This is a genomic window from Psychrobacter sp. MES7-P7E, assembly GCF_002863645.1.
Taxonomy (GTDB): Bacteria; Pseudomonadota; Gammaproteobacteria; order Pseudomonadales; family Moraxellaceae; genus Psychrobacter.
Genome location: NZ_PJBU01000111.1, coordinates 1 through 57,671 on the forward strand (window position 1 = coordinate 1; position 57,671 = coordinate 57,671).

The following is a 57,671-nucleotide window of genomic DNA, read 5'->3' on the forward strand; positions in this document are numbered from 1 at the left end:
TGCTGAGCGTTGGGGTTTTTTGTGTGTGCTACTTCAAGAAATTGATTGATTACCTTGAATTTCAACAGTGTAAGAGTAGGGCTACTAGCTATAATATCATCTAAAAATATCATAAATAATGGATATACTGACATTATTTTGGCTTAATTAAGTGTAAGATATTATAGACGGATTTGGTTTTATCAACATACAAAAAGGAATTTGCTATGACAACGAATACGCTTAAATCCACGATTCGCAATACCTCTATAGCAATAGTTACATCCGCAGCTTTCATGTTGCCTATGTTTGCTTGGGGTGCAGAAAACTGTGACAAACCAAACAATGACTTTGATGGGCTATATTGCCTGACGAAAGTATATTTGGAAGCAGATAAGGAGCTTAATAACTCTTACAATAAATTGAGTAAACTCCTAAACAAACAGCAAAAAGCCACGCTTAAACGCGGACAATTAGCGTGGATGCGCGAGCGCAACGACCAATGTAGTTATAACGATGGTGATGGTTTCTTTGTCAATATGAGCTGTGCCACCAATAAGACAGCTAATCGAGTTAATTTTTTGAATGAACGTGTGCGTGAATGCAATGCAGGTAGTTGTCGAGACAGTCGCTTAGATGATTAAATGTTTTGATTGGTAGTATGTATTAGCAAAACTCTTAGCAAGGTGTGTTGAGGGTTTTCTAATCATTAATAATGATATAAATACTTTATAAAATCAGTCTGGTAGCTATAAGTGATAAATATGAGTAGCGATAAGGTAAGTAAGTCGATAGCTCATGCATCTGTTGTTGATGAGTACTTAACTTGGATGTAAGTAAGATACTGTTATAAATTTACTTTTATGCAAGGTATGGTCATAAATTAACCCTATCATTTATGGCCTTAATCATTATAATAGGCAGCAATCCGATGTTGGCGCTTATGGTTATACACTGATATACCATGAGTTGTGTAAAACAGTCCAAGTCAACATTGTGGCTAAAGCTAAAACAACGCATTAATTTTTCATATTTTATTGAATTTATCATTTATTAGGAGCTTCTCATGGCTAACGAACGTACTTTATCTATCATCAAACCTGACGCAGTTGCTGGCAACCACATTGGCGCTATCTATAGCCGTTTCGAACAAGCTGGTCTAAAAATCGTTGCAGCTAAAATGCTACAACTTGATGATGAAAAAGCAGGCGGTTTTTACGCTGAGCACGCTGAGCGTCCATTTTACAACGACCTAAAATCTTTCATGATGTCAGGTCCAGTATTGGTATCAGTACTAGAAGGCGAAAACGCTATCGCTCAGCATCGTGAAATCATGGGTGCAACTAACCCAAAAGAAGCTGCTGAAGGCACTATCCGTGCTGACTTCGCTAGCAGCATCGACGAAAACGCAGTACATGGTTCAGATTCAGCTGAATCAGCAGCACGTGAAATCAGCTACTTCTTCAGCGATGATGAAGTTTGTGCACGTACACGCTAATATAGTAAACCAGCTATAAGCTTTTACGGCATTCGATTTGTTTGAGGTAACTGCTATAATAAGACAGCTACGATTTAAACTGATCTTACCTGTATGAGTTTTATACTTGATGGACTATGGACGAATTATTTACAACATTGATTGTTTATAATTGGTTTGCGAGACGGCTTATATCTTATGGGTATAGGCCGTTTTAGCTATTATAATAATCCTATAGTCCAAGAATTACTAAACTGCTAGGGCGTTACCCTCATCAGATGTACTACTTGTACAATCTACAGTTGGCTGCCTTGTATCCGCTTTAGAGTTCTATAGTTATATTATTCATTGAAATTCTTAGTGACTTGCCTCATTATTGATTTTACTTAGCGTTATCAATCCCTTATCAGCATGTTTTTGTTAATTCGAAGAACTGCGCTCATAGCGGATTGCTCATGCACCCATGTATGTATGGCAAAGCCCATATAAATAATTGCACCGCTTATCTAAGCTTCTGCAAAAAGGTTACCTATTATGTCAACTGTTCAAGCACCTACTCAGCACGTACCTGCTAAGATTACTGATAGCATCAAGCTAGTAGATGAGGCACATGCCAAAACCAATCTATTGGGTATGACGCAAGCGCAACTGGCTGATTACTTCAAGAGTATTGGCGAAAAGCCATTTCGATCTACTCAGGTGATTAAGTGGATTTATCAGCATGGCGTGACAGATTTTGAGCAAATGACCAATTTGAGTAAATCGTTGCGAGACAAATTGTCGCTTAATGCTTGTGTGGTACCGCCCAAAGTGATTCATCGTCAATATAGTGATGATGGTACGCGTAAGTGGGTGTTTGAAGTCACTGGCGGCTCGCTGGTTGAGACGGTGCTTATTCCTGCAGATGATAGCAAGTTAAATGGCCGTAAGACATTATGCGTGTCTTCTCAAGTAGGCTGCGCCCTAGACTGTAGCTTCTGTAGTACGGGCAAGCAAGGGTTTGAGCGTGACTTAAGTGCGGCTGAAATTATCGGTCAGTTATGGGTCGCTAATGCGTCATATATGACAGATGAAAATGAAAGTTTAGAAAACGTCGACCATAGCCTATGGGAAAATAACGTCACCAACGTGGTGATGATGGGCATGGGTGAGCCGCTATTGAACTATAAGCCTGTCGTAGGCTCAATGGAGCTGATGCTAAGCGATCATGCTTATGGATTATCAAAGCGTCGCGTCACGTTATCGACTTCGGGTGTCGTCCCGAAAATGTATCAGCTAGCACAAGACATCGATGTGGCATTGGCCATTTCACTGCATGCGCCAAATGATGAGCTGCGTAATGAGTTAGTACCAATTAACAAGAAATATCCGTTAGAAGAGCTGATTGCAGCGGCAAAAAACTATGTCTATGATGTCAATCCACGTCATAAGAAGCACGTTACAATCGAGTATGTGATGCTTGATGGGGTCAATGATAGCAATGAGCATGCCCATCAGTTGGTTGCATTATTGGAAGGGTTACCAAGTAAGATTAACCTTATTCCATTCAACCCATTCCCGCATGCACCGTATGATAAATCAAGCAACAACCGCATCCATGCGTTTAGTAATATATTGAGCGAAGCGGGTTTTGTTTGTACGATTCGTCAAACACGTGGTGATGATATCGATGCCGCTTGTGGTCAGTTGGTTGGACAAGTTGCCGATCGTACCAGACGCTCAGCCGCGTGGCAGCAGAGCATTAAAGATCGTGAAAGCGTTTAGTAGTCTTTGAGAGGATAAACGTTATATCTGACTGGTATAGCGTTTTAGCTGTCTTTTGTCTGTCGCAATGGTAAGAAAATGTAGCAATGACTGTCAAGATTGCAGAACGTGGCAATTAATAACAACTAAATTGTACTTATAGGGGTTAAATCTATTAAACTGAGGCCTCGAAGATCGAACGCATTGAATCCCAGTTTTATGATGGCGGCTATGATGACTTCTAAAAATTCTTGTCTGTTCAAATATCAAAAATCATTTTCTAAATTTTATAAGCAGTCGAGTATCAGTGCTGCCCAAACCACTTTGCCAAAGCGTGCAGTGCTGTCGGCAGTATTTGGCGTCCTTGTATTAAGTGGCTGTCAGACCACACCGACTAATGATTTGCTAGGTAACTCTCCTTATCAAACATCTACGCGCGCTAGCAACGATCGAAATTTAGATCAGCAGGAAATCGCCCGTGTACGTACCTCACTTGCCGCGCAATACATCCGAAAAAATGAGCTTGATACCGCGCAGCAGCAGCTCGAAAAAGCCTTTGCTGCCGATAGCCGTTATGCGCCAGCCTATGATATGATGGGCGTTTTGTTGCAGCAAGAAGGCAGCCGTATCAATCTAGCCAAAGCTGATGGGTACTTCAAAAAAGCAATCGCGCTAGATAAAGACTTTGTACAAGCACACAATAATTATGGCGTGTATCTGTCACAGACAAAGCGCTATCGTGAAGCAGCAGAACAGTTTGAGATTGCAGGGGCGACGCTAGGCTATGAAGGCCGTATTGGCGCGCTAGAAAACCTAGGTCGTACTTATCTACAGTTAGGTGATAATAGTGCTGCTTCAAAAGCATTTTTACGGGCACTTGATGGCAATCGTAATAGTATTATTGCTCATATCGAACTGGTAGATTTATTGCTCAACCAACAGCGTGTACCGCAGGCACAGAGACTGTATGATGAGACGCTGATATTGGTGCAGGGGCAGGGTATTAGCCCGCGCTTGCTCTTACAAGGTATCAAGCTTGCAGCAGCACAAAATAATATAACAACGCGCCAGCAATTGGCACAGCAGCTTTTATCCGCTTATCCGCTAAGTGATGAAGCAAAACAACTTAAGACTTGGCTTAACAATCCAGAGGCACCATGGAAATGATCACCCCATCATCTAACACTCAATCTAACGCTCAGGGATCATTTGGTGCCGTGTTGCAGCAAGCCCGCAAAAACAAGCAAGTAACTTTAGAAGCAGCGGCGGCTGAGCTGTTTATTCTAAAGCGTCATCTAGAAGCATTAGAGAGCGAAAACTTCGCTGAGCTACCACAGGCTGCATTTGCTCGTGGTTTTGCGATTAATTATGCCAAATATTTGGGCTTAGATTCAGCAAAAATCGCTAGTAGCTTCGATGCTGCCTATCCTAATGAGTTGAAGGCCAAATCAGCCAGCAATATCGATACGCCGCTGCGCCCAATGGGGACTTTGCAGCGTGATACTCACAACCGCATCCGCTTTAACCCGCTATTGATCATAGGCGTTATCGGATTGATTATCTTGGCGGTGTTCCTATTCCGCATGGTGAGTAACGCTAGCAAAGAAAACACACAAGAGCCTGTATCAGCTGTTGAAGACATGTCAGCGATAGAGCAAGCGCAAGGTGCCGCCATCAATAGTGATGCAAGTGGCGTTGGTGCTTCTGGCTCTGCATTGAATCTAGGTGATGCTGCAGCAACGGCTAACCTAAACCTTGTATTGACAAGCGACGCTGTGGTTAGTATCACGGATTCTTCTGGAAACAGCCTGATAAATGGTTCTCAGTCTGCAGGTAACTATGACTTGTCAGGTATGCCACCGTTCAATGTGCAAATTGATAATATCGACAATGTTAGCTTGATGCTCAATCAACAACCAGTTGCGTTAGATACGTATGCAACAGATAAGCAAGCCACTTTTGAATTGGCACCATAGTCAGTTGGATAAGCGCCAAATTTGAATAAAGCACTTATATGTTTGAATAAAGCGCACATGTGTATCCTCATTTAGCTGGTTTATATTATATGTACAAAGGCCTAGGGCTTTTCTATTTTTGATTCAAGGATTTATGTATGTCAATGCCATCGCCTATTAATCGTCGTCTGACCAAAAAAATCTATGTCGGTGATGTCGCGATTGGTGGTGATGCACCAATTAGCGTACAGAGCATGACCAACACTGACACCTGCGATGTAGCAGCAACGGTCGCTCAGATCGAGCGCTGTGTTGAAGCGGGTGCGGATCTGATGCGCGTGTCAACGCCAACGATGGATACCGTCAAGGCGTTTGGTGAAATTCGTAAATTGGTAAGCGTGCCTTTGATCGCTGACGTGCATTTTGACCATAAAATTGCTTTAGCAGTTGCTGAAGCAGGCGCTGACTGCTTACGTATCAACCCTGGTAACATTGGTAGCGATGCTAAGGTACGTGAAGTGGTCGCTTGCGCCAAGTATCATAATATTCCTATTCGTATTGGCGTCAACGCTGGTTCTTTAGAAAAAGACATACAGCGAAAGTATACTGAACCAACTGGTGAGGCAATGCTAGAGTCGGCAATGCGCCATATCGATATTTTAGAGCGTCTTAACTTTGACCAGTACAAAGTATCTGTCAAAGCCAGCAACGTGTTTCTAACATTAGATGCCTATCGCTTAATATCAGCGCAAATTGATAACCCCTTACATTTGGGCGTGACGGAAGCTGGTGTCTACCGTACGGGCGCTGTCAAATCTGCTATCGCGCTAGGTGGATTATTGCTAGACGGTATTGGCGATACCATTCGTATCTCATTAGCCGCCGAGCCTGAAGAAGAGATTAAGATTGGTTTTGATATCTTAAAATCGCTTAATATTCGTTCGAACGGCGTAAACTTTATCGCCTGTCCAAGCTGCTCGCGTCAAGAGTTTGATGTGATTAAGGTAATGACAGCGTTAGAGTCTCGCTTAGAAGATATCCGTGAACCGATGAATCTATCTGTGATCGGCTGTAAGGTAAACGGTCCAGGAGAAGCAAAAGAGGCCGATATCGGTATCGTTGGTGCTGCCCCTAGATCACTGGTCTATCGTATGGGTGAAAAAAGCCACCTTATCGATACAGGCAATCTGGTTGATGAAATAGAAGGTATGGTTCGCGCCCATGCAGAAGACTTGGCGAAAAAGCGTGAGAATGAAATCATTCGCGTAAAATAAGCCATAGAATAGATTGATACGTTAGGCTATATCGTCACAGTATTAATTAGATATAGCGCTTATTTGAGTGCATAGAAAACAATAATAGAATACCTGTTAAACATTTAAGGATACGACCGTACCATGATCAAAGCTATCAAAGGTTTTAATGATATTTTGCCTGACCAATCAGCAAAGTGGCTGCATTTAGAAGCGATATTGGCTGATGTACTTGGTAGGTACGGTTACGAGCATATTCGCTTGCCAATCGTTGAACAAACGGATCTGTTTGCCCGTGCTATTGGCGGCGCGACTGACATCGTCGAAAAAGAGATGTACAGCTTTACTGATAAATCTGAGCCACCAACACCGTTAGCGTTACGTCCTGAAGGCACAGCTGGAGCAGTACGCGCAGTTATCGAGCACAACTTGCTACGCGGTGACACACCTAAGCTTTGGTACATCGGTCCGATGTTCCGTTACGAGCGTCCGCAAAAAGGCCGCTATCGCCAGTTTCATCAGTTAGGTGTCGAGAGCTTCGGTAGCGCACTACCGGATGCTGATGCTGAGCTGATTGCGATGACTCATCTGATGTGGCAAGAGCTAGGCCTCAACAATGAGATGCGTTTGCAACTAAACAGTTTGGGTGAGTTGGATGAGCGCTATGCGTATCGCGAAGCATTGGTTGCTTATTTGACTGATAAAAAAGACCAGCTAGATGAAGACAGCAAACGTCGTTTAACGACTAACCCTTTACGTATCTTAGATAGTAAAGAGGCGAGTACGCAAGCAGTATTGGCAGATGCGCCAAAGCTTGCTGACTTCTTGGGTGAAGAGAGTGTGGCGCATTTTGAGCAGGTCAAAGCCTATCTGACTGCGCTTAATATCGATTTTGAAATCAATCCGCACTTAGTACGTGGCCTTGATTATTACAATAAAACGGTATTTGAGTGGGTAACAGATAAGCTTGGAAGCCAAGCTACCGTTTGTGCGGGTGGTCGTTATGATGGGCTAGTCGGGCAATTAAAATCAATCGGTACAGATGGCAGTAAACCAGTCAAGTCTGAGCCTGGTGTTGGTTTTGCAATGGGGCTTGAGCGTTTATTGCTACTCATAGAAGCGGTTGCGCCGATTGCTGACATACCTGCTTGTGATGTATTCGTGGTGGCCCATCCTGAGGTATATAGTGCTGGTATAAGCTATGCACAAAACTTGCGTCACAGTCTTCCAGATGTACGAGTAAAGATGGCCAGTGCCACGAGTCTAAAAGCGCAAATGAAGAAGGCGGACAAGTCAGGCGCGGCATTGACAGTCATCATCGCCCAGCAAGAGCTGGATGATAATACGATTAGTATTAAAGACATGCAGACAGGTGAGCAAAAGACGGTCGCCCAAGATTGGCTATCAAATAAAGATAACTTCTCTCGTCGCTAACCGACTTTGACTAATAAGCTTTGTTTGTCGCACCAGCAATTTAATGTAAATTTTATCAGGTAAATATATATGGCTCTGACACCTAATTCGCCGAATGCAGATAACTCCATGCAAGCGCTAAAGCAATATGGTAGTTATATCGTCACTGCGATTTTGTTAGCACTGGCCGCCTATTTTGGTTGGACATACTGGCAAAACAACCATGCGCGAGTAGATACCGTCGCCGCCGATCAATATGCTGATATTCAGCAGCTAAACGAGGAGGTCAAACTGGCCTCGCAAAACCCAGATTTGGAGGCAGAGGCTCAAGAAGCACTTACCCAAAGTCGTAGCCAGCTAGACAAAGATATTGATACCTTGGTCAGTACGCACGGTGAGTCGGTTTACGCATGGCAAGCGCTAATGATAAAGGCACGTCAACAAGTAGACAATGATGACTTTGCAGCAGCGACTGAGACATTCAAAAAAGCATTGGCCATCGATTTGGGTGATGCTGGTCTAGAAGCGATTACTCGTTTACGCTATGCAAAAACATTATTGGCTGCAGGTGATACAGATGCTGCACTTTCAGAAGCAAACAATGATATGCCAAGCTCGTTTGAAGCAAGTCAGCAGGAGCTGCTAGGGGATATTTACTTAGCGCAAGACAATAAAGATTCAGCGATTAAATCTTATAGCAATGCGTGGGAGCTATTACGTAGCCGTCAAGAAACGCGTGCAGTATTGGCATTAAAGATGGAAAGCTTAGGTATCACAGCTGAGCCGATTGCTGAACAAACCAGTCTTGTTCAAGAGCCATCTGCTCCTGAGCCGTCGCTAGTGATGGATACCTCGAACGAAGTCGCTGTCGAAGCAGGGCAGTAAGTCAGTAGGCTAGATATTAAGTCAGTAGTATAGTATTGAGAGTTGGTAATCATCCAAAGCTCTTTTTTAATATAACCTAATGATTACTAATTTGCCGTTGGCCAATTTACCAATTAATAATAATTTATCTGTAGTGAGAACATACAATGACTCAATCTATTCGCTCTAGCAAAATGTTAAACACCAAGACTATCAAAAAGACAGTCATGCATGTGGCCGTACTGGCAGTAATGAGCACGGCAGTGATTGGATGTAATCGCGGTATTAAGCCGGTCGTTAATGATCCGGTAAAATTGGTACAAATCGCTCAGCCGATTAGCGTACTACAGCCTGTATTTAGTACCGATGTTGGCAATAAAAAAGCCAGCAAAAAGGATCCGCTAGATTTGCAAGTTGGCTATGCCAATGGTCAAATCGTTACTGCATCACGTGGTGGTGAACTGTCAGGGTTTAATAGCGCAGGCGAGCGCATATGGTCAATCAATGTTGATGACCAAATCACCGGCGGTGTTGCAGTAGATGCATTAAGTCAGACATCTATCGTTAGTACTCGTGGTGGCAAGGTCATGGCGTTTGATAGCACGACTGGTGCAAAACGCTGGCAGCAGCAGTTATCAGGTTCGGTTTTGACGCCAGCACTGATTACCAATAATCGTGTGGTATTATCAGCAAATGATGGTTTCTTACATGGTCTGTCACTACAAACCGGACAATCAGTATGGCAGTTCGCAACTCAAGTACCTGCTATCAGCGTTCGCGGTAGCGCTGCGCCAACTTTATTAGACAATGAGACAGCGCTTTTAGCAACAGCTGATGGTCGCCTGCATGCAATTACTGTCGATAATGGTCTTCCGCTATGGTCAAGACGTGTTGGCGTAGGTGCTGGTAGTAGTGAAGTTGAGCGCATGAGCGATGTCGATGGCAAACCTATCTTAGATAAAAATCAGTTGTTTGCGATCAGCTATAGTGGTCAGCTATTGGGTATTGATTTGGCCTCGCGTCAGGTGATGTTCGTCAATGAAATTGCGAGTCTCAAATCACTGGCGGTAAATCCTCAGCAAGTTATCGCTACCAGTCTAGATGGCAAAGTAGTTGCTTATGATCGCAACAGTGGCGAGACACTATGGGAAAGTGACGAATTGGCTTATCGTGATCTTACCAATCCTGTGATGATTGGCAACTATATTGCCATTGGTGATTTCGATGGCGTAGTGCATTTGTTTGACCCTGCTACGGGTAGCATCGTTAGTCGTGTAGAGACAAAAGGTGCGTTGACCAACTTGCAAGTCCAAGGTAGCCGTTTAATGACTCAAAGTACGTCAGGACAAGTTGCTATCTGGCAGTTAGTGCGCTAATAACTATATAGATAGGTGCTTATAGATAATCAACGAAGTGTAATATTTCACTATAGCCCTTAAGCCTATTCTTGATTATCATTTATAAAACACAAACGCTGCTTAGTCAGCGTTTGTGCCTTGTGTAAATTGCTTGTTTAAACACAGGCTTTCGCGTACTCTATGCGACCGATGTGCTATCCATATATACTACTTATTTATGTATAATAGGTATTATGAAGCCATCCTATATACTATTTTTAATCGTAAAATAGCCATCTATTATTTTTGCTATTGTTCTATCATTCATTTTAATTCACGGTCAATTGCAGCATATCTATTACTATTGTTATGTCACTGGTTATAAGAATAACTGTACTGCCCGTCATTGTGCCTTTCACTGAGAGTAACCCATGAGTATCAAGCCTGTGGTCGCCTTAATTGGTCGTCCAAACGTCGGTAAATCCACCTTATTTAATCAGTTCACAAAAAGTCGGCAGGCATTGGTCGCTGACCTTTCAGGATTGACTCGTGACCGTCAGTACGGTGATGCAACTTATGAAGATAAATCTTTTATCGTTGTAGATACGGGTGGTATCGGTGAAGCTGACGATGGTAGCGGTAATATTGATGACTATATGTCTGAGCAGTCGCATACAGCAATCCATGAAGCAGATATTATTGTATTCGTCGTTGACGCTCGTGCCGGTATGATTGGCGCAGATGCTGAAATTGGTAAGTTTTTGCATACGTTAGGCAAGCCTGTCTATGTTGTTGCCAATAAAGTCGACGGTGTACATGATGCAGCGCCTGCCGAGTTTTATGCACTAGGCTTGGGCGAGCCATATCCGATGGCAGCCAGTCATGGTCGCGGTGTGGGCAATTTGCTTGAAGTGCTAACGGCTGATATGCCTGAGCAAGAAAACATAGTAGAGCCAAGAGGCTTGAAGCTTGCCATTATTGGTCGTCCAAACGTGGGTAAATCGACGCTCGTCAACCGCCTGCTTGGCGAAGACCGAGTAGTGGTGTTCGATATGCCAGGCACGACGCGTGACAGTATTTATATTCCTTATCAGCGTGAAGGTCGCGACTATGTTTTGATCGACACTGCCGGTGTACGTCGCCGCGGTAAAATCGATGAAAAAGTAGAAAAATTCTCTGTCATCAAGACCTTGCAAGCGATTGAAGATTCTAACGTAACTGTGATTGTTATTGATGCTCACGAAGGTATCGTGGACCAAGATTTGCATATGATTGGTTATGCACTTGACGCTGGACGAGCGTTAGTCGTTGCGATCAACAAATGGGATGGCCTAACGCAAGATCAAAGAGACTATATTAAGCTTGAAATGGATCGCCGTTTTAGCTTTATTCCTTATGTAAAAATACATTTGATTTCAGCATTGCATGGTACAGGCGTCGGTAATTTATATCCGTCTATTTTACGTGCGTACAAATCTTCGATGTTTGAAGTATCGACCAACCGTTTGACTCAGATTTTGCAAGATGCGGTAACGGCCAATCCGCCACCAACCGTTGCTGGTCGTCGTATCAAGTTGCGTTATGCGCATATTGGCGGCCACAATCCACCCGTTATTGTTATTCATGGTAACCAAACCAGTGCGCTTCCTAAGAGCTATCAGCGTTATCTAGAGAACCAATTCCGTCAAGTGTTTAAGCTAGAAGGCACACCGCTTAACGTTATCTTGAAGCAAAACGACAATCCATATGCTAATAAGAGCGATACGCCGACTAAGGCAAAAGCCCAGCAGTTGCGTCAGCGTGAGCGTAATAGATCACAGAAATTTACTACCAAAGATAAAAAGCCTCGTTAATCCTCGTATTTTAGGCGTTATATCTTTAGCTTTATGATTAATGTCATCGCGTTCGATAGCGCGATGACATTTTTCTATTAATACGCTATAGTTTGGGCTTATAAATAGCTATCTTAGTTTCAAAAAATACTCAAATGTTTTACTTATCACATCTTTAAAATACCTGTACTATAAATGAAAGCTGCACGCGACTCAGTAGAGTGATATGAACAACCGTTCGTCTCAAACCATTCCCGTACTTATCTGGCGTTCTGTCATACAAGCTGTCGTATTGGCAGTGCTGGCAGGTTTTTTATTGCCTTTTATTTATGGTTTAGTGCATCACTATCAAGAAAAAGAACAGCATATTCAACAATTGGCATCTTTACTAACGACTAGCGCATCGACTGCAGATGGCGCAGATGTTGTGGCTGAGCAAGTCAATATCTTGTTAGAAAACGAGCCGACTATTCAGAGTATTGTGTTTTATTCAACCTCTGAGCCAATTGAGGATATAGATCAGTCGTTTGCTGATTGGAAAAATGCTTTATTTGCGCATACGGTCAGTTTCAACTATCCAGTGATTAGTAAAGACCTCGATGCCAGTATTGTGACGTCCAATAAGTCCGATTCCAATCAGCAGTTAGCACTGACTTTATCAAACATTATGAGCGAATCGTCAGCGCCAGATGAGGCGATTGATACAGCTACCGAAAATAGTACATTGATTGGTTATATCAATATTACGATGGACGTAGAGTTGCTACGTTTACATTGGTTCCAAAATATCCTGTGGTTATGGCTAACAACGGTGGTACTGATTGTTATGTTTGCCTTATACATTTTTAGGAAGCTTAATTGGCCAGTCAGAGATATCGAAACATTGACCGATGTTTGTGACATTGTCATAGACAACGCAAATCTAGAGCAACTGCCAGTCATCCCGCAACAATTCAATTTCCAAGAACTGACCCAAATCAAAAAAGCATTAATTGTGTTATTTAATCGTTTACAAGAAGCGAGGCAAGGTTATGAAACCCTTGCGGCCTTTGAACAGCAATTGCACAATAAAGATGTGTCACTTGATGTGCAATTGCATAATTTTCAAAGTATGATTTCTCATGAGTTAAAAACGTCATTGAATGCAATTGTAGGTGGTTTACAACTATTGGATCATGAGGCGCTCAACAGAGAGCAAAAAGACGCGGTAGAGATTATCAGTAGTGGTAGTGATAAATTGGTATTGTCGTTAGATCATATTATACAGTTGAACCAGATTCAAAAAGGCCAGATAAGAATTCATAAAAATGAGTTTAACCCATTACAGTTAATCGCTGACCTGTTAGCTAAGTTTGAAAATATGGCTACGCAAAAAGGGCTAGAGTTAATCAGTAATATTCATCATATAGACTATAGCCTATACGGTGATTCAGAAAAAATACATCAGATACTATCGATACTGCTCAATAATGCGATTAAGTTCACGCCTGTCGGGAAAGTTACGATTACGTCGCAACTGACACATTTTAATAAAAGTAATCGTTGGCAGATTAGCGTGAAAGATACGGGTATTGGTATCAATAATGAGCACCTAGACGATATATTTAATCCGTTCTTTCAGGTAGATTCGTCGCAAACTCGCCAGTATGAAGGCTCAGGGGTTGGCTTACCGATTGTTAGACAAATGGCGCAGCTTATGGGTGCTACGATTGATGTTGATAGTGTGCTTGGTGTAGGTACACAGTTTACGCTGACCATAGCGATGCCCAATCAACAGCAATCAAAACAGCAGCGCTTATTGTCTGGTCTAACGATTATTTATTATTACTATCATGAGACAGGCTCCTTATTAAATGAACTGGAATATCTAGGTGCTACGATTATTTGTCGCCAAGGTAACCAACTTGTCATAGACGAGATGCGTAAGCAGAAAATTGACATGGTGATGTTTGGTGAAGATGTTTTCCCAGAAAAAGCTGCGATGCTAGCCAAACGTATCCGTCAGTATGAAAGCGATGAGGGTAGTAAGAGCGAGCATCGTGCGTTATTGGTATATTGGTATCCGCAGCATCGGGCGCGCTATGTAGACAGTTTTGAGTATGGTTTAAAAGCAGCTGGCATTGACTATTGTCATATTGCTACTTATAAGGACAAAGCGTTAAGCGACTTATTAAAACAATGGTTGGTTTGGACGTAGTACGGTTCTATTAAATCGGTGTTCCTAGTTAGGCTTGTTTAATTTACTAGGTAGCATTCTTCATATTTTTTACTATCGAAGCACTGTTGAATTAAAGTAAGCATAAAAAGAAAAAAGACGCCCATTTTGAGGCGTCTTTTTTTAAACAGTTTTTAGCTAAAATTACTTTTTAAAAGTTTCTCTTAGAAAAGATTCTTTACCCAGCGTACGATATGTTCCCACGTACGGCTCATAAAGCCTGACTGTTCGATATCATTGGTTGCGATGATAGGAACTGAGGCTACTGCTTTACCATCGATTACAGCCATCATTTTACCAACTTCCTGACCTTTTTTGATTGGTGCTTCTAAGCTCTCAGGAATATCCACCACTGTGGTGATTTTATTTTTCTGGGTTTTGCTGGTTAGAATTTGCAAGTTGTCGCCAGTTGCCAGTTCTACCTCGTCAGCTTCTCCAAACCATACTGGAAGCTTGCTAACGAACTGTCCAGCAGGCGCCTTGGTAACCGTTGTAAAGTGACCGAAACCCCAGTTAAGTAGTTCGCGTGACTGATCGGCGCGAGCTTGTTGGCTCTTGGTACCCATAATGACAGAGATTAGACGCATGCCTTCACGGTTGCTTGATGCAACCAAGCAGTAGCCTGCCGCATCAGTGTGGCCAGTTTTTAGGCCATCAACGGTTGGGTCAGTAATCAGCAGAGCATTACGATTACCTTGGGTAATACCATTATAAGTGAACTCTTTTTCTGCGTAGATACTATAGTAGTCGCCGCTGTTTTTGATAATAGCGCGCGCGAGTTTAGACAAATCCAAAGCAGACGCTAAATGACCTTCATCAGGCATACCCGTAGCATTGACAAAGTTAGAGTTCTCCATGCCAATTTTTTGCGCTTGTTCGTTCATTAAGATCGCAAACGAGGCTTCGCTACCAGCAATATGTTCAGCCATGGCTTTTGATGCATCATTACCTGATTGAATAATAATACCGCGTAGCATATCGATGACGCTGGCGGTTTTGTTCACAGGCACATACATACAAGATTGGCTGCTGCTACCACGGCACCATGCGTTTGGACTCATCAATACCTGTTCATCTTCTTTCAGGTCGCCTGATGCTAAGCGTTGCTCAATGATATAACTGGTCATCATCTTAGTCAGAGATGCTGGCGGCAGTGCCTCATTGGCGTTCTTTTGAGCCAAAATTTCGCCAGTGTTATAGTCCATCAACACATAGGCAGTATTGTCCATTTCAGGTGGTTGAATGGCTGCGTTTGCCACTACTGCACTCATCGAGATACTTACACCAACTACCAGCTGTATCAGCTGATTTTTTACACGCTTTACTGTCATATATCATTACACCGCATCATGGAACCAAATGTATCTATCGCTTATGTTTTGTACCTATTTCCATACATTATTTTAAGCAGCATGTCTTAAATGCAGTGTTTAAAATAATGTATCGACGAAAATAGTAACGCCTACACAATAGACATAAAATTAACGCCTTATCTTAGCAAAATGACTACCGATGGGGAATCGATAAATGCAAAAATAAGGCAAGTTTGAAAAGAAAAATGAAGGCCTATCATATATTTGTTGTGTCTATCATCTGACCAGTCTCTGTAATAAAAATTTAACGCTCACAAAAAAGCCTGCTGCACTGCTTGTGAATAACAAGTAAAGTGACAGCAAGCTTTGATGCTACAGATATCTAGACAATGAGTTGATAAACTTTGCTTAACCGATGTTATAAAGAGTACATATCTTTTATTTTATTATCGTTAATACTAATGTTATTAATAAGCTAAGCAGATGACGCTAGTCGTTGAGTCAAACTAGCGAGTCTTCTAGTAATCTGCGTTTGCCAAATCTTCACATAGTGCTTTGTTTTCTTGCTTTGAGAATCCCATCGTCCAACTACGAATACCTTGTAGTATCTGGCGATAGTCTTGCTGTGTAGATAGGTATTGAATAGCCGCTTTTGGATCTTCTAGAGAAGGCATTAGCTCATGCAGCTGTACGGTGTACGACTTATAGAACCGCTGTTTTTGCTTACCATTCAGCATTGGTGGGCATATCTCTGATAGTACCTGCATCACCGCAATTTCGTGCTTAGTGATGTTGATGCCAGACATGTCTAGCGGAATGGTAGTGCCAGAGTTATTCGCAGCATTAGAAGCTTGAGACAGCATAGCAACAGACGTTATCAGTCCTGCAATCCCAACTTTTGAGGCAGTATTTGCTATCACAGAAGCTATAGATAATATCGATTGTTTATTCATTCAGTATTACACTCGCTCGTCTTTATTTAATGGTCATATGTTAATCGGTAAAAAAACAAAAGTCACATAAAATATTGATTTATGTGTAGATATCTTGTGAGCCAAAACCATTTTTTAGCAACATATCAGTAGCATACTCTAATGACGTTACTTCAGTATCAGTACATCGGTTTGTATTGTTGTGGGGTGTTGCTTATTGTAACGCGATGCTTAATCTACTGGTTGTTATTCGTTTGATACAGATCTTGTTACGCTACTTTCATCGTATAATTATCAGCATAAGAAGAGCATGATACTTTGCTAAAGACAGGGTTCGTGTCTGTATATTATTCAGTTATAATCGCCCATGCTATCAAAATGACTCTTTTTCTCTAGACTGAGACGTCATCTCATTGGAGAATTAGAGTATCATGTTTTCATTTTAAATATGAGCATCGTTCTTTGATGGCTATCTTGAACAGATATGGCACGATAGCAGAATTATCAAATAGAGCTGTAGAAAAATCGGCAATAAAATATTAACCATATACTGAGCAGAAATGAGATTTTTAATTAGTAACGATGACGGTGTGTATGCGCCAGGATTATTGGCACTATCTCAAGTATTATCGACTATCGGTGAAGTTGTCGTCGTCGCCCCGAACGATGAACAAAGCGGTTATGCCAGTGCATTAAGTGTTTCAAGACCACTGCATACGCATCAGCTGCCTTCTGGATTTGTAGCGGTAAGTGGCTCACCAGCTGACTGTGTTTATTTGGCACTGCATGAATTGTATCGTGGTAGTGACTTTGACTGCGTGATTACAGGTATCAACTCAGGGGCTAACTTGGGACAAGATGTGATGTTCTCTGGTACGTTCGGTGCTGCATTGACCGCGCAACTATCTGGTATCCCTGCTATAGCAACGTCTTTGGTAGGCGGGGGTGTCAAAAACGGCGGGCAAGAATCAGCCAGTGATTATCAAGTGGCTGCACATGAAATCGTCAAGCTGCTTACTGAAACTTCGGTTTTAGAGATGCTCAAAAGTTTGCCCTATCATGTATTAAACGTTAATATTCCTGATGTGCAGCATGCCGATGATATCAAGGGTCGAAAAATAACCTCGCTAGGCCATAAGCAGGCTGCTCAGCCAGTACGCCATATGATAGACCCACGCGGTCGAGATGCGTATTGGTTGTCTCTACGAAAAGGTAAAAATGAGCGACCATCAGAGACGTCAATCGATGCGATACAAGCAAAGCAGGATGTGATGACAGATTATCAGGCTGTAGCGGCAGGGTATGTCAGTTTATCACCAGTACGCCTACATCATACGCCAACGGCAGCGCTGGATAGATTATCAACACTCGCGCTATAAATTCTATAAGATATAATCCATACCGGCTTATTAAACACTGACGTGTTATGAGAATATCAGAAGACTCTTGTATGATATCAAGCGCTTTTGAATGATTAAACAATGAATGAGCAACACAAAGAATAGGAACCTTGTATGAAAAAAATCATAGCTGGATCGCACCTTGTTAAAGCCGCGTTGATTGGTACTATGGCAGTCGCTACTCTATCTGTCGTTGGCTGTGCAACGAAGCCTACCTATCAATCAGCAAACCAAGCAGGTCCTAAGATTATTACTAACGCGCAAGGCGTCCCTAACTATCACCGTGTACAACGCGGCGATACGGTCAGCCAGATTGCAGCGCGCTATCGTCTGAACTACCGCCAAATCGGAGCGATGAACAATCTAGATAGTAAATATACCATCTATAGTGGCCAATGGCTCAAACTATGGCAAGGCAATGCGGCCAGCACTGCAAGTAACAATAGCTACAGTGCCCCAGTTCAAACGCAACCAACTTATACGCCACCTGTGACCCAGTCTCAAACACCAGCTTATGAGGCCACTGCCAACTCGACCTCTGGTTATGATTATCCTACGCGCAACCCAGTGACTCGTAATATTGACCCTGCTGCGGGCAATATGGGAATGTGGTTTGCGGGCAAGGTTGGTGATCCAGTACTTGCCAGCCAATCAGGAACTGTGCTTTACTCAGGCAACGGTCTGCCAGAGTATGGCAATCTAATTATGATTCGTCATAGTGATAACTACATCACAGCCTATGCGCACAATAGCCAATTATTGGTGCAAGAGGGCGATACAGTACAGCGTGGTCAACGTATTGCCAGTATGGGCAGTAGTGGTCAGACCAATGAGGTAGGCTTAGAGTTTCAGGTTCGCTTAAATGGTAATCCTATTGACCCGCGTAGCGTACTTGGGCGTTAGATTTAAATAATAGCTACGGATAGCTTGGCCACTGTGAGCCATTTTATTTATTCATGTTTGAGATTTTTTATGAGATTAAAAAAGCAATACCTCACCCTTATGCCAGCATTAGTGATGGTCGGGTGTACAAGCCAGCAGGCAATGCAAAGTAAGCCTGTTCGTCAAGGCGGCGTTGAGATTACTCAAACCCAAACCGTTCAGGTCAAACCAACACCTGCACCAGTCGTAAAACCGCAGCCTGCGCCAAAGCCTAGCTATAGTAGCTTTTCTGATTGGAAGTCAGACTTTTCTATGCGGGCCATATCGTCAGGCTATGATGCCCAAGTTATTGGTCGATTGCTCGATTCTGCTTATCTAAATCAGCAAGTCATCTCATTAGATTCAGGTCAGCCCGAGTTTTCTAAGATGCCGTGGGAATACGTAGATTCTGCGGTATCAAGTGGACGCGTCAGTGTAGGGAAGCGCAAATTTGCCGAACAGCGCGCTTACTTGTCTCAGCTAGAGTCTCAATATGGGGTTAATGCAGAGATTATCGCTGCGATATGGGGTATGGAGTCATCGTATGGCGCTGTGACGGGCAATAATGATTTGCCAAGTTCGCTTGCCAGCCTTGCTTATGATGGTCGTCGTCAAGAGTTCGCTGAAACGCAGTTGCTATCGTTAGCGACCTTACTACAACGTGGTGACGTATCATGGTCGCAATTAGATGGTTCTTGGGCAGGCGGCATGGGACAAACGCAGTTTATTCCTGAGACTTGGCTCAAGCAAGGCGTTGATGGTGATGGCAACGGTCACCGTAACCCTTGGGCCACAGGTGATGCACTCGCTTCTACTGCCAACTATCTGAGCAACTCAGGCTGGGTGCGCGGTCTAGCACCTTTTTATGAGGCGACTGTACCTGCTTCGTTTGATTATTCACTGATGGGGAGTAAGCAACCTGCAGCCAGATGGGCGGCGATGGGTGTCGATACGATAGATGACGTCTATTTAGATGCCAATACTCAGATGGAGCTTTGGTTGCCAGCTGGTAAAGATGGTCCCGTATTGCTGCTAAGCCCAAACTTTGATGTTATCAAGGTTTACAATAACTCGTCGAGTTATGCGCTAGGGGTGAGCCTATTGGGCAAAACGATTGATGGACAAAGTGGTCTGCGAAAATCATGGCCCCGCTATGAGCGTCCGTTATCAACCACGCAAGTGGCCAACTTACAGCGCCGTCTGACGAGTATGGGTTACGATACCAAAGGTGCTGATGGTATCGTGGGCACCAATACTCGTATGGCATTTCAGCGCTGGCAGGCGGATAATGGGCAAACGCCAGATGGATTCATCACTCAAAATAGCGCCTTTTCATTGGCTGGCTGGTGAGGTAAGCTGACGGTATTTATACACCGTATGAAGGTCACGATTCATAATCGCTTTTAGCTATTATAAATCAGTCATTAATCATCAATTAAGCATGTTACCTTGCTCTACAAAAAGCACCTTGCCAAGGTGCTTTTTTTGCCTCAGGCTATGTCTGATTTTGCTGAAATTTATTGAATGAATAAATATTGTGATAATCATCAAATATTTGAGTTGGCTTGATCTCGCAATCTTCAAAACTTATCAGAACAAGGTTAATACAAAAAAATCGATACTGTGAATGATAGACTCTAAGGACAGCTTTTAATAATAAAGATTCAATCACAAATAATGAGAACGATCAAAAGAGCATACCTTTATGATTACTATGGAAGAATTACAAGCGGCAATAAAGCTGCGTATCAATGATTATAATGATGTGGATTTTCCGCTGCACAAAAGAGCCGTCAATATCTGTGATCTATTAGACAGCCGTAACCACATACTCGCGCAAGATATTGCATCACCTTTTGATGTGCCAAGACAGAATCTATCTGCTATGGATGGTTATGCCATTGCAAAAGGAAGTGAGCTGTCAGAAGGCAAGACGATTGAAATCATTGGTGAGTCTCAAGCAGGCAGTGCCTATGCTGGTGAGACAGTAGCAGGGCAGGGTGTGCGTATTTTTACTGGCGCGGTCGTCCCTGACTGTTGTGATACGGTCATCATGCAAGAGAATACCAACTTTGCTGATATCAAAGCGACTATTGATAAGACTCAGCCGTACAGCATCACTCTCACGCAAACGGCCGAAACCAACGATAATATCCGTGCGCAAGGCGAAGAGGTTGAGTCTGGCGAAGCTGTGCTAAAGATAGGAAAACGAATTAATCCTGCCGATATCAGCTTGCTGGCAAATTTAGGTATCAGCGAAGTGAGCGTGTTTCAACCACTCGTCGTCGGTGTGCTCGCGACAGGCGATGAGCTCGTCGCTATTGGCGATGAGCTGGAACATCTAGCCCAAATATATAATTCAAACACCCCAACGCTCAAAAGCTTACTGTCGGATCTACCTATAATCATTCGTGACTATGGCATCATTCCTGATGATTTGGATAAGACGACAGCTGCGGTCAACGAAGCCATGCAAGACTGTGATGTGCTCATATCGACAGCAGGCGTCTCAGTCGGCGATTATGATTTTCTGACGACGGTGATCGAAACGCTTGGGCAAATCAACCACTATAAAGTGGCGATGAAACCTGGTAAGCCTTTCGTATTTGGCGAGTTAAATAAAAATCTCTATAAGCCCGTGTTGTATTTTGGTCTACCGGGTAATCCGCTCTCCACAGTTGTGGGCGCGCTACAGTTTGTGATACCCGCATTATGGCAGATGTCAGGTGCGAGTGTGTCCGAGCAGCCGATGCCGCTAACGATCAACGCTAAACTCACAAATGACATCAAAAAGTTCCCTGGCCGCAAAGACTTTCAGCGCGGCGTATTGTCACAAGATGAGGCGGGTCATTACCAAGTTGAATGCTTTTCAAGTCAACAATCACACAGAATAAAACAGCTGAGCCGCGCCAATTGCTTTATTGTATTAGACAAAGACAGTGGCAACGTAGCAGCTGGTAATGACGTCGTTGTACAACCGTTTCCTTGGCTACATCGCTAATTCATCGTTTGCCAATTTATTGTAAGGTGGTCGTACAAAGCTAGAGAGTAACCCTATAACCTTACACTGGTATGCTAAATACGAATAACAAAGTAGTGCTTATAGTAAGCAGTACTGATGGCAGTAACATATGATTGATGACAACATAGATGACAAACACAAAATAGACAGTCCGCAACTCTATTCACCGAGCTTGGCACCCGCAATGTCTGATGGCTACATAGAGCCTTCCTTGGTCGTGCCTACTGAGCAGATGAGTGACTATCAACAGCCGCTAACCGATGGGTTTGCACGGCGTCTGACTTACTTGCGTCTGTCTATTACTGACTTTTGTAATTTTCGCTGTGAGTATTGCCTGCCAAATGGCTATCAAGGTAAGCGGCCTGATGATGAGCTAAGTATCTCTGAAATTGCCACCTTGGTGCGCGGCTTTGCTCAAGTAGGTACCAAGAAGGTTAGAATTACAGGTGGTGAGCCTTCTATTCGTCGTGATGTTGTCGAAATTATCGAAACGATTAAGCAGACTGACGGTATTGAGACAGTTGCGATGACCAGTAACGGTTATAAATTGGGTAAACATATAGCCAACTGGCAAGCTGCTGGACTTGATCAGCTCAATATCAGTATGGACAGTTTTGATGCTGCTACTTTTCATAAAATGACAGGCTTTGATACCTTGCCGCAGATATTGGCTGACATGGATATATTGTTAGAAACGACTGACATCAAACTCAAAATAAATAGTGTCTTGATGGCAGAGACTGCTTTTGAGAATTTAATCACGGCGATCGACTATGTCAAAGACAGACAAGTGACCTATCGCTTTATCGAATTTATGCAGACCAGTGATAATAGCGATTTGTTTTTTGCGCAGCATGCTCAGTCTGATATTATCACCGATTACTTGTTAGAAAATGGCTGGCAGCCACATGAGCGCGGTAGTGCCGATGGTCCAGCGGTAGAGTACAGCCACCCTGAGTATGTCGGTCGTATCGGTATGATTGCCCCATATGCGGCGCACTTCTGTGATACCTGTAATCGTCTGCGTGTAAGCAGCCAAGGCAAGGTGCATTTGTGTCTGTTTGACCAAGGCAACTACGACATCCGTCCATACTTACAGCAAAACGATATCCAAGGATTGGTAAACACTTTACATAGCTTTATGCCAATCAAGCCTGAGCATCATCATCTGCATAACTCTAACAGTGGCATCATGCACAATCTGTCGATAATCGGCGGATAAAAAATTTTGAGTCTGCAATCATGACGCTGATAGTGATTGTCTTCCAGTGCAATCGTTTTTCTACATAAATTTTTTTAATACAACTGCTTTTTAATACAATTATAAAATGACATCTATAAAGGATTATTTATGAGTAAGCCTGCTGCACAATTTACACCGCTTAATATTGCTGTATTGACCGTTTCTGATAGCCGTACGCTGGCAGAAGATACGTCAGGGCAGTACTTAGTAGATAGCTTGACCGAAGCAGGGCATCATTTGGCAGATCGCCAACTAATCACCGACGATATTTACCAGATTCGCGCAGTCATCAGTGGTTGGATTGCTAGTCCAGACGTTCATGCGGTTATTACCACTGGCGGCACAGGGTTCTTCATCAGAGATAGCATGCCAGAAGCTGTGAGTGTGCTGTTTGATAAATCAATTGATGGTTTTGGTGAAATGTTCCGTTTAATCTCAAAAGATGAAATCGGTATGTCTACCGTACAATCACGAGCAGTTGCTGGTATGGCCAATGGTACGGGTATATTCTGTCTACCAGGCTCTTCTGGTGCTTGCCGTACTGGTTGGGAAAATATCTTAAAAGATCAGTTTGATAGTCGTACTCGTCCATGCAATTTTGTGCCGCATTTTTTGGCACAAAACCCCAGCCATGATTGAGTTATAAATAATTGAGCTATGAGTGATATACAATCAAATCTGAAAGGTAATAGCGTAGTAACAGATTGCTCAAATAATCTGGATGGTTTGGCAGGTGTGGTTATCTTGGCAGGTGGGGCATCCAAGCGCATGGGAACGGCTAAAGCGATGCTGACACTACCGTCAGGTGAGCAGCTGCTAGACTATCATGTTCGTCATGCGAGCAAGCTAAAGGTTCCTATATTGATTGCAGATAATGGTCGCGACTTTCAAACGGGCTTAGATGTCCATTCAGAAAAACCTAATGCGCCTGTTATTCATATTGCTGATTATGGTGCTGATGTTGACTCTAATAAGTATGATGAGCAGATCAAAACTGGCGGCGCATTGGTGGCTATCGAATCAGCCTTACAAACATTGAGCGATTTGAATGATTCAGGCGTATCACAAAACGTACAAGCATTATGGTTACTGGTTATTAGCTGCGATAGCTTAATACCAGCAACTGACTTGTGGCAAAAATTACAATGTGAAATGAGCCTTGCTGCCGATAAAAAAGTAATTTGCTTGAAAGATGACAGTCACTTATATCCATTGTTAAGCCTGTATCAGCTAAGTATCGAGCCTGATTTGAAGGCCTATATAGATAACAGTCAGCGTAGAGTGATGCAGTTTATTCAGCCATTGGTGCAAGCCGTACCATTTAACAAAGAGTGGCAAAAGTTGACCAACTTTAATACGCCTGAAGATTTTAAGCAGGCATATGTTGCTCTACCAAAATAAGAAAAATATCACATAAGAAAGGTTATATAAATGAATGACAGCGTTCAGATAAATCAGCAATCTACTTTATCTCACTTAGATAGTGATGGTGATATTACCATGGTCGATGTCAGTGGTAAGACAGCAACGACGCGAGAAGCCAATGCCACTGGACAAGTACGCTTTCCCAGTAAAATTTATGCGCAGATTAAAGCGGCTGATGGAATGACCAAAAAAGGCAGCATCACGCAAACAGCTCATATCGCTGGTATCATGGCGGCCAAACGCACTCATGATCTTATACCGCTTTGTCATCCACTACCGCTAGACAAGATAGGCTTAAGCTTTGAGTACAATGACGCGCTCAACAGTATCACGGTTAGTGCGGTGGTCAAGGTTACGCATAAGACAGGGGTTGAGATGGAAGCGTTAACAGCGGTCAGCGTTGCCTGCTTAACTATCTATGATATGACTAAAGCGCTATCGCATGACATCGTTATAGATGATATTCATCTGGTCAAAAAGACAGGTGGTAAGTCAGACTATAGTCATGCTTAAAGTGACGAAATTGTAGAGTGCGTCATCAATTAATTAGTCAATCAATAAAGATATGCTAAATGCCAAGCAAGGAAGCTTGCATAAGATGGAGAGGTTTATGAGTGCTATCGATATGACAACTAATATCGAATCAACGATGAATATTAATGTCATGTATTTTGCCAGTTTGGCTGACGAGGCCAATTGTCAACAAGAGACAGTAAGCGTACAGCAGGATACGTCATTGACTGAACTATACGAACAACTTAGTCAAAAGCATCGCTTTAGCCGTCCGCAGTCGGAGTTACGCGTTGCAGTAAATGACTACTTTGCTAAATGGACTGACCAGATAAATGATGGTGATAGCGTGGTTTTCATCACGCCAGTCGCTGGTGGTTAGATAAGCGTTTACTAGTGTTCATTTTGTCAGTGGCTATTCAGTTGCGATAAAGAGAAAATAATAAATAGAGAAGAAAAATGACCGACAACGTTCACGATCATTCCATGACTATCAAACGTAGTGCTGACGAAGCTTACCTTATCGCTGAGCGTGATGGTTTTGCGCTACTAGATATTGCGATTGACGAAGATAGGCTAAAAAGTACTTTAGATAATGACAGCTGCGGCGCGTTTGTTTGTTTTGAAGGGCGAGTGCGTAATCATAATAACGCTACGAGCGTTGATCGTCTTACCTATTATGGGTATGAGGATTTGGCCATCAATCAAGGTCGCGCCATTATAGAAGAAGCCAAAAAGCGTTTTGAAATTACCCATGCTATTGCGATACATCGTATCGGTGCATTAGAAATTGGCGACGTGGCTGTATGGGTTGGGGTAGTGTCAGCGCATCGTTATCCAGCATTTGATGCTTGTCGCTGGATATTAGATACCATCAAAGCGGATATTCCTGTGTGGAAGCAAGAATACTACGAAGACGACTCGTCTAAATGGCTTAGCAATAATGGTTAAGTCATTAGTTACTGTCTGTGTATCTGCTTGTCTGCTATTGTCACTAAGTGCTTGTACGCAAGACAAAGACGCTAATACGACGCTTACTGATACTACTGAGCAATCTCATACATTGCGTATTGCTGCGGCTGCTAACTTATCTGATGTACTCCCTCATATCATTGATAGCTATCAGGCTGATAATAGCTCATCTGCCCAAAATATTTCAGGTATCTCAGATATTGAAGTTACTTATGCCTCTTCTGGTAAGTTATATGCGCAAATCAAAGCAGGGGCACCGTATGATATATTCTTGTCTGCCAATCAAGATTTTCCTGCTAAATTGGCTGATGAAAATTCAGCTGATGTTACTAGTAAAGAGCGTAAACTAACTAAGCCCTTTACATATACCAGAGGACAGTTAGCGCTCTATAGTGTCAGCAAACCTTTAAACGATTTTACGCCAACATCGCTAGGTGATGTGTTTACCAGTGCTGACTTTACTCAGGACAGCAAGGTAGCTATTGCGAACCCTGACCTTGCGCCTTATGGTGCGTCTGCCAAAGCCTATCTGCAATCACAAAATATGTACGATAAGTTAAATGCTCAAAAAAGCTTGATACAGTCAGAGAATATCGGTCAAGCGTTTCAATATGCGTATACGGGTAGTGTGGACTATGGGTTTGTAGCACAGTCTCAGCTTGTTGCGATTAAAGCCAAGCCTGAGCAGTTTATTACCTTATTGCCAGCGTCTTATCCAGCTATCTTACAAGATGGCATAATTATCAATAACACCGCCCCAGCAGCAGACTTCACCGACTACCTGCGCTCAAAAGCAGGGCAGCAACACTTCTTACAAGTAGGCTATCTGGCCGTCCAGTAATACGTTAGACTAGGGTTGCTTGAATGTTCAACAGACCCTAACCCCTCTCATCATAGAACGAGCAGTGACATTATATGATCGACCAGTCTCTTATGTCAGACATGCTCAGTCCATTTTGGGTGAGCATTAAGCTCGCTTGCGTGACTACCTTATGTCTATTGCTATTTGCAACGCCTATCGCTTATTGGTTGGCTAAGCCGAGCCGTATAAAAGCAATAGGACGTCTTAAGGTACTGCTCATGGGCATCATTGCGATGCCTCTGGTGCTACCACCTACCGTGATTGGTTTTTATCTACTGTTACTGCTCAGTCCTAGTGTGGGTATCGGTAAATGGTTGAGCGAACATAATATTAGCCCGCTGATTTTTACCTTTGAAGGTCTGGTCATTGGTTCTATTATTTACTCATTGCCTTTTTATATACAGCCTGTCTATGCACAGTTTTTGCGGATTCCGCAAAGTGTCACGGAAGTCGCTCATCTCTTAGAGCCCAGTCGTATGCGACGGTTTATGAAAGTGGCTTTACCGCAAGCGCGGGTGGGTATTATTTTGGGTAGTTTGGTAAGCTTTGCTCATACCATTGGAGAGTTTGGGGTTGTACTGATGATAGGCGGCAGCATCTCAGGCGAAACTAAGGTGGTATCGATTGCTATATATGAGCAGGTAGAAGCGCTCAACTATGAGGCGGCGCATATGATGTCTGGTATTCTGATTATTATGGGTGTAGTGATGGTAGCGTTAATCGCTAGTGTGAGCCGAATAAGTCAACGTCCATAGCACTGAAATATTTGTATGCCAGTTAAGAAGTGTTAGATAGCATAGTAGCTATATAAACAATGTCTAAGTAGAATATGCAGACACAAAAAAACCTCAAACAATCTAATGCTTGAGGCGAAACTTGCTTAAACTTGAAAGTTTAAATTCGTTTTAAATATGGCGCAGCGGACGGGACTCGAACCCGCGACCCCCGGCGTGACAGGCCGGTATTCTAACCAACTGAACTACCGCTGCTTAGGTCTCTTAGCTTGTTTAGCCACTTGCTAAGAAGTGGTGGGTGATGACGGATTCGAACCGCCGACATTCTGCGTGTAAGGCAGACGCTCTACCAACTGAGCTAATCACCCTTCGAACAATTGCTAAGCAATTTATTCAACATCAACTGAGCTCTTAAGTTTGTCACTAAGCTCCGTTGCTGTGGGTGTGTATTATATAGATTTACAGTTGGGTGTCAAATATTATTTTAATATTTTTAGAAAATAATTATAAACCGGACTTGTAATCTATCAAAAATAGCACTCAAAGCCATGTATTATATAGCATTTCTAAAAACACACTTATTATCATTATTTGTTGTTTAGAGGTGAAAAGCTACTATACTATGGATGTTTTATTCGTTGAACACGGTTGATGGAGGCCAATATAAACACTTTTACTATTAAAGATACTTTTACTAGCTGGACCTGGGGAGACTTAGCGGGTCTAGGTCTGGTGCTGCATATTGTACTTATGATAGTAATGACGCTGCGAGTGGTTTCTGTGCAGCGCAATATTGGCGTGTCTATCGCTTGGGTGGCTGTGCTTTACACGTTGCCAATATTTGGTTTTGTGGCGTACATCCTGCTCGGTGAGCCGATGATTGGACGACGCTATCGTGAACGCGTAGATCAAGCCAGCATCTTGATGAACGATATGGCAAGGCGTGAGCATCTGATTTTTGATAAAGGGCAGGACTTATTACCAGCCAACTACCGCGGTGTTAGCCAAATAGGAACGCGCTGGACCGGGTTTGGTGTATTTCCCAATCACCAAATGCAGCTGTTGACGGATCCTGCTTCTATTTTTCAGCGTTTGATTGAAGATATTCATGCCGCCCAGCGTATTGTCCTTATGGAGTTTTATATTGTCTATCCAAAAGGACAGGTGTTAGAAGTTATAGAGGCGCTGTCTGTAGCGGCTCAGCGCGGCGTAGAGTGTCATATATTGGCTGATAGTGTGGGCAGCTTTAGCTTTATTAATAGTAGCGTGCACCGCAAATTAGAAAAAGCAGGGGTTTATGTCCATCAGTCATTGCCAGTAGGACTGTTTAAGACGCTATTTAAACGTTCTGATTTGCGCAATCATCGTAAAATGGTGGTTATCGATGAACATATTGGCTATATCGGCAGCTTCAATCTGGTTGATCCAAGGTTTTTTAAGCAAAATAAAAACGTTGGTCAATGGATTGATGTGGCGCTACGAACGACTAGCCAGCACTCGATTAGTATCAATACAGCGATGGCTAAAGTGGTTGTTACCGATATTGGTGCTGAAAGTAATGACAATCTTGCCGAGCTGCATCAACGGGTTAATAACTATACTCGTAAGTTATATGTGATGCATCCGACCATCAATGATCTAAATAGCCGCGTGAAGGTATTGGCGGATACGATTGATGATCATGAGCAGCCAGATATAGGCGCCACCTCGATTGTCGTACCAAAGATGCCTGTCGTGGACAAAGTCTTGGCGCAGCTAATACCTTCAGCACCGCAGCTAACGGCTCATGTGATTTACAATACGTTAGTTTCTGTGATTCATCGTGCCAATAAGCGCATTCGCATTACCACACCTTATTTTGTCCCTGATGAGTCCCTATCGGGTGCGCTGACGATAGCGGCTAAGCGCGGCGTTGAGGTGACGATTATTGTTCCTGAAAAGGTGGATTCATTTTTGGTACAGCATGCTTCTCAGGCTTATTATCAAGAGTTGTTGGATGCAGGGGTAACGATCGCATTGTTTAGAGGTGGTTTGCTACACGCAAAAACAGTGGTTATCGATGATGACTACTGTTTATTTGGCACCGTCAATATTGATATGCGCAGCTTTTATTTAAATATGGAAGTCAGTTTGGCGATTTATACGCCAGAAATGGTCGCCCAAGTAGCGGACTGTCAGAAAGTCTATTTAGAAAACTGCCGAATCTTGGATAGTGATGAGTGGCAACAGCGTCACGGATCAAAACGCTTGTTTGATAATGTCGTGCGCTTGTTCAGTCCTTTATTGTAGCACTCGAGTTTTTAGGGTAAGGTAATCTACCAGTATCGCTCTATTATCTTAGTAATAGCAGCACTTTTATAGCCTATACTTTTTTGGTTTATTTATCTGCAAAGAGGTCACTCCCGTCTATGTCTGCATCCCCTTTAACGCCACTGGACTATATTGCAGAAGGCTACTGGCAAGATTTCTTAGTTGGGCGTCCTATTGCGGGCGGTATCGCCTACGAAACTGAGCTGCGTGCTTGTACGTTAGATGAGTCGCTTGAGAGTTTACAGCGTATCGACACGCTATTGTCTCAAGTACGCCGAGATATGATCAAGAGCGGTATATGGGAAGAGGCGACGCTGCTGATCGATGAGCACTATCGCAACTTTATGGTGTTTTTGGCGTTTTATGCAGGTCGCGTATTGGCACAGCAGTGGCAGAGCAAGCCACATTGGTATGGTCAGTTTGAGCTGCGTAAACGTTACCCTGAGTTGTCATTGATCACCGATGATTTTTATCAGCATATGGCAGTCGGTTATGATAATGATAGCGTGGTTAAAGAGCGCTTATTTTTTGCGCTAGAGCCAATAGGGCTGCGTCTTTTTGGTCATATTGATCGGCAGTTTGACCCAGTACAAGGCGGGCAAGTAGAGAGTGGGTTATATCAAGCGGTTAGCCTTAAACTACCAACTACTTTAAGCAACGATGTTCATTCAGTGCCTGAATTAACAGCGGATAAAGTAACAACGCATAAAGCAACCACTCATCAAGTCACTGAAAGCATCGTTCCGAGCGCAGATTTAAATACGCATATCGGTACTATCCAATTAAATGCTCCTCTTAACAAGCCAGAGGAAGTATCGATAGGAGCTGAGCATAACCAAGCAAACGTAGTGCCTCCTGAGTCTGAGAATTCAATAAAGCCTGAGCTGACTAAAGTAGCGCAACCAACGGCTAAGCCTGCGTCACCTGTAAAAAACACATCAACGCCAGAGATGTTTACGCAACTGCTCGTAGAGTTAGATGAGATAACGGTGCCACAACCAACTGGTGATGTGCAATATAAGCAAGCACGCAAAGTATTAGATCAGTTCGAGCAGCATATTGCCAAACAGAACAAACCTCGTCGCCAAGTTATATTTTCAGATAATCATATCGCAGCAAAAAACAAAGCGTTGCTATTACTACAAGCGGCTGCTGAAGATGGTAATACAGCGGCTATGTTACGTTTGGCCATGTATGAATTGTTAGGTGAAGGTTTGACAGCGGACAGTGACAATCAAAAAAAATCTGGCGTAGATTGGGTTAATCAAGCCGCCAGCAAAAACGACAGCCGTGCTCAGCGTCTACTCAGTAAAATGTATTATCAAGGAGTAGGGGTGTCTCAAGATATAGATAGCGGTAAATACTGGTTAGAGCAAGCAGCGGATAATGGTCATGCAGAAGCGGCCAATCTGGTCAAGCAATGGCAGCAAGCAGATATGCTGCTGACCACACAGAAGCAAGAGCAGCATAGCACCAAGCGTTATCAGCTGTTAATCGGCGCAATCATCGCAGTCGCTTTATTGATAATAATCATTATCTAACAATCATTATCTAATAACTATTTACTCAGTAACTTTTTAAAAGCTTATTGTTACAGCTTAAATTCAGGTAGAATTGGCGCGCTTTACCTTTACCCTTTTATTGTTTGATTCATAACTAATTTGGGCTGTTCCATGCCATCATCTAATACCCCGTCTGACCACTCTGCAAATCCAATTGACCCTGTATCATCGCCTAGTCGTGCGGTACATGAGACACCTTTATATTATCAGTCTCTTATTGGGCTGCTAAAGCCACTATATCGTCTGCAAGTATGGCGTCGATCTCATAAAAACGAAAACTATCAGCAGGAAATCGATCAGCGTTTTGGCAGGCAGTATCCACCGCGTCCAGTGGTCAATGCTGATAGCGATAAAGGGGTGATTTGGTGCCACGCAGTCTCACTAGGTGAGACCAATACGGTCGCGCCTTTACTAGATATGTTATTGGCTAATGGCTATCAGATATGGTTGACCAATACGACTCAGACAGGTTTTGCTCGTGGCGCCAGTCGTTTTGCAGAAAAGATAGCTCAGGGTCAGATGAGTCATAGTTATGTGCCAGTCGACAGCCCTGCTGTTATCGAGACTTTCTTAACGCATGTGCAGCCGATCGCTGCACTGTTTGTAGAAACAGAGCTATGGGCAAACATCTTGACCAAATTATCCCAGCACCGTATTCCAAGTATTCTAGTCAATGGTCGACTATCTGCTTCTTCTTTTCAGAGCTATCAAAAAATTGGTGCAGTCAGCGCCAGCATGATGAAAAATCTTTCTTTAATTATTGCGCAAGACAGTGACTCTGCTAAACGCTTTAGGCGACTAGGGGCTAGTAGCGCCCAAATTCGCGTAGCAGGCTCATTAAAGTGGGTAATCAATGCGTCCACAACTAATGACAAAGCGGTAGAAGATAACAGTATTCATAGTAAGAAAGCTGATCTGCGAGCAGAGTTTGGTATAGCAGATCGTCCTGTGTGGGTAGCTGCGAGTACTCACGATGGCGAAGAGGCAGCAGCGTTGTCATTGCAGCAGCAACTACTGTCTCAAGCCACATTAGCAGATACGCTGCTTGTTATCGTCCCTAGGCATCCTGAGCGTTTTGATGCAGTAGCAGATCTCATTCAAAAAACTGGGTTAAACATGGCTCGGCGCAGTGATGGGGAAGCGATTGATGCAGACACTCAAGTCTATCTAGCAGACAGCATGGGTGAGATGATGACTTGGTATACATTGGCAAATGTAGCATTTGTGGGCGGCTCGCTGGTAGATATTGGTGGGCATAATCCAGTGGAGCCTGCAAGTGTGGCAACGCCTGTACTGATGGGGGGTTACACTCAGTCTTGCCAAAGCGTAATAGACAAATTGGCTAGCGTAGGCGCTGTATATCAGCCAAGTAATGACTTCTATCGTCCAATCGAGTCAAATAGCTCAAGTAGTTCGGATGCACAGATAGTCAGTGATGAGCAGTTAAAGGCGAATAAAAAATCCTCTCGTAAGAAAACAGCTTATAACCGTGAAGACGCTGTTAGCATTTATATGCAGCTAGAGACTTGGCTAAGTAATTTGCCATTAGCCGCGCAGGCAGGGCTAGCTGGCGAGCAAATGACGATACAGCAGCAAGCGGTACTGACCCGTCAATTTACGATGATTGAAGACGCTATCGAGATGTCTTCCAACCAAGATAGCTTATGAACTGTATATTATTGCCCGCTGAAAACTTCTCATCAGATACAGCAAAAATCGATTCCTTGTCTCAAGTCAGCCATGTGACTAAAGTGCTGGGCGCGAAAGTCGGTGATACGCTTAAAATTGGCCAAATCGGCGGCAATCTTGGTACTGCTGTTATCGAAGATATTACCGCTGACAGCATTCAGTTAAGTAACGTTCAGCTCAATACTGTGCCGCCAGCCAAATTAGATTTGACTGTCATTTTGGCGTTACCGCGTCCTAAAGTGCTACGGCGTTTAATCATGGATATGACGGCGCTTGGTGTACGCGATATCATTCTTATCAATAGCTATCGTACTCAAAAAAGCTATTGGCAAAGCCCAATGCTTGAGCGGATAGACGAGTTTGTATTAGAAGGTCTGCAACAAAGCATCGATACGATTGTTCCTAGTATTACGCTACAAAAACGTTTTAAGCCATTTGTTGAAGACACACTTGCAAGCCTAATGAACAATCGAGCGATTGTCGCGCATCCTTATAGTCAGCAGTCATTTTCTGAGTTTTTACAACTACAACCATCACGAGAGCTACCGAGTATAGTCTGCATAGGTGCTGAAGGTGGTTGGATTGACTATGAGATAGAGATGCTGTCGGCACAAGGTTGCACGCCTGTACATATAGGCTCTCGTATCTTACGTACAGAAGCTGCGGTCAATGCAATTTTAGGGCAATGGCTCCTTTAGATTGACACTAAAATGCGTCGCCAGACCAAACTATTGAAAGAACTGGGCCGCTAAAAATAGCTCTTAAAAATCAATGCTAAAGACTCATCACAGGTATATTTGCCAGTTAAACAAATGTATTGATAATTAATCTCACTTCCATTAGTATGTTGCTTTGATATATTATGGCCTGATTACTGCTAGCGCTTAGCAAGTCAGCGTTATAATCACTGTTATTTTGTCTCACCATCCGTCTTACTTTTTTTATAGCATTACTATGGGGAAAACCATGTCATTAAACGCTATCAGCGCTAATCTAACCTCTACGAAGCTTATCTTACCTGCAGCCGTATTTGGCATGATGTTGGGTTTGGCGGGTTGTAGTAATTCTTCAACCACAGAAGAGAGCGTAGAAGTAGAGTCAACAGAAACAGGTGCTGAGCAGCAAGCAGCAACTGACGAAGCTATGACTGCTGATGGTCAGACAATTACTATCTACTCATCACGTAATGAGCAGCTGATTAAGCCATTGTTAGATCGCTATACTGAGCAAACAGGCGTAAAAGTTGAACTGGTTACAGACCAAACTGGGCCTTTGATGGCGCGTCTAAAAGCTGAAGGTCAGAATACCCCAGCTGATATGCTATTGACCGTTGATGCTGGTAACTTATGGCAGGCTGCAGAGCAAGGCCTATTACAACCAGTATCATCTACTGTATTAGAAGCTAACGTCCCTGCAAAATACCGTGATCCAAAAGGTCAGTGGACAGGTCTGTCACTACGTGCACGTACTATCTTTTATGACCCAAGCAAAGTCACTGCTGACCAGCTATCTACTTATGCAGATTTAGCCGATCCAAAATGGAAAGGCAAATTATGCTTACGTACTTCTAAAAAGGTCTATAACCAATCGCTTGTCGCTAGCATGATGGAGCATTTGGGCGAAGAGAAGACCGAAGCAGTTATTAAAGGGTGGGTTGATAACCTAGCGACTGATGTGTTCAGTGACGACGTTGCGATGTTAGAAGCTATCGCTGCTGGTCAGTGTGAAGTGGGTATTGCCAATAGCTACTACTATGGTCGTCTATTGGACGAGAAACCAAACTTCCCTGTTAAAATATTCTGGGCAAACCAAGATACGACTGGTACGCACGTAAACATCTCAGGCGCTGGCGTGGTTGCAGGTTCAGACAATCCAGATGGTACGCTTAAACTGATAGAGTGGTTGTCATCTGATGAGGCACAAGGTCTTTATGCCAGCTCTGACAAAGAATTCCCAGTAAAAGTAGGTATCGATGAGTCAGACATGCTCAGATCATGGGGCGAGTTCAAAAAAGATGATATCAATGTACAGAAATTCGGTGAACTACAAACTCAAGCTATCCAAATGATGGATAAAGCGGGTTATAAATAAGGGGTCGCCAGTAATACTGATACCAATCTCAAAACCATAACTTTTAGACAATAGTTCTCAAAGCACGGCTTTTAAACAACAGCTTTTAAAGAATAAGTTCAAAGGTTAGTCGTTACAGATCAGTTATTCAAGTAATGACGATTTTGAGGTTGGTATAAGCTTACAAGGTCTCTATACGTATGACACGGTAATGATAATATGATCACAACGCCAGATGCGTCTGTTAGTCAAAACGATACTGTCAATAACGGTGTTAACGACCAGCAGACTGTCAGCCAAGACCATGCCCTTCGTAAACGTATTATCTCGAAATCAGTCTTAGGGCTGATTTCGTTGTTTATGCTAGTACCGATTTTAATCGTGCTGCTGTCGTGGACACAGCCAGTGGCAGAGATTTGGACACACATGGCAGACTATGTACTGCCGCAAGTGCTCAAAAACACGGCGATTTTATTGCTAATGGTGACTGTTGTTTCAGGCACTATTGGTACTGCTCTGGCTTGGGTGACTAGTATGTATCGTTTCCCTGGTCAGCGTTTCTTTTCGTGGGCATTGATGTTGCCACTTGCCATCCCTGCTTATGTGTTGGCATTTGTCACTATCGGCATTGTTGACTTTAGTGGGCCGCTACAGACAGCTCTGCGCGATTCTGGTATTAGTACTGCTCTACCGTCGATAAGGAATGTATGGGGCGCAGGCTTGGTATTATCGCTAGCGTTTTATCCTTATGTATATTTGCTCGCGCGTCAGGCATTTTTGTCGCAAGGCAGGCGAGCGATAGAAGCGGGGCAAATGCTAGGTTTGAGTCGTAGCCGTGTATTTTTTCGTCTGGCGCTACCACAAGCATTACCGTGGATCATTGGTGGCTTGCTGCTAGCCAGTATGGAAACCTTAGCGGATTTTGGTGCAGTATCGGTATTCAATGTCGATACTTTTACTACCGCCATTTATAAAGCATGGTTTGGTTTTTTTAGTTTGACCACAGCGGCTCAGCTAGCAGCCTTGCTCATTGGTGTGATCTTTATTGTGGTATTGTTTGAGCAGTATTGGCAAGCGAAGCGTGGTAGCTCACTGACCCAAGGTAGCAGCCAGCGCTTTGACGCTAGCAAACCTGCCAAATTCGCCATGACACTGCTGTGTACGCTGATCTTTCTGGTCGCCTTCTTAATTCCTTTCTTACAGCTTATCTATTGGACAGCACTGAATTTTCGCCAAGATTTTGATGCACGTTACATTGATTTTGTCACCAATAGCCTCATGATTGCTAGTATGACCACGCTATTTATTGCTTTTTTGGCCATTATTATTGCGTGGATCAAACGGCAGTATCCTGATAAATCGACTAAGCTAATGACCACTTTAGCCAATTTAGGCTATGTCGTACCGGGGACTGTATTGGCGGTAGGGATATTTATACCTATTGCGTGGCTTGATAATCAAATGATTGCCTTTGGTATCACCTCACAGCAAGTGCTTTCTGGCAGCGTCATTGTTATGCTACTGGCGCTATCGACGCGTTTTATGACAGTGAGTTTTCAGCCAGTTGACAGACAGTTGCAGCGATTGACAGTCAATCAGGAGGCTGCCGCAAAATTACTGAGCGACAGTCCTTATCAGCGCTGGCGTCATGTGATGCTGCCTGTGCTTAGCCCTGGCGTATTGACTGCATTATTGATGGGTTTTGTCGAAGTGATGAAAGAGATGCCCATTACGCTGATGACACGGCGTCAAGGCTGGGATACGCTTGCAGTACGAGTGTTTGAAATGACGAGCGAAGGCATGTGGGGACGAGCCGCTTTGCCGAGTTTGCTAATCGTGCTGGTTGGTTTGCTCCCTGTTTGGATATTATTGCGTCAAAGCGACAAACACAGTTAGTAACAACAAAGCTAATAGCAATAATTTGACATAAGTTTAACAGCACACTCGTAGTGTCAGCTATATTATAATTTGCTCTGTTTTATCGATGGTTTTACTTACTAATAGCGAACTGGTACCGTTTATGTACACTGATTCAATGAACGACTCTACAAATTCTAAGTCAGAAAAGGCTCGGGCTAATCACATGCCTGTAGCAAAATCAGCACTGTCACAAAATAGAATCAATCCAGTTCAGCCGAATAAAACTGTAGAGCAGAGCAGTACCTCACAACAAAATACTGAGAAACATATCGCGACAGATCCTTACTTTAGTGTGCAAAATCTCATCGTAGGCTATGACGATACTATTGTCGTCAATGGTCTATCGTTGATGTTGGAGCAAGGAGAGATTGGTTGCTTCTTGGGTTATAGTGGCTGCGGGAAGACCACAGCGCTACGAGCAATCGCGGGACTGGAGCAAAGTCGTGGCGGCACTATTTATCTAAACAACCAACGCCTAACAGAGAAAACTGCTCGTCAATCATTTGCAGTTGCGCCAGCCAAGCGTGGCATGGGCATGGTGTTTCAAGACTATGCTCTGTTTGGGCATTTAAGCGTGGCAAAAAACATCGCCTTTGGTCTCAATAAGTGGTCAGCTGCTGACAAAAAAGCCCGTGTGGCTGAGATGCTAAGTTTAGTTGAATTGACTGAACATGCAGACAAACGTCCAAATGAGCTTTCTGGTGGTCAGCAGCAGCGTGTGGCTCTAGCAAGAGCGCTAGCCCCCAAACCAAAACTACTATTACTTGATGAACCATTCTCTAATCTAGATGTGGTGCTGCGTGAATCACTAGCAATGAATGTCCGTGATATTCTTAAACGTACCAACACCACAGCAATTTTGGTCACTCATGATCAAAATGAAGCGTTCGCGCTAGCGGATAAAGTAGGGGTAATGGATAAAGGACGATTGGTGCAGTGGGCGCGACCAAGCGAGCTGTATCATGAGCCTGTCAGTCCTTTTGTCGCTGAATTCGTAGGCGAAGGCGCGATGATAGACGGCATTATCAAAGAAGGTCATGTTGAGACGGCGCTAGGTAATATCTATCGTCGCATGGAAGTCTATGATGAATCAGGCCAGCCACAGTACTGCGAATATGATTATCCAAATGGTACGCCAATCAAAGTACTCGTGCGCCCTGATGATATTATTCATGATGATGACAGTACGCAGACAGCTTTGGTTATCGGACGTGTGTTTCGCGGTGCCAACTACTTGTACCGTCTGCAGTTAGACGACGGACAGACTGTCTTATCCTTGGTTGCGAGCCATCATAACCATGCAATCGGCTCGCATATTGGCATTCTGCCTTTGCTAGAGCATGTCGTAGTCTTTGATGAAAAAGACATCAATGCCACTACTTGGTCAGAATACGATAGATCATCGAGAATGGATGAAGAGGTTTAGTAGTCTTCATCCATTCTTGGGTAATCTTCTAAATTTACCGTTTAGCCAAAATGTGTAAATAACGGCCAAGCCATTTGTACGGCTCTAATTGTGAGTAGCGTAACTCCATTCTGATCACTGCATCTGGGTCGTTATGCCCGCCACGCTTGAGTGGTGCATAATCATGAAACACTCGTAGACCACTGCTACGTACCGTCTGATAATCATGCGCTTTGAGCCACGACTCGACTTCTACTTTGGCCACGGGATAGTTGGGGGTGAGGCTTTTCTTATTGTCCGCTTTGTAATCGTTACCATCAAGTAAGCTATCGAGTAAGTTAAAATTCCCCATGATAAGATTGCGATAATCAAAACTCGCTGGGTTATAGAAGCAGACAGATAGCGCGCCATCATCTGTTAAATGCTCATCAAAAAAGTCCATGACCGCCGCTGGTTCTGCCAACCATTCAAGTAGCGCATGCGACATGATCAAATCAAATTTTTCTGTCTCTGTCTGAGCCAGTTTTTCTTCAAGCGCTTGATAAGGGCAAACATACCATGTGATGTCTAGCTTTTTATCAATTTTTTCTGCGCTCGCTTTCGCCTTCTCAAGCATATTTGCTGATATATCATTGATGACTACGCTATGACCTTGAGCAGCAAGTTCTATCGCAATTTGCGCAAGCCCTGCACCCACATCCAGGATACGTAAAGGTCGCCCAAGCGCTTCACTCATCTGTGAACTATATTCGAAAATATCACGGCGTAGTACAGCCAATCGAATCTCGCCTTTTAAACCACCATACACTTTCTTTTCGAAATGATCGGCAATGGCATCGAAGCTACGATCTGCTCGTTTGTCTTCTGTTGGTATAGAAAGGTTTGAGTCAGGCTGGCTATCTTGATGTTTAATTGTCATAGGTATTTAGATCAATAATTAAGAGGGTCAAATTAATAAAACTATTCAGTATTAACTAGCGTTTCAAACGTCTGTTAATTACCCATTTAAAAACGACTTTCGCTAACACAATAACGACAAATACCACGATAACAAACACCCACATACCATTGCCTTGTAGGTTTTCTTGATAGGCTTTTGACAAGTATGCTGATAAAGCCATAGCGACTAAAAGTGCTCCCCAACGAACATAGGGTACAGCGCGATTGTTATGGTTAGGAAAGCTAGCAACATAATCGCTCGAAAAGCTGTATAGCACCATTGCTAAAATCCAAACAATTGCAAGAATGATATCCATAATAAAAGTAGCCTGTTAGGTCGTTATTTAAGTGCTATAAAAGATGAGGTAGTGTAGCGTTTAGAATTTTTTTGTCCAGTATCACTAAAAAATAACCGCATCAAAGTGGTTTAAATCATAATGTGCTCATGAGAATAATATGATTTTGAAAGCTATTAGCTTATGGCAAAGCATTATGGTTATGAAAACAATATGACCATAAAAACAATCAGTTCACGTCAGAGACAGTTGTAGGTGTTGTTGTATTGGCTAAATATTCTAAGCATCCTAGTTGTTTGGTCAATAGAGCTTATATGCAAACCACGTATGATCCCTATGCTCAAGATTTTAGCGTTAAATTAAATGTCATGTTGAATTGTAGGTAGAAATATAAGTATTCACTCAGTTAGTCAAAATAAATCTTGTCGAGCTGTACTGAATGAGTATAGTATTTTTCTATTTAATATCCATCAGATACGGAGAATAAACAATGAAATCAATCAGCACAGCGCTACTTGCCCTAGTATTTACTTTTACATCTATGAGCCAAGCACAAGCTCGAAATACGCCTTGTTCAGGTAAAATGGGCGGGGTGTCTCATTGCTCAGCAGATGGTAAGTTTGTTTGTAAAAATGGCAAAATCAGCCAATCAAAAAAAACCTGTCATTAGAATTATTTTAGAGTGTGTCAATAATTCAAAATATCACTGTGAATGAACCGTCTAGCTTGATTTTAATGGTACTCAGAACCCCCTAAATCAGCAAATTTGTGCTAAAATAGCTTCTTTTATTAAACATTAAAACTATCGCTATTTTCCTATTGTTTTGCACGTGTAGCAGTGTTTTTTTATGGTATGTATTTTGGTCATGACTGCCCATTTATGTGGCAGTATTTTTATATGATCTATGGGTGCTATAAGCGATGTGTCAACGTTAGAAAAAAATGTGAGTGAAGGAGTGTATATGAGCGAATCGGTCAGTCCTATTGGCATCGTAGATGAACTAAAGCAGTCGTATTTGGATTATGCGATGAGCGTGATCGTCTCGCGTGCGCTTCCTGATGTGCGTGATGGGTTCAAACCTGTACACCGCCGCGTGATGTATGCCATGCACGTGCTATCAAACGATTATAACAAACCGTACAAAAAATCAGCACGTGTGGTCGGTGATGTTATCGGTAAGTACCATCCACATGGCGATAGTGCCGTCTATGATGCCATCGTCCGTATGGCGCAGGATTTCAGCTTGCGCTATCCAATGGTTGATGGTCAAGGTAACTTTGGCTCGATCGATGATGATCCTCCGGCAGCGATGCGTTATACCGAAGTACGTATGACCAAACTGACCCACCAGATGCTCGCTGATTTGGACAAAGATACGGTCGATTGGGAAGACAACTACGACGGCTCTGAGCGCATGCCAAGCGTGATGCCAGCGCGTATTCCTAATCTATTGGTCAATGGCGCGACGGGTATTGCCGTTGGTATGGCGACCAATATGGCCCCGCATAACCTGACTGAAGTGATCAATGCTTGTTTGGCCTATGCTGAAAACCCACAAGTTTCAGCCGAAGAGCTGATGTCGCATATCTCAGGTCCTGATTTTCCTACGGGCGGTATTATCTATGGTCGCGCGGGCATTTTAGATGCTTATCGTACGGGTAAAGGCCGCTTGCATATTCGTGGTCGTTATCATATCGAGCCGATGAGCAATTCTGGCGTCAACCGCGATCGTGAGCGCATCGTATTCACCGAAGTACCTTATCAGGCCAATAAAGCCAAGTTGATTGAGCGTATCGCAGAGCTGGTCCGTGATAAAAAAATCGAAGGTATTAGCGAAATTCGTGATGAGTCTGATAAAGATGGTATGCGTATAGCTATTGATTTGCGTCGCGGCGAGACTGCTGAAGTTATTGTTAATAACCTATTTCTACAAACGCCGCTAGAGTCTAGCTTTAGTATCAATATGGTGGCGCTCGATAATGGTCAGCCAAAACTATTGACCTTGCGTCAGCTTATCGCTGCGTTTGTTCGTCATCGTCAAGAAGTGGTGACACGTCGTACGATTTATGAATTGAACAAAGCCCGCGTTCGTGGTCATTTGCTAGAAGGTCTAACGGTCGCTCTAGCCAATATCGATGAGATTATTGCGACGATTAAAGCGTCAGCAAACCGTGGATTGGCTCGTGAAAGTCTATTAAATAATACATGGGGTTCAGGTAGCGTTGTCGCGATGCTTACAGCTGCTGGTAGTCAGTCAGTGCGTCCTGAGTTTATCGATGGTGAAGATCCTAAAGCGCCGTTTGGTCTGATCGAAGGCGAAGAGCGCTATCGCTTGTCACTTGAGCAGGTCAATGCGATTTTAGATATGCAATTGCATCGTTTGACGGGTCTTGAGCAAGATAAATTGACCGAAGAATACCAAGACCTATTACGTGAAATTGCACACTTAGAGTCTATCCTTGGCGATTTTGATAAGCTTATGGCTATTATCTCTAATGAGATGATCGAGATTCGCGATAACTTTGGTGATGAGCGCCGTACGGACATTATTGACTCACGTACTGACTTTAGCCGTGAAGACCTTATTCCAGAGCAAACGGTCGTGATGACAGTGTCACGTACTGGTTATGCTAAGACTCAGCCAATTGACGATTATGTCGCGCAAAAACGTGGCGGTAAAGGCAAGTCTGCCACGGCGATGAAAGAAGATGATGTCATTGATCATTTAGTTGTGACATCTACTCACTCTACCGTATTGTGTTTTACGGATAGTGGGCGTGTCTTTAGCTTACGTGGTTTTGAAGTGCCGATTGCCAGTCGCGGTGCTCGTGGTCGTCCACTCGTTAACCTGATTGGCTTAAATGGTGATGAAACCGTTACGACGATATTACCGATTCCGAAAATCGTAGGGGACACATCGGTCACAGGTGAGATGTCAGAGGCAGATATCTTAATAGATAGTGATGATGACTCAGTAGAAGACAGCAACCAAGCAGAAGCGCCTTTCGTTTTCTTTGCAACGGCCAATGGTACCGTGAAGCGTGTTGAGCTTAAGCAGTTTGCCAATATTCGCTCGAACGGTTTGATTGCGGTTGGACTAGAAGACGGTGATAAATTGGTCAGCGCTCGTATCACTAACGGTAGCCAAGAAGTGATGTTGTTTGCTTCAAATGGTAAAGCGATTCGTTTTGATGAGAATGATGCGCGTGCGATGGGCCGTACGGCAAAAGGCGTCCGCGGTATGCGTCTGGCTACTGATGAGTTTATCAAATCATTAGTCGTTATCGAAGATGATGTACGTGAAATTCTGATTGCTTGTGAAAATGGCTTTGGTAAACGTACCTTTATCGATGAGTTCAATACACAAAATCGTGGCGGTGGCGGTGTGATCGCTATCAAGACCAGCGAGCGTAATGGCGCACTAGTACGAGCGACCAAGGTTGACTCTACCGATGATATTATCCTAATCTCTGACAAAGGTACGTTGGTTCGTACACCAGTTGAGCATGTTGCTAGCTCTGGTCGTAATACGCAAGGCGTAACATTGATTCGTCTGTCAAAAGATGAAAAACTGGTTGCCATGGCGCGTGTTGAGCACGAAGAGAGCGATGACGAGCTTATCGATGCCATGAGAGAAGATGGTACGTTTGAGGTAGAAGGTCAGGAGCAGATAGATATTGATGCGACAACTGACAATACCGCAGCTACCGACGTCGATGATGTGATTGATATTGCAAACGACCATAAACCAAGTGACAATCTATAATAGACTAACTATGCATAAGACGATGACGAGTAATAGTCTTGGTAATTAGCTTTTGAGTCTAGTCTCTTAGCATTTTTCTAGAAAAAAGCCTCTGACGTTATCGTCGGAGGCTTTTGTTTTTTAATTCTCATTTTTTCAATACTGTAAATAAGGTTCTATTTTTTAAGGCTGTTGTTATGCTTACGACCAATCAAACTTTTCAGGGAACGGTTGCTTCGGTATCATCGAGCTTTTTATTCTCGATGATGTTTTTGTTTGGACTGTTTATGCTGCCCTTAACAGGGACGCAGGTAGCATCATGGCGTGTGCTCATGATGTTGCTCAGTTTGGTTATATTGGTCAGTTTGACTAAGCAGTGGCAACGTGTTTTTGATTATATAAAGACGCTAAAGACAGTCAAGGAATGGCTTATATTTATACTGCCTGCGCCAATCCTAGGTGGACAGATTTGGTTGTTTATGTGGGCACCGGTCAATGGGTTTGGTCTCGATGTCACATTGGGCTATTTTTTATTGCCGCTAGTGATGATTGTGCTTGGTCGATTCTTTTACCATGAATATATGAGTATCTTGCAATGGGCTGCCGCGATATTTGCAGCACTCGGTATCGGCTACGATATTGTTCAGTATGGTTCAGTATCTTGGGTGACACTGTTTGTATGCTTGGGTTATCCACCGTATTATCTGCTACGGCGCACCCTTTCTGTACCACCTATTACGGGTTTGTTATTTGATTTGACGCTGTTGACACCAGTAGTGCTCATCGTGCTTTATATGACTGGCGGTTTTGATGTTGCAGCGCAAGACATGAAGTTCTGGTATCTATTGCCGCTGCTTGGTGCTTTTAGTGCGCTTGCGATGTCGCTGACGATGATTGCTAGTAGTAAGCTGCCAGTATCACTGTTTGGGGCGCTAAGTTATATAGAGCCGATGCTGTTATTCGTATTGTCTATTACTATTTTGAGTCAAAGCCTTGAAGAAGGTGGTTCGCTCTTTATGTACGGCATGATTACGCTTGCGCTACTGGTTATGATGGCTGATAGCATAAAAGGCTATCTCGTTCGTCAGCGTAATGATCGCTTGCATGGCTATAGAGAGCTTCAGATTGGCGGCTTTCCACCGCGTCGTCATTTTATCAATCAGCGTATCGATGGCGTGCTAAAAGCCCATCGTTTTCGCAAGATTCGTCGTTACCAAAAGAAGATGGATAAGATACAACAAAAAATCCAACAACTTGATGCAAAATAAGTATTTACCTGCATTAAATTTACTCAATTTAAAAGTTTAGACACTAGATGAACAGTGGCATTGCTTATTCATTCTGACTTTGACATAATGCCGACCATGATGTAAGCCTAGTACATCAAAAGCGTTCAACTTAGATTGCGCGACGACCTTATATGCAAAAGCCTCAGACGTTCTCGTCTGAGGCTTTTGTTTTTTTTAAAAATTGCCATGGATGTGCCCCAATCTTTAAAGGCTGTTGTGATGCTGACTACTAACCAAACCTCGCAGGGTACAATCACTGCCGTCGCTGCAAATTTTTTATACTCATTGCTGTTCTTATTTGGTCTACTGCTGCAACCATTATCAGGTACGCAAGTCGCTTCGTGGCGCGTGCTGACAATGTTTTTTAGTCTAGTACTGCTGGTAAGCGTATTAAAGCAGTGGCAGCACATTTTTGATTATTTAAAAACACTAAAAAATGCAAAAGAGTGGTTTTTATTTATATTACCCACACCGATTTTGGGTGCGCAAATCTGGATATTCATGTGGGCGCCAGTTAATGGTTTGGGACTTGAGGTAACGTTGGGTTACTTCCTATATCCGATGATTATGATCGTTGTCGGCAGGTTCTTTTACAACGAAGACATGAGCTTACTTCAGTGGGCTGCCATTGTATGTGCAGGTCTGGGTATCGCTTACGATATTTTTGAGTATGGTGCTATTTCTTGGGCGACTTTGTTTGTTTGCTTGGGTTATCCTCCTTATTATCTACTACGCCGTAAGCTTGCAGTACCGCCTATTACTGGTCTGATTTCAGACCTTGTATTGTTGTTGCCAGTGGTATTGGTCGCACTGTATATGAATGGTGGTTTTGAAGTAGCAATCACCAACCACAAGCTTTGGTATCTGCTGCCATTATTAGGCATTATTAGCACCGCTGCGATGTCACTAACGATGGTGGCCAGTCAGAAGTTGCCTGTTTCACTGTTTGGCACTCTGTGCTACCTTGAGCCAATATTCTTGTTCATATTCTCAATCGCAATTTTAGATCGTAACTTACATGATGGTGGCTCCATGCTGATGTACAGCATGATTTTCATCGCATTGCTGATTATGATTGCTGATAGCGCGTTGGGCTATATGGCGCGTAAACGTGAAGACCGCTTACATGGCTACAATGAACCACAAGTAGGCAGTTTTCCACCACGTCGTCGTCTGAAAAATCGCCGTATCAAAGGCGTGCTAATCGCGCATCGATTTCGTCAGATCAAAAAATATCAGCAAAAGATAGATAAAATGACGCGCAAGATTGAAGCATTACATTTAGATTGATGTCAAAGAGTACACCGTCTTAGACAGTATCGATACGGTAGGCATTGTTTTCCATCATGTCTGCCAACTCATAGTATTAAAGAAGTAGAAATTACGCTATTATCGAGAGCAGTAGGGCCGCGATTGAGTGAACATATGGCGCTATATCTGAGATATTATGGCTGATTTACTACAATATATAACTAGGACGGTTTATGTTACATCTTCATCATTTAGCAAACTCGCGCTCGTTTCGTATTATCTGGCTGTTGGAAGAGCTCGGCGTTGATTATAAACTGACTTGCTATGAGCGCAATAAGGCATACCGTGCCCCTGATAGCTTAAAGCAAGTGCATCCGATTGGTAATGCACCGATACTAGAAGCAGACGATCGTGTGCTGATTGAGTCAGGGTTTATCATTGAGTATTTGATTAAGCACTATGATAAAGAAAAGCAGTTCAAACCTGACGATAATAACGAAGCAGCGTGGGAAGCCTACACGTTTTGGCTACACTTTGCAGAGGCTTCATTGATGCCACTGTTGGTCATGCGTTTGGTATTCACCAAAGTAGTGTCTCAATCGCCGATGCTAATCAAACCTATCAGCAAAAAAATCCAAGGTCAGATTGAAAAGAACATGATCAGTAGCGGTTTGGAGAAGATGTTAGATATGATGGAGCGTCATCTACATGAAAATCACTGGTTTGCAGGTAGTGAATTTAGCGCCGCTGATATTCAAATGCATCTTGCAGTCTTGGGTGCCAATGCTGGTGCAGGTTTAGATCAGAGTAAATATACTAATCTCTTGAATTGGCTCAAACGCTGCGAAGAACGAGATGCCTTTAAGCGAGCAGAAAAAAAGGGCGGCCGTCTGAATTTTTAGAGGATACTGGTATAATCCTCTCTCAACGCTTAAGTAGCCATATAGACCAAAGGCTTTGTTTATGAATAAACAAAGCCTTTTTTAGGATAATACTATGACAGATCTAAATACCTCGAATAAAGGTAATCTAAAGCAAGATAGCCTAAATAAAGATGACAATCAGTCAGCAACTCAAACATCACTTAATAAGCAAGATACCAGTATGCAAGAAAATAATAGACAACAGATTAATAGCCAGCAAGTCTCTATCAAATCGTGGTCACAGAAAATTCTAGTGGTAATTCTATGTGCAGCGAGCTTTTATGGTGGCTGGAAATCTTACGAATCGAATATGGTAAACGATTGCACCGCCAATGGTGGACAAATGGTTGAAGGTCAAAAAACCATGATATGCCAACTGTCGTAGCTAGGACATATTCTCCGTTTATCTCATTTCTGTTATCGTTTTAGAATGAAGAGACGTTCTCGTAAGTCTGAGCCAGTATTCCTGATAAATAAAAGGCATCACTATGCTAAAGCTAACCTTTTTGGGCACCTCTGCAGGTGTACCGACCAAACAGCGTAATGTGACCGCATTAGCAATAGAGTGTTTGAATCCGCATACCTCTGGCGTACAGCAAGGAAGTCGTCAACAGAATAATCAGAGTAAGAAATCGCGTCCATGGGTGCTGATTGATTGCGGTGAAGGCACGCAGCAGCAGTTGCTACATACCAAGCTCTCCTTACATCAATTGGCTGCTATCTGTATCACTCATGTTCATGGTGACCATTGCTATGGTCTACCAGGGCTGCTAGCTAGTGCTGCCATGTCAGGACGTCGTGAATCATTGACTTTGATTGCACCAAAAGCAATTGCTACTTTGCTTGAAGCTATTACCGCCACTACAGAGCTGTATCTACCTTTTGCTTTCGATTTTATAGCGATTGAAGAGGTGTTAGCTGAGCAAGATGATACGAACAAGGTCAGTATTAGCTTAAGTGACCAACATCAGCTTGATATTGATATCACGCCGCTATCACATCGAGTTGCTTCTCATGCCTTTGGTATTACTCAGACTATTAGCCGCCGCATCCTTAATACAGATAAGCTTGTGGCAGATGGTATTCCAGCAAGTGCACTATGGGGCAAGTTACAGCAAGGCGAAGATGTCACGACTGAGGGTAATAGACAATTGCGCTCAGTAGATTATGTTGACAATGAGATACAGCGGACGCGAGTGGTGGTGGCAGGAGACAATGATGCGCCAAATTTGTTAAGCAAAGCCGTTATCAATGCGGATTTATTGGTGCATGAAGCTACTTATACGCACGAGGTGCTCAATAAGATTCGAGCCAAAAACCCAGACTATGATCCGATGCATAGTAGCGCCCAATTGCTCGGCGAATTTGCCCAAGCGGCTGGACTCAAAAATATAATTTTGACCCACTTTAGCGCTCGCTATCAGAACTTTGATAATCCAGATAGCGAAACGCCAAATATGGCATATATTCGCTTAGATGCGCAAAGTGTCTATCAAGGCAATCTATGGCTGGCAGAAGATTTTGACCAATATATGGTCGATAGTGCAATTGGGTCGGCAAGCAATCAAGAGAGCGGTCAAGAGGAGAGTCGCGTGCAGTATATAGGCTCTGCACGCAGTGATTAGAGATCGTTAAGCTTAGATATGATTTAGCGTTAAATATGACCTAGCGCTTACTGTCTTCGATAGCCAATTGTGTTTCACCACTCCAAAAGCGGCTGAACTGGTAAGCAACTCTTCCTGAGCGACCACCACGTTCTGAGGCCCAACGTAGCGCATCCTTTCTGATCTTATCAGGCATAGACTGACTTGCTAAAATGTCCTTAGCATCACTACCCATATCAGCTGAGATTTTTTGCTGCTCTAAATTCAGATAATGCTGAACGATATGCAGATAAGTCTGCTGATCCATAGGATGGAAGGTGAGGGACAAACCGAATCGATCTGATAATGACACGGTCTCATCAATAGCCTCATAGGGATTGACTTCATCCGTCTGCCCATTATAGATATCGACATTGTCTTTCATCATCTGCGGTAGCAGGCGACGACGATTGCTGGTGGCGTAGACCAGTAATTTGTCTTGCTCAGAGTCTAGCGAGCCATCGAGCACGCTCTTTAGCGCACGATAGCTTTCATCTTGACCATTAAAAGCGAGGTCATCACAGTATACGATATAGCGGCAATGACAATCTGCTGGTAGGGCATTAATAGCAGCACGAATCTTATCCAATACTTGCAGATCATCGCGGGCCACCTCAATAATACGCAAGCCTTCACTATGATGGGCTTGTAGCAAAGCGCGAATCAATGATGACTTACCGGCACCGCGTGTGCCTGACATCAATACATGGTTGGCAGGGTAACCTTTAATAAACTGACGGGTATTCTGTACCAGTTTCGATTTTTGCGTATCGATACCATGCAAGTCATCTAAGCTCAAAAACAGATTGACTGACAAAGGCTGCAGGTGACCAGTGCGTCCACCAACCCAGCGATAAGCAAGCTGGCTCGGGTCGATTTCAATAGTTGGTGTGACTCGCTCTTGTAAGTATTGACTGAGTAAGTCTAGCAGCGGTGCGGGCAGGGCATAAGTGGGTTGATCAGATGGCGTGGTCGGGATAGTTGGTTGTGACATAGTGGCTCTAGCAATTAAGGTTGTCTTTAATACCATACCCAAAAATACAATTAACGCTGCTGAAATTTCAGTGACTACACTCTTAGTACCTACTAAGCGTAGTACTTGTAACCATTATTCGCGCTATTATTATCTTTGGAAATGATACGAATGGGAAGGCAGTAATCTCACTATATTATGAGAAACAATATCATGGAAAATAGTGCCAGTAATCCGTCTATTACGCAAGCCTTGCAAGCTCAAGCAATGCAGCTATTGCCCATTATTACCCAAGAACTGGACGCACAAGATTTTAGTGAGATAGTACATCAACGTATTGCTCAGCAAAGCACAGAACAAACGCAAGGTCAGCATGCGCAAGTTGTTAAAACGCAACATATCGACAAGACTTACTTCCAAGGACTAACACGTGCCCAGCATCCACAATTTGGTAGCGTGATGATTAAATGGCAGTTGAGTGATGGCGCTTATACTATTGCTGCCGATTTAACTCATGAAGCGGATATTTTAGCTGCTGTAAATGCTTCATCGAAAATCAAAAATAACGCTATCGCACCGCCACTATTGGCTCATCATTGCGTGGATGTTCAGATACTATCGCAGTTGCAACGACTAGTTATAGTAGTCACACCTTATTACTCTAATGGTAGCTTGGCGAGTCAACTGACCGCTTCAAAACATCTGTCATTGAGAGCATCACAAAAGCATCATTTCATCACTCAGGCTGCATACTTGATAGCTAATTTGCATCAGGCTGGTTGGCTACATAATGATATTAAACCCAGTAATATCTTGGTTGAAGGTTCTGATGATGAGTGGCCAGTAGATACTATGAGTAATAGTCTGACCCCTAGATTATTACTCACTGATTTTGCTTTATCACAACGTGTTACGGTGGCTAATAGCCAACCAAATCCTGCTGGCACACCAGCGTATCTCGCACCTGAGCGCTGGCAAGGTCAGGGTGCAACGGTGCAAAGTGATATCTACGCGTTTGGCGTAATGATGGTTGAGATACTAACAGGAAAACGCCCGTTTCAGATAAATGCTGACAGCCGTGAGAAATCAAAAACGTGGGCGATTCAGCATTGCCAACAACCTATTCCAACGTTACCAGCAGAATATAATCACTATCAATATATGGTCGATAAAGCATTGGCGAAACGGGTAGAGAGACGGTATCAGGAGATGGATAAGATATTGATAGATTTAAAGTTATTAAAAAATAGCTGAATTTATTATTTTATTTTAAAAAGTGATTGTTTGTAGTATTCACATATTACCTAGTAGTTGTTTTTTATGTTTGAATGGATATTCAGGCTCATTTTAAGCGAAGTCGCTATAAACTAATTTGGGTTCCCATATTTCATTACAATACAGTGAGAATATCATGGCTAAAGTACTTATCATTACCGGTGATTTTGTTGAAGATTATGAAAACATGGTTCCGTTCCAAGCGCTTCTAGCGATGGGACATGAGGTTGATGCTGTATGCCCAGATAAAGTGGCAGGTGATAGCATCGCGACCTCAATACACGACTTTGAAGGTGATCAAACTTATACCGAAAAACGCGGTCATAACTTTACCCTTAATGCGTCTTTTGCAGATATTAATGTCGCAGATTACGATGCTTTGTATTTACCAGGTGGACGTGCGCCAGAATACCTGCGTTTGAATACTAAGGTTATTGCAATGATTCAGCATTTCGCAAATACTAATAAACCGATTGCGTCGGTTTGCCATGGACCACAAATGCTGACGGCTGCTGGCGTATTGAAGGGTAAAAAAGTATCTGCTTACCCTGCGTGTCAGCCAGAAATAGAAATGGCTGGCGCTGAGTATGTCAAGTTACCTATGGATGGTGCTATTACAGATGGCCAACTGGTAACGGCTCCTGCGTGGCCTGCCCATCCAGCTATGCTGAAGCAATTTGTTGCCTTGCTATAAGCTTTAATTAGTATCGAGAGAGGATATTATATGTGTCAATTGTTTATTAGTGCTGACGACAGCTTGTGGAGCTCTAAAACCAAATCACTTCGAATTCAGGGAGTTGTCACCTCAATTCGTTTAGAGGTGTTTTTTTGGGATATATTAGAAGAGTTGTCATTTCGGGATCAAATGACGGTTAATCAGCTGATCACTAAGCTATACCTTGAATCTCTCGATGCTGATCATGATATTGGTAATTTCACCTCTTTTTTAAGAGTTTGTTGTTCTCGTTATTTATCTTTAATAGCCGATGGCGATCTTTCTCGCGAAACAAGGTTACCTTTAGAAAAGGTCGATGCAAAAAATATAATTCAACGTGAAACCCTTCGTAAAAATCAACGTAGTGCATTATTCAATGAAAGTGAGGGAAACCTTTCTATTAATTAGTTCTGTCTATGGCAAGTACATTAAAGCATTGATGCAGCGGGTAAGTAAGTGCCATCAGAGTATGGAGGAAGTGTTAAAGGATTTAGAAAAGAAGATTAATACTTTTAATAAGATATTTTATAGTTTTAACACCAAATTCCAGACACAAAAAAACCTGCTAAAAGCAGGTTTTGATATTTGGTCTAAGATGTACTATCCGAAAATGGTGGGGCTGGAGAGACTCGAACTCTTTTTGATGTAGTTTAATATAAAACAGTTAAAAATAAATACAATTAAATCATATACTTGAATAAATTTGTTTTGATTGATTCAAACTGACTTCATACAAACTGCGTCAAAAATTGCGACATCGTTTACGGCTTACATTTAACGCCAACATGCTCAGTAATAACATCTGCAATCTCTCGAGCGAGTGGCCATTTTTTAGCTTGGTAAGTTGCAAGCTCAGACGGATTAGAGATAAAAAACAGTTCTAGGATGATACCGCCCTCCCGTACGTAGCCAAGTCGTGAATGCTGGCCGCTATTTTCTGGTTTAAAGCCCCCAGCAGAGCCACGAACGGGGATGCCCATCACATCGCTGACAGCGGCGCATAATTTCTGACAGATAACTTTGTCTTTTGGCTGTGCCAAAGCTTCGACACCACCGGCAGTTGGTAAATTGAATGCGTTGCAATGAAACTCAATAGCAACATCACCTTGTTTGATCAGGTTAATCGCTTGGCGTAGGGTTTGGTTGTCACTACCATGCCCATCTGTCACAACTTCAACACCTAAATCTTTGAGACAGTACGCAACAATATTGCGCATATCAGTTGTGATCTCGGCTTCAGTAATATTGCCGTTTACTGCGCCTGGGTCAGTATTGCTGTGACCGGCTGTAATTACTACTTTAGTCATAATATTTACCTTATTTTAGACATTAAAAAAGCCCCGAAGTTGGGGCTGGATTTAATGTTGGTTATTATTTGTCTTTATCTGCAATATGCAGTGCGTAATGTAGGGCATTGAGTGCGAGCAACCCACGTCGATAGTGACTTGGCTTAACGTAAGGCTGTACAATCTCGCTGTTTTTGATAGCAATATCTGTCAGCTGACGTGCTGCTTTGATTAGATTAAAAGGCATGATTTACTCCTGTTATTTGCCAAAGATTGCAAACGCTGCGTCTTTAACTTCTTTGATAATCTCAGCTATTGGCTTACCTTGTAGTAGTGCGAGCGACTGATAGATGATGCCGATAGCTAACATACCAAAAACTGCCCACATCAACATTATTAACCCATGTACCATAATGCTGTAATTTTGCCACCCCATAATCTCAATATGAGCACTACCGCCGACAAGCGAGATAGTCACTGCAATAGTAAATTTAATAATAACTGCTAAGCTAATTTTGATTTTACCGTCTCTACCGATATCACCAGACAACATCAGGCCAAATACTGCGCCTACTACTGCGATCATGATTTTTGGTAAAAATGCGAGTAGCTTTAATATGATCAGATCTAAAAACGGTGTGTTGTTTGGCATTGTCTCTCCTCAAATTTTAGTCGTAAAAAAACCGCCAAAGAAGGCGGTTTTTGTCGTTTATTTAGTGATTATTCTAAAAAATACTATAACTTACAGCATCTTCAAAATTCAATATATAATTAAAAACTGCGCTTGCAATTATGCCTTTGCCGATAGGGCTTGGGTGAACATTATCTTGCATCCAACTATTTGCGAGATAGTATTCATAATCGCCGGTCAGTGCTGGTACATCGATATAATGTATGTTGCTATTTTCATCAACAATTTCTTTACGTATCTGAGTGTACTCTTCCGACAAAAATCCTCTGGTGCTATCAGGTCGTCCATAATACTCAGGTCTATTTGGTTCAATCATATAAACTCTAGTTGCAGGACAAACACTACGTAGCCGATCAAGCCAAAGCTGTAATTGCACTTTGAATTCTCTTGACTCAAGCTTTGCTATAGCATCATTAGTACCAATATTGAGCATCGCAATAGTAGGGTTTAAATATTGATAATATATTTCAACGCTTATTAATTGATTGTGATCTCGCAATGTCACACCGCTGCGAGCGAACGTATCATAAGTCAGACCATGTGATATTGAATTATCAACAAACTGTATGCCAAATCCTGCAAATCTTCTAGTCGATCTATCTAACTGTATAACCAGTCTCTCAGTTATATCTCTAGTGTCAATCTCAATCATTCCAACTTCCTCTAACTCAGAATGGCTATCAATTAAGACACGTAGAGCTGCTGGTTGGCCTGTATAACCAAAGCTAAATTTACAACCATTAGGTTGTTTTAAATAGAAAAATCTAACATGAGTTGCTTTTAATAGACCTTTTGTATCAATGAAAATAGTTTCTGCATTTGTTGATTCAACGTAAAACCCTTGACCATCTGGTGAGTATTTAAAGGGTGATAAATTCCACTTTCGATCACTTGTGCCCCACATGTGTATAACTGTTCCTGGCGATGTTCGGCTGACCCTAACTTGATTATTGGAGCCTAGTGTTTTTGTATGTGTTGCAGATAGTGGCAAATAACCGAATTCACCCATGCCGCCATACATGGGTGCTAATCGCTTAACTAATTGCTTTGCGTAAGTTGCGTTTTGATGAGCCTCCGTCAGCGAATCACCTACAAATAAAATACTCTCTTTCATTTTGCTCCAACCGCTATCAGCGCTGATTTTATTAGCACTGATAATTGCACAAATAGTATTGGTTATCAACTTGACTCGGCTTCTATTTTTGTTTTGAGAAAAACTAAAGTGTATAGCTTAATTTTTAATGCTATTACATTTCAAACAAGAAGTTTGGCACTGCCGCCTCAGATGTCCCCGTCAGTGTCCATTCATTTGCTTGAGTGTTGTCGGGTGACGTTAGTTTTGCTTGCACCTCGATGTAGTTATCAGCACCTTTGACGGCTCGTAGTTCCAAAGCTGTGGTGGTGGATATAGCATCGTAGCGAAAAACTGTCGCTGAAACTGGTCCACGAACATCAAAAATCGTATTACCTGTCTGTCCAGTTTTCATTGCGTAAAATTTTAACCCAGTTGTCCACTGGCGACCAGTTGAGCTGGAAGTAACAGTAATATCAAAATAGGCGTTTACGTTATTTTTGCTGATGCCATATTTTGCGATAGTTGACCACACTGATGTTATTGCGACCTTACTGGCGATTGGCGTTAAATTGTTTAGCGTTCTCACTGTTGGCATTATAGTGTCATAACTTACGGTATCTTCGATGCTCAGCATGTAATTAAAAACTGCGCTTGCAATCATGCCTTTGCCAATTGCGTTCGGGTGTATTGCATCTGTTAGCCAATCGTTATCCAAGAACTTAGCGTAATCACCGACAAGTCTAGGTACATCGATAAAATATATGTTGGTATTTTCAGCAACTATTTCTTTTCTGACTGCTGTAAATTGTTCTAGCAATACACCACGAGGGTCGCTTGCTAAGCCGTAAAACTCAGGTTTATTAGGCTCAACAATATAAATTCTACAATCAGGACGGGCTGTACGTAGTTTATTAACCCATGTTTGAAAGTTGCTTTTAAACTGTGCTCTGGTTTGTCTATTAATCGTGTTGATAGCGTCGTTTGTGCCAATGTTAATTACCGCGATGGTAGGTTTTAACTGTTGATAGTACGTCTCAATATTTACAAGCTGATTGTGCTCATACAACGACACACCGCTCCGTGCCATCAAGTCGTAAGTAATACCGTCAACTCTTGAGTCATCAATAAACTGTACGCCGTATGCAGCAAACTTTTTTCCTGAGCCATCAAGTTGAAACTGCAAAATTGGAGAAAGGAAGTCGGCATTAATATCTACAAAAGAAAGTTGCTCGGTAGTGTTCTGCGTATCAACCAATAGTCTATTGCCTGCTGGTTGGTCTTGGAAACCAATAGTAAACTTACAACCATTAGGTTGTTTCAGGTAGAAAATACGAGCTTTGGTGCATTTAAGCAAGCCCTGTGCTGTTATATAAATAGCTTCAGCATTTGCAGCATCAACCATCATACCTTGTCCATCTGGCGAGTATTTATAAGGTGATAAATCCCATTTTCTGTCTGACGGTCCCCACATGTTTATCACAGTAGATGGTGATGTGCGGCTAACGCTAACTTGACCACCTGAGCCTTGTAGTTTTGCATGGCTTGTTGTCAGCGGTATATAACCAAATTCACCCATGCCGCCATACATGGGCGCTAAACGCTTGACCAATGGCTTGGCATAAGTCGCACCTGTCTGCAGCTCAGTTAAAGAATCGCCAATAAACAACAGCCGTTCTTTTTGCTTATTTTTAACAATCAATTTGTCAGCTTGCACTACGCCTGATTGTATAGTTGCTCTAACACCACTATTTGCTAATCCTGCAAAATAAGTGTCCCAAAATTGCAGAGGTCGAACAGGTGGGGCGAGTCTGCGCTCAACCATTTCATCGGGATTAGTTGTGTTAACGTAAGTCTGCATTGATTTTAAATCCATGCTGCCGCCAACTACTTCTTCTATAATACTATCTGACATTTCCTTTCCCCACAAAAAAGCCCACCGTGTGAGGGTGGGCGTTGAGTTATTGTTTATTAGTTAATTGGTGAGCCACGTCAATTGATTGACGATGTACTCGTTGTCATACAGGTAGTATCTATCGTCATAGTTGACCGCGCTGATCTCATTACTCATAAACTCAGCGTTTTGTTTGTCAGTGACGATATATGCTGATTTTTTAGCACCGTCATTGAGTGATACTTGATATGTAGCACGAACCACGGCGCTAGGGTCAGTGCTGATCGGACTACTTGGCATACGCGCTAGTATCAACTGATTCAATCTAGGCCCACCAGTGACAGCGATGTTATCGACATAACCCGCCGTCGTTTGCAGCCAGATGGTAGCGGTAGCGCCGACTGGTATGACCACGGGTTCAGAAGTGGTAAGAACAATGTCTGTACCAACAGTTTCTAGTTGGCGAACTTCGCCTTGCTGAGTATCAGCGCGGTACTGATCAGCGACTGCGATAACGTTACTCTCGATGACGATGTTTGACTCATCAAGACCAACAAACTGTATTGTTTGTCGAGCATGTTTGTTTTTCTGATCACGTCGTCGCGCGTGCATATAAGCTTGTGTTTTATTGCGCACGCCGATGAGTTCGATATCATCAGCATTGACTGCCGACTGGTCAGTCGGTATATGCAATGTCACTTGGGCATCGTCATCAGGGTCGCGATATTTTGCGGTGACGCCATCAAAGCCATTGCGCGTGCCAAAGCTTTGGGATGGTTGGTAACTATTCGGTTGGATATTGTGCGCGGTGAAGTTGGCGACTGGCACATCAGTGGCAGACTCAAAATAAAATCGGATTTTGTTGCCAAAGGCATAGGCTTTACAAAAACCGGCATTAGCAATGGTTGCTAATATCTCAGTGTCAGTCATGTTGCTTTTGTCAAACGTATAACAAAACTCAACGCATTGCTCAGTGCCAAAGTGTGCAGATGCGCGATCTACCTCCGCTGATATTTGCGGCATATCAAAATCATGTATGGTTAATCCCCCAACGTCAGGGTCGGTACCGACATGATAGGTAATATCATCAATACGTTTAGAGAGTATGAGTTCGTCATTATTACGCCAGTCGCGCACGTAACGGGTTGCAAGACAATTAAACTTCCGCTCTTTGAATGACAATGCCCCAGCGGTGGCTTGCTGCATGGTAACGACCATTGAAGCGTCAGGGTCATAGTCATTATTGTCTTTCGATAGATTGCGAATACCAATCAAATCAGCAACACGGATTTCTTGAACAGGTGTCCAAGATTTATCCGT

At 42.9% G+C, this 57,671-nt stretch carries 51 protein-coding genes and 2 tRNA genes (1 of these 53 running past the window's edge); 40 read left to right on the plus strand and 13 right to left on the minus strand.

Features of this window, described 5'->3' with window-relative positions; all coding sequences use genetic code 11:
• Nucleotides 1–206 precede the first annotated feature (206 nt).
• The 11 genes from CXF62_RS10640 to CXF62_RS10690 all read left to right on the plus strand — a co-directional run bounded on the left by CXF62_RS10640 (nucleotide 207) and on the right by CXF62_RS10690 (nucleotide 14,050).
• A complete protein-coding gene (locus tag CXF62_RS10640; protein WP_102092031.1) occupies nucleotides 207–623 on the plus strand; it encodes a lysozyme inhibitor LprI family protein in 417 nt (138 codons plus the stop codon).
• 422 nt (nucleotides 624–1,045) lie between these two features.
• Nucleotides 1,046–1,477 (plus strand): nucleoside-diphosphate kinase, encoded by a 432-nt coding sequence (gene ndk, locus CXF62_RS10645; RefSeq protein ID WP_057759031.1) that lies wholly within the window; start codon nucleotides 1,046–1,048, stop codon nucleotides 1,475–1,477.
• A 513-nt stretch (nucleotides 1,478–1,990) separates the two neighbouring features.
• On the plus strand, nucleotides 1,991–3,220 hold the full coding sequence (rlmN, locus tag CXF62_RS10650; protein ID WP_057759033.1) for a dual-specificity RNA methyltransferase RlmN: 1,230 nt from the start codon (nucleotides 1,991–1,993) through the stop codon (nucleotides 3,218–3,220).
• Nucleotides 3,221–3,430: 210 nt separating this feature from the next.
• On the plus strand, nucleotides 3,431–4,366 hold the full coding sequence (gene pilW / locus CXF62_RS10655; protein WP_228153221.1) for a type IV pilus biogenesis/stability protein PilW: 936 nt from the start codon (nucleotides 3,431–3,433) through the stop codon (nucleotides 4,364–4,366).
• Nucleotides 4,363–5,175, plus strand: a complete 813-nt coding sequence (locus CXF62_RS10660) for a helix-turn-helix domain-containing protein (protein WP_102094327.1) — start codon at nucleotides 4,363–4,365, stop codon at nucleotides 5,173–5,175. The genes pilW and CXF62_RS10660 overlap by 4 nt, the downstream gene beginning before the upstream one ends.
• A 137-nt stretch (nucleotides 5,176–5,312) precedes the next feature.
• A complete protein-coding gene (gene ispG, locus CXF62_RS10665) occupies nucleotides 5,313–6,428 on the plus strand; it encodes a flavodoxin-dependent (E)-4-hydroxy-3-methylbut-2-enyl-diphosphate synthase (protein WP_102094328.1) in 1,116 nt (371 codons plus the stop codon).
• 123 nt (nucleotides 6,429–6,551) lie between these two features.
• Complete coding sequence (hisS, locus tag CXF62_RS10670) at nucleotides 6,552–7,841, plus strand: histidine--tRNA ligase (RefSeq protein ID WP_102094329.1); 1,290 nt, start codon at nucleotides 6,552–6,554, stop codon at nucleotides 7,839–7,841.
• Between the two features lie 69 nt (nucleotides 7,842–7,910).
• Complete coding sequence (locus CXF62_RS10675) at nucleotides 7,911–8,705, plus strand: YfgM family protein (protein ID WP_102094330.1); 795 nt, start codon at nucleotides 7,911–7,913, stop codon at nucleotides 8,703–8,705.
• Between the two features lie 146 nt (nucleotides 8,706–8,851).
• Nucleotides 8,852–10,060, plus strand: coding sequence for an outer membrane protein assembly factor BamB (gene bamB / locus CXF62_RS10680; RefSeq protein WP_102094331.1), 1,209 nt, complete (start codon nucleotides 8,852–8,854; stop codon nucleotides 10,058–10,060).
• Nucleotides 10,061–10,452: 392 nt separating this feature from the next.
• Entirely contained in the window at nucleotides 10,453–11,874 is a 1,422-nt protein-coding gene (gene der, locus CXF62_RS10685; protein ID WP_057759046.1) for a ribosome biogenesis GTPase Der, read from the plus strand.
• A gap of 205 nt (nucleotides 11,875–12,079) precedes the next feature.
• The gene (locus CXF62_RS10690) at nucleotides 12,080–14,050 is read left to right on the plus strand and encodes a sensor histidine kinase (RefSeq protein WP_102094332.1); all 1,971 of its coding nucleotides are present in this window, start codon (nucleotides 12,080–12,082) and stop codon (nucleotides 14,048–14,050) included.
• A gap of 182 nt (nucleotides 14,051–14,232) precedes the next feature.
• Here the strand turns inward: CXF62_RS10690 and CXF62_RS10695 are convergent, their stop codons facing one another.
• Together CXF62_RS10695 and CXF62_RS10700 are read right to left on the minus strand one after the other, a co-directional pair.
• A complete protein-coding gene (locus CXF62_RS10695) occupies nucleotides 14,233–15,399 on the minus strand; it encodes a D-alanyl-D-alanine carboxypeptidase family protein (RefSeq protein WP_101206208.1) in 1,167 nt (388 codons plus the stop codon).
• Nucleotides 15,400–15,899: 500 nt separating this feature from the next.
• The gene (locus CXF62_RS10700) at nucleotides 15,900–16,334 is read right to left on the minus strand and encodes an MCR_0457 family protein (protein WP_057759051.1); all 435 of its coding nucleotides are present in this window, start codon (nucleotides 16,332–16,334) and stop codon (nucleotides 15,900–15,902) included.
• Nucleotides 16,335–16,873: 539 nt separating this feature from the next.
• Here CXF62_RS10700 and surE point away from each other — a divergent pair.
• From surE to modB, 12 genes are all read left to right on the plus strand, one after another.
• Nucleotides 16,874–17,692, plus strand: coding sequence for a 5'/3'-nucleotidase SurE (gene surE, locus CXF62_RS10705; protein WP_102094333.1), 819 nt, complete (start codon nucleotides 16,874–16,876; stop codon nucleotides 17,690–17,692).
• Nucleotides 17,693–17,827: 135 nt separating this feature from the next.
• Entirely contained in the window at nucleotides 17,828–18,616 is a 789-nt protein-coding gene (locus CXF62_RS10710) for a M23 family metallopeptidase (RefSeq protein ID WP_102094334.1), read from the plus strand.
• Nucleotides 18,617–18,685: 69 nt separating this feature from the next.
• Nucleotides 18,686–19,984: a lytic murein transglycosylase gene (locus CXF62_RS10715; protein WP_102094335.1), complete on the plus strand. Its 1,299-nt coding sequence runs from the start codon at nucleotides 18,686–18,688 to the stop codon at nucleotides 19,982–19,984.
• A 355-nt stretch (nucleotides 19,985–20,339) separates the two neighbouring features.
• Nucleotides 20,340–21,635, plus strand: a complete 1,296-nt coding sequence (glp, locus tag CXF62_RS10720; RefSeq protein WP_102094336.1) for a molybdopterin molybdotransferase MoeA — start codon at nucleotides 20,340–20,342, stop codon at nucleotides 21,633–21,635.
• Between the two features lie 205 nt (nucleotides 21,636–21,840).
• Nucleotides 21,841–22,878, plus strand: a complete 1,038-nt coding sequence (gene moaA, locus CXF62_RS10725) for a GTP 3',8-cyclase MoaA (protein ID WP_416220491.1) — start codon at nucleotides 21,841–21,843, stop codon at nucleotides 22,876–22,878.
• Nucleotides 22,879–23,007: 129 nt separating this feature from the next.
• On the plus strand, nucleotides 23,008–23,538 hold the full coding sequence (moaB, locus tag CXF62_RS10730) for a molybdenum cofactor biosynthesis protein B (protein ID WP_102078147.1): 531 nt from the start codon (nucleotides 23,008–23,010) through the stop codon (nucleotides 23,536–23,538).
• Between the two features lie 18 nt (nucleotides 23,539–23,556).
• The gene (gene mobA / locus CXF62_RS10735) at nucleotides 23,557–24,300 is read left to right on the plus strand and encodes a molybdenum cofactor guanylyltransferase (RefSeq protein ID WP_102094338.1); all 744 of its coding nucleotides are present in this window, start codon (nucleotides 23,557–23,559) and stop codon (nucleotides 24,298–24,300) included.
• Nucleotides 24,301–24,330: 30 nt separating this feature from the next.
• Nucleotides 24,331–24,837 carry a cyclic pyranopterin monophosphate synthase MoaC gene (gene moaC / locus CXF62_RS10740; RefSeq protein ID WP_102094339.1) on the plus strand — a complete coding sequence of 169 codons (507 nt, stop codon included), beginning with the start codon at nucleotides 24,331–24,333 and terminating at the stop codon, nucleotides 24,835–24,837.
• 97 nt (nucleotides 24,838–24,934) lie between these two features.
• Nucleotides 24,935–25,216 carry a MoaD/ThiS family protein gene (locus CXF62_RS10745; RefSeq protein ID WP_057759069.1) on the plus strand — a complete coding sequence of 94 codons (282 nt, stop codon included), beginning with the start codon at nucleotides 24,935–24,937 and terminating at the stop codon, nucleotides 25,214–25,216.
• Nucleotides 25,217–25,293: 77 nt separating this feature from the next.
• Complete coding sequence (locus tag CXF62_RS10750) at nucleotides 25,294–25,785, plus strand: molybdenum cofactor biosynthesis protein MoaE (RefSeq protein ID WP_102094340.1); 492 nt, start codon at nucleotides 25,294–25,296, stop codon at nucleotides 25,783–25,785.
• Nucleotides 25,778–26,647 (plus strand): molybdate ABC transporter substrate-binding protein, encoded by an 870-nt coding sequence (gene modA / locus CXF62_RS10755; protein WP_102094341.1) that lies wholly within the window; start codon nucleotides 25,778–25,780, stop codon nucleotides 26,645–26,647. The genes CXF62_RS10750 and modA overlap by 8 nt, the downstream gene beginning before the upstream one ends.
• Nucleotides 26,648–26,721: 74 nt before the next feature.
• A complete protein-coding gene (gene modB / locus CXF62_RS10760; RefSeq protein ID WP_057759074.1) occupies nucleotides 26,722–27,423 on the plus strand; it encodes a molybdate ABC transporter permease subunit in 702 nt (233 codons plus the stop codon).
• A 157-nt stretch (nucleotides 27,424–27,580) separates the two neighbouring features.
• Here modB and CXF62_RS10765 read toward each other — a convergent pair.
• Nucleotides 27,581–27,657 (minus strand) — tRNA-Asp (locus tag CXF62_RS10765).
• A 37-nt stretch (nucleotides 27,658–27,694) separates the two neighbouring features.
• Nucleotides 27,695–27,770, minus strand: a tRNA-Val gene (locus CXF62_RS10770).
• A gap of 283 nt (nucleotides 27,771–28,053) precedes the next feature.
• On the opposite strand from CXF62_RS10770, the gene CXF62_RS10775 reads away from it, so the two are divergent.
• The 7 genes from CXF62_RS10775 (at nucleotide 28,054) to CXF62_RS10805 (ending at nucleotide 38,379) form a co-directional block, all read left to right on the plus strand.
• Nucleotides 28,054–29,691 (plus strand): cardiolipin synthase, encoded by a 1,638-nt coding sequence (locus CXF62_RS10775; RefSeq protein WP_102094342.1) that lies wholly within the window; start codon nucleotides 28,054–28,056, stop codon nucleotides 29,689–29,691.
• A gap of 119 nt (nucleotides 29,692–29,810) precedes the next feature.
• Nucleotides 29,811–31,253: a tetratricopeptide repeat protein gene (locus CXF62_RS10780; RefSeq protein WP_102094343.1), complete on the plus strand. Its 1,443-nt coding sequence runs from the start codon at nucleotides 29,811–29,813 to the stop codon at nucleotides 31,251–31,253.
• A 132-nt stretch (nucleotides 31,254–31,385) separates the two neighbouring features.
• Nucleotides 31,386–32,942, plus strand: a complete 1,557-nt coding sequence (locus tag CXF62_RS10785; RefSeq protein WP_102094344.1) for a 3-deoxy-D-manno-octulosonic acid transferase — start codon at nucleotides 31,386–31,388, stop codon at nucleotides 32,940–32,942.
• Complete coding sequence (locus tag CXF62_RS10790) at nucleotides 32,939–33,661, plus strand: 16S rRNA (uracil(1498)-N(3))-methyltransferase (protein ID WP_102094345.1); 723 nt, start codon at nucleotides 32,939–32,941, stop codon at nucleotides 33,659–33,661. The genes CXF62_RS10785 and CXF62_RS10790 overlap by 4 nt, the downstream gene beginning before the upstream one ends.
• A 268-nt stretch (nucleotides 33,662–33,929) precedes the next feature.
• Entirely contained in the window at nucleotides 33,930–35,054 is a 1,125-nt protein-coding gene (locus CXF62_RS10795) for an extracellular solute-binding protein (protein WP_102094346.1), read from the plus strand.
• Nucleotides 35,055–35,252: 198 nt separating this feature from the next.
• Entirely contained in the window at nucleotides 35,253–36,929 is a 1,677-nt protein-coding gene (locus CXF62_RS10800) for an ABC transporter permease (RefSeq protein WP_102094347.1), read from the plus strand.
• A gap of 124 nt (nucleotides 36,930–37,053) precedes the next feature.
• The gene (locus CXF62_RS10805; protein ID WP_185156646.1) at nucleotides 37,054–38,379 is read left to right on the plus strand and encodes an ABC transporter ATP-binding protein; all 1,326 of its coding nucleotides are present in this window, start codon (nucleotides 37,054–37,056) and stop codon (nucleotides 38,377–38,379) included.
• A 34-nt stretch (nucleotides 38,380–38,413) separates the two neighbouring features.
• On the opposite strand, the gene CXF62_RS10810 is transcribed toward CXF62_RS10805, so the two are convergent.
• Together CXF62_RS10810 and CXF62_RS10815 are read right to left on the minus strand one after the other, a co-directional pair.
• Nucleotides 38,414–39,277: a methyltransferase domain-containing protein gene (locus CXF62_RS10810; RefSeq protein ID WP_102094348.1), complete on the minus strand. Its 864-nt coding sequence runs from the start codon at nucleotides 39,275–39,277 to the stop codon at nucleotides 38,414–38,416.
• Between the two features lie 55 nt (nucleotides 39,278–39,332).
• On the minus strand, nucleotides 39,333–39,614 hold the full coding sequence (locus tag CXF62_RS10815; protein ID WP_101206189.1) for a hypothetical protein: 282 nt from the start codon (nucleotides 39,612–39,614) through the stop codon (nucleotides 39,333–39,335).
• A 469-nt stretch (nucleotides 39,615–40,083) separates the two neighbouring features.
• On the opposite strand from CXF62_RS10815, the gene CXF62_RS10820 reads away from it, so the two are divergent.
• The 7 genes from CXF62_RS10820 (at nucleotide 40,084) to CXF62_RS10850 (ending at nucleotide 48,427) form a co-directional block, all read left to right on the plus strand.
• Entirely contained in the window at nucleotides 40,084–40,263 is a 180-nt protein-coding gene (locus CXF62_RS10820) for a YdcA family protein (RefSeq protein WP_102094349.1), read from the plus strand.
• Nucleotides 40,264–40,555: 292 nt separating this feature from the next.
• Entirely contained in the window at nucleotides 40,556–43,360 is a 2,805-nt protein-coding gene (gene gyrA / locus CXF62_RS10825; protein WP_102094350.1) for a DNA gyrase subunit A, read from the plus strand.
• 176 nt (nucleotides 43,361–43,536) lie between these two features.
• A complete protein-coding gene (gene rarD / locus CXF62_RS10830; RefSeq protein ID WP_102094351.1) occupies nucleotides 43,537–44,607 on the plus strand; it encodes an EamA family transporter RarD in 1,071 nt (356 codons plus the stop codon).
• 240 nt (nucleotides 44,608–44,847) lie between these two features.
• Complete coding sequence (gene rarD / locus CXF62_RS10835; RefSeq protein ID WP_057759099.1) at nucleotides 44,848–45,918, plus strand: EamA family transporter RarD; 1,071 nt, start codon at nucleotides 44,848–44,850, stop codon at nucleotides 45,916–45,918.
• 194 nt (nucleotides 45,919–46,112) lie between these two features.
• On the plus strand, nucleotides 46,113–46,781 hold the full coding sequence (locus CXF62_RS10840; RefSeq protein WP_102094352.1) for a glutathione S-transferase: 669 nt from the start codon (nucleotides 46,113–46,115) through the stop codon (nucleotides 46,779–46,781).
• A gap of 94 nt (nucleotides 46,782–46,875) precedes the next feature.
• Nucleotides 46,876–47,187: a hypothetical protein gene (locus CXF62_RS10845; RefSeq protein WP_102094353.1), complete on the plus strand. Its 312-nt coding sequence runs from the start codon at nucleotides 46,876–46,878 to the stop codon at nucleotides 47,185–47,187.
• A 103-nt stretch (nucleotides 47,188–47,290) separates the two neighbouring features.
• Entirely contained in the window at nucleotides 47,291–48,427 is a 1,137-nt protein-coding gene (locus tag CXF62_RS10850) for a ribonuclease Z (RefSeq protein ID WP_102094354.1), read from the plus strand.
• 40 nt (nucleotides 48,428–48,467) lie between these two features.
• On the opposite strand, the gene CXF62_RS10855 is transcribed toward CXF62_RS10850, so the two are convergent.
• A complete protein-coding gene (locus tag CXF62_RS10855; protein ID WP_102094355.1) occupies nucleotides 48,468–49,439 on the minus strand; it encodes an ATP-binding protein in 972 nt (323 codons plus the stop codon).
• Nucleotides 49,440–49,631: 192 nt separating this feature from the next.
• Here CXF62_RS10855 and CXF62_RS10860 point away from each other — a divergent pair, with 192 nt between their 5' ends.
• The 3 genes from CXF62_RS10860 (at nucleotide 49,632) to CXF62_RS10870 (ending at nucleotide 51,816) form a co-directional block, all read left to right on the plus strand.
• The gene (locus CXF62_RS10860; RefSeq protein WP_102094356.1) at nucleotides 49,632–50,672 is read left to right on the plus strand and encodes a serine/threonine protein kinase; all 1,041 of its coding nucleotides are present in this window, start codon (nucleotides 49,632–49,634) and stop codon (nucleotides 50,670–50,672) included.
• 154 nt (nucleotides 50,673–50,826) lie between these two features.
• Nucleotides 50,827–51,387 carry a DJ-1/PfpI family protein gene (locus tag CXF62_RS10865; RefSeq protein ID WP_322868756.1) on the plus strand — a complete coding sequence of 187 codons (561 nt, stop codon included), beginning with the start codon at nucleotides 50,827–50,829 and terminating at the stop codon, nucleotides 51,385–51,387.
• 30 nt (nucleotides 51,388–51,417) lie between these two features.
• Nucleotides 51,418–51,816 (plus strand): ribbon-helix-helix domain-containing protein, encoded by a 399-nt coding sequence (locus CXF62_RS10870; RefSeq protein ID WP_102094358.1) that lies wholly within the window; start codon nucleotides 51,418–51,420, stop codon nucleotides 51,814–51,816.
• Between the two features lie 353 nt (nucleotides 51,817–52,169).
• Here CXF62_RS10870 and CXF62_RS10880 read toward each other — a convergent pair whose 3' ends face one another.
• From CXF62_RS10880 to CXF62_RS10900, 6 genes are all read right to left on the minus strand, one after another.
• The gene (locus tag CXF62_RS10880) at nucleotides 52,170–52,715 is read right to left on the minus strand and encodes an N-acetylmuramoyl-L-alanine amidase (RefSeq protein WP_102094360.1); all 546 of its coding nucleotides are present in this window, start codon (nucleotides 52,713–52,715) and stop codon (nucleotides 52,170–52,172) included.
• Between the two features lie 64 nt (nucleotides 52,716–52,779).
• Entirely contained in the window at nucleotides 52,780–52,941 is a 162-nt protein-coding gene (locus CXF62_RS14750) for a hypothetical protein (protein ID WP_185156647.1), read from the minus strand.
• A 12-nt stretch (nucleotides 52,942–52,953) separates the two neighbouring features.
• A complete protein-coding gene (locus CXF62_RS10885) occupies nucleotides 52,954–53,346 on the minus strand; it encodes a hypothetical protein (protein WP_102094361.1) in 393 nt (130 codons plus the stop codon).
• 73 nt (nucleotides 53,347–53,419) lie between these two features.
• Nucleotides 53,420–54,568, minus strand: coding sequence for an SGNH/GDSL hydrolase family protein (locus CXF62_RS10890; protein WP_145990556.1), 1,149 nt, complete (start codon nucleotides 54,566–54,568; stop codon nucleotides 53,420–53,422).
• A 64-nt stretch (nucleotides 54,569–54,632) separates the two neighbouring features.
• Nucleotides 54,633–56,372, minus strand: a complete 1,740-nt coding sequence (locus CXF62_RS10895; RefSeq protein ID WP_102094363.1) for an SGNH/GDSL hydrolase family protein — start codon at nucleotides 56,370–56,372, stop codon at nucleotides 54,633–54,635.
• 60 nt (nucleotides 56,373–56,432) lie between these two features.
• Nucleotides 56,433–57,671: the final stretch of a host specificity factor TipJ family phage tail protein gene (locus CXF62_RS10900; RefSeq protein ID WP_102094364.1), read on the minus strand. The gene runs 1,518 nt beyond the window's last position; 1,239 of the gene's 2,757 nt are visible here — the last part of the coding sequence; its start codon lies beyond the right edge, outside the window — the gene reads right to left on this strand; it ends in the stop codon at nucleotides 56,433–56,435.

What these genes read in the sequence shown, in the direction of transcription:
- hisS (WP_102094329.1), top strand. Translation starts at nt 6,552, where the DNA reads ATGATCAAAGCTATCAAAGGTTTTAATGATATTTTGCCTGACCAATCA.
- CXF62_RS10855 (WP_102094355.1), bottom strand. Translation starts at nt 49,439, where the DNA reads ATGTCACAACCAACTATCCCGACCACGCCATCTGATCAACCCACTTAT.
- CXF62_RS10775 (WP_102094342.1), top strand. Translation starts at nt 28,054, where the DNA reads ATGGAGGCCAATATAAACACTTTTACTATTAAAGATACTTTTACTAGC.
- CXF62_RS10780 (WP_102094343.1), top strand. Translation starts at nt 29,811, where the DNA reads ATGTCTGCATCCCCTTTAACGCCACTGGACTATATTGCAGAAGGCTAC.
- CXF62_RS10750 (WP_102094340.1), top strand. Translation starts at nt 25,294, where the DNA reads ATGACCGACAACGTTCACGATCATTCCATGACTATCAAACGTAGTGCT.
- CXF62_RS10880 (WP_102094360.1), bottom strand. Translation starts at nt 52,715, where the DNA reads ATGACTAAAGTAGTAATTACAGCCGGTCACAGCAATACTGACCCAGGC.
- CXF62_RS10885 (WP_102094361.1), bottom strand. Translation starts at nt 53,346, where the DNA reads ATGCCAAACAACACACCGTTTTTAGATCTGATCATATTAAAGCTACTC.
- modA (WP_102094341.1), top strand. Translation starts at nt 25,778, where the DNA reads ATGGTTAAGTCATTAGTTACTGTCTGTGTATCTGCTTGTCTGCTATTG.
- CXF62_RS10640 (WP_102092031.1), top strand. Translation starts at nt 207, where the DNA reads ATGACAACGAATACGCTTAAATCCACGATTCGCAATACCTCTATAGCA.
- CXF62_RS10710 (WP_102094334.1), top strand. Translation starts at nt 17,828, where the DNA reads ATGAAAAAAATCATAGCTGGATCGCACCTTGTTAAAGCCGCGTTGATT.
- CXF62_RS10715 (WP_102094335.1), top strand. Translation starts at nt 18,686, where the DNA reads ATGAGATTAAAAAAGCAATACCTCACCCTTATGCCAGCATTAGTGATG.
- ndk (WP_057759031.1), top strand. Translation starts at nt 1,046, where the DNA reads ATGGCTAACGAACGTACTTTATCTATCATCAAACCTGACGCAGTTGCT.
- rlmN (WP_057759033.1), top strand. Translation starts at nt 1,991, where the DNA reads ATGTCAACTGTTCAAGCACCTACTCAGCACGTACCTGCTAAGATTACT.
- CXF62_RS10660 (WP_102094327.1), top strand. Translation starts at nt 4,363, where the DNA reads ATGATCACCCCATCATCTAACACTCAATCTAACGCTCAGGGATCATTT.
- CXF62_RS14750 (WP_185156647.1), bottom strand. Translation starts at nt 52,941, where the DNA reads ATGCCTTTTAATCTAATCAAAGCAGCACGTCAGCTGACAGATATTGCT.
- pilW (WP_228153221.1), top strand. Translation starts at nt 3,431, where the DNA reads ATGATGACTTCTAAAAATTCTTGTCTGTTCAAATATCAAAAATCATTT.
- CXF62_RS10850 (WP_102094354.1), top strand. Translation starts at nt 47,291, where the DNA reads ATGCTAAAGCTAACCTTTTTGGGCACCTCTGCAGGTGTACCGACCAAA.
- glp (WP_102094336.1), top strand. Translation starts at nt 20,340, where the DNA reads ATGATTACTATGGAAGAATTACAAGCGGCAATAAAGCTGCGTATCAAT.
- CXF62_RS10895 (WP_102094363.1), bottom strand. Translation starts at nt 56,372, where the DNA reads ATGTCAGATAGTATTATAGAAGAAGTAGTTGGCGGCAGCATGGATTTA.
- CXF62_RS10785 (WP_102094344.1), top strand. Translation starts at nt 31,386, where the DNA reads ATGCCATCATCTAATACCCCGTCTGACCACTCTGCAAATCCAATTGAC.
- CXF62_RS10845 (WP_102094353.1), top strand. Translation starts at nt 46,876, where the DNA reads ATGACAGATCTAAATACCTCGAATAAAGGTAATCTAAAGCAAGATAGC.
- gyrA (WP_102094350.1), top strand. Translation starts at nt 40,556, where the DNA reads ATGAGCGAATCGGTCAGTCCTATTGGCATCGTAGATGAACTAAAGCAG.
- CXF62_RS10820 (WP_102094349.1), top strand. Translation starts at nt 40,084, where the DNA reads ATGAAATCAATCAGCACAGCGCTACTTGCCCTAGTATTTACTTTTACA.
- CXF62_RS10690 (WP_102094332.1), top strand. Translation starts at nt 12,080, where the DNA reads ATGAACAACCGTTCGTCTCAAACCATTCCCGTACTTATCTGGCGTTCT.
- CXF62_RS10810 (WP_102094348.1), bottom strand. Translation starts at nt 39,277, where the DNA reads ATGACAATTAAACATCAAGATAGCCAGCCTGACTCAAACCTTTCTATA.
- CXF62_RS10800 (WP_102094347.1), top strand. Translation starts at nt 35,253, where the DNA reads ATGATCACAACGCCAGATGCGTCTGTTAGTCAAAACGATACTGTCAAT.
- moaA (WP_416220491.1), top strand. Translation starts at nt 21,841, where the DNA reads ATGTCTGATGGCTACATAGAGCCTTCCTTGGTCGTGCCTACTGAGCAG.
- CXF62_RS10795 (WP_102094346.1), top strand. Translation starts at nt 33,930, where the DNA reads ATGTCATTAAACGCTATCAGCGCTAATCTAACCTCTACGAAGCTTATC.
- rarD (WP_057759099.1), top strand. Translation starts at nt 44,848, where the DNA reads ATGCTGACTACTAACCAAACCTCGCAGGGTACAATCACTGCCGTCGCT.
- moaB (WP_102078147.1), top strand. Translation starts at nt 23,008, where the DNA reads ATGAGTAAGCCTGCTGCACAATTTACACCGCTTAATATTGCTGTATTG.
- CXF62_RS10870 (WP_102094358.1), top strand. Translation starts at nt 51,418, where the DNA reads ATGTGTCAATTGTTTATTAGTGCTGACGACAGCTTGTGGAGCTCTAAA.
- mobA (WP_102094338.1), top strand. Translation starts at nt 23,557, where the DNA reads ATGAGTGATATACAATCAAATCTGAAAGGTAATAGCGTAGTAACAGAT.
- der (WP_057759046.1), top strand. Translation starts at nt 10,453, where the DNA reads ATGAGTATCAAGCCTGTGGTCGCCTTAATTGGTCGTCCAAACGTCGGT.
- CXF62_RS10745 (WP_057759069.1), top strand. Translation starts at nt 24,935, where the DNA reads ATGAGTGCTATCGATATGACAACTAATATCGAATCAACGATGAATATT.
- CXF62_RS10815 (WP_101206189.1), bottom strand. Translation starts at nt 39,614, where the DNA reads ATGGATATCATTCTTGCAATTGTTTGGATTTTAGCAATGGTGCTATAC.
- CXF62_RS10790 (WP_102094345.1), top strand. Translation starts at nt 32,939, where the DNA reads ATGAACTGTATATTATTGCCCGCTGAAAACTTCTCATCAGATACAGCA.
- CXF62_RS10695 (WP_101206208.1), bottom strand. Translation starts at nt 15,399, where the DNA reads ATGACAGTAAAGCGTGTAAAAAATCAGCTGATACAGCTGGTAGTTGGT.
- CXF62_RS10675 (WP_102094330.1), top strand. Translation starts at nt 7,911, where the DNA reads ATGGCTCTGACACCTAATTCGCCGAATGCAGATAACTCCATGCAAGCG.
- CXF62_RS10860 (WP_102094356.1), top strand. Translation starts at nt 49,632, where the DNA reads ATGGAAAATAGTGCCAGTAATCCGTCTATTACGCAAGCCTTGCAAGCT.
- surE (WP_102094333.1), top strand. Translation starts at nt 16,874, where the DNA reads ATGAGATTTTTAATTAGTAACGATGACGGTGTGTATGCGCCAGGATTA.
- bamB (WP_102094331.1), top strand. Translation starts at nt 8,852, where the DNA reads ATGACTCAATCTATTCGCTCTAGCAAAATGTTAAACACCAAGACTATC.
- CXF62_RS10805 (WP_185156646.1), top strand. Translation starts at nt 37,054, where the DNA reads ATGTACACTGATTCAATGAACGACTCTACAAATTCTAAGTCAGAAAAG.
- ispG (WP_102094328.1), top strand. Translation starts at nt 5,313, where the DNA reads ATGTCAATGCCATCGCCTATTAATCGTCGTCTGACCAAAAAAATCTAT.
- rarD (WP_102094351.1), top strand. Translation starts at nt 43,537, where the DNA reads ATGCTTACGACCAATCAAACTTTTCAGGGAACGGTTGCTTCGGTATCA.
- modB (WP_057759074.1), top strand. Translation starts at nt 26,722, where the DNA reads ATGATCGACCAGTCTCTTATGTCAGACATGCTCAGTCCATTTTGGGTG.
- moaC (WP_102094339.1), top strand. Translation starts at nt 24,331, where the DNA reads ATGAATGACAGCGTTCAGATAAATCAGCAATCTACTTTATCTCACTTA.
- CXF62_RS10700 (WP_057759051.1), bottom strand. Translation starts at nt 16,334, where the DNA reads ATGAATAAACAATCGATATTATCTATAGCTTCTGTGATAGCAAATACT.
- CXF62_RS10840 (WP_102094352.1), top strand. Translation starts at nt 46,113, where the DNA reads ATGTTACATCTTCATCATTTAGCAAACTCGCGCTCGTTTCGTATTATC.